The organism is Kordia algicida OT-1 (assembly GCF_000154725.1).
GTDB classification, from domain to species: domain Bacteria; phylum Bacteroidota; class Bacteroidia; order Flavobacteriales; family Flavobacteriaceae; genus Kordia; species Kordia algicida.
The window spans coordinates 374,729-432,399 of the sequence record NZ_DS544873.1 but is presented as its reverse complement, the minus strand read 5'-3'; the positions used below and the strand labels follow the sequence as shown (position 1 = coordinate 432,399).

Here is a 57,671-nt window from a genome sequence, read left to right as displayed (position 1 = left end):
GGATGCTCTTGAAATAGTTTGCTGAATACCTTTCCCTTTTATTCCGACAAAGTAGTAATAGCTATTATCTTGTTTGAAGGAATGAATATCAAGTTGACTATCTAAAATTTCATATCGTGTCTTATCTCTAAAATATGATTTTAGAATTTCTCCTGTATCTTTTTGAATTTTCTCTACTACTTTTTTCTTTTCAATTCTATTTTTAAAGCAGTTTAGTAGGCTATCCTTATTCCAATTTTCAAGTGAAATTATTTGAGTTTCGTATTCACTTGCCTTTTCTTTATCAAAGACTTGATTGACTGCATTTATAACTTGAGATTTTGTAATAGAAATTTCTCTACTTTCTTTTTCTAATATGCTACTTATTTTTTGATATTCTGGAATAGTGTAATTATTAGTTCTTGTTATTATATTAACATTCCCAATATCATCCTTAACAATGAATTCAATATTAGTATTCTCATTATAAATATCGCATAATTCATCGTATTCATTTTGATTGAATAAATCTGATTCAAATTTTTCAAACTCAATTTTACCGTTTGGTTCAATAGTCAAAAAATAGAAATCAGTTTTATCTCTAATGCCAAAAATCCAATTATTTTCAAAGTTGAAGCTTGACCAATCAATTATTGAAACTTGGTTCTTATTAATATCATTCTTAATAACTAATTCCTTTACAATAGCCTTTAAACTAGCTTTAGAATTTGTTTTGAAGTCTTCTAAAGTAATATGTTGAATATATAAAGAAGGTTTATACACGTCTTTATGTTCATATTTTAAATAGAATGATTTATTATGTATTAGCTTGATATTAAAACTATATTTATCTTCTGCTTTAGAAACCTTTATTCTTGAATTGGGAATTATTTTTTTTAATTCTGTTTTTATAGATTCTAAATATTCATTGGAATAGTCATCTTTAATACCATCAATAAGTAGTATGTCTTCATCAAAATTATTGAAATCAAATAGGTTAGAATGTCTTATGGTATGGTCTATATTAGTACCTTTGAAATCAAGTTGAAGATAATTTGATAGCTTTTGATTGATAGTATTCAAAATATCATTTAAGATTCCAATTTTACTATTTTTAAATTCTTTAAGGTTACTAAAGTCTAAGAATGGGATATTACTTTTCTCAATAGTTCCTTTCTTAATACTTTGCTTTAAAATGTATTGATTATCAATGCTGACCTTCTCCGATGGTAAAATTCTTCTAAGTGTATTTGTTGAATGAACAAAAGTATATTTAGGATAAGCACTCATTTTTTTCTTAGAAAAGTCCATTGACTTATTTAACAATAAGTTTGAAAAAGTTTTTACATTTAATTGTAAACAGCTATTAGGATCAATGTAAAACTCTAATCCAATAATTTTGAAAATTTGTTCTTTATCTTTTGATTTACTTATTCTTAAATGATTGGTATTGAATAAATATAGTTTTCCTGTTAAGTTATTATATGTAAGTCTTTCATGCTTCGGTGTAGCTATTGAGTTAACAACTAATTGAGTAATCGAATGTTGCTTGATCTTTTTGGTTTCATTTAGATCAAGAATCTTAAACGACAACTTATCTCCATCTTCAATTTTTTCAAGTTGTTTGAATAAGTCAATATTTGAAATGAAATTTTTATCAAAAAGAACATAAAATGATTTCCCTCTTTCAAAGACAATACTTTTTGCACTTAATTTTAGACCTACTTCATCAAGAATTAAAGCTCCGTATTTTATATAATTTTCAGTTGTTGAAAATTTTACTATTGAATAGTCAGTTAGTAATTGACTGTAATTAATTTGAATAACAAGTTTGTTGGTTTTACAAAGTTGCATAAGCATTAATATCTTTTAAAATTGAATGATTTAGTTCTTTTGTTTCTGTATTCCATAAAAAGGGAACTTCAATAATTTTTTCATCTATTGATTTTATGATTCGTTTCTCACTTGATGAAAGTATATTGATTATAAACACTCTTTCTCCTTTGACTTTTTCAAGTTTTTTTCGGATTTTACTTTCTTGCTCATCAAAATTGATCTCAGTACTTTCTTTCCAATGCTTAAAATCTATGTAAATATCTGTTTCTTTAATTTTGTAATCGAAATTCTCATAATAGTCAACTTCCAATTCTTCTAAGTGGATACCGAAGTGTTTTTCAAAAATAAATTTCCCTATACATTCCCCTAAAGCACCTTTGTATATATTATTAAACATCACTGGTGTAATAATATATTGATTAATTTTAAACTCAGTTGCCCATTTTTTTTCTTCAAAAAATTCTCTGACCCCATCTATTTCCAAAAGTTCATTTAACCTCGCTGATTCAGAAGAAACTTTACTTCCTTTATTAGCATTAAAATCAACAGAAATATTTTTATAATCATTAAAAAACTCGGTTTTTTTTAAGTTGAAGTGATAATTGTTTGATATGTGTGGTAGTTCAATATATAAATCTAAAATACGATTTAAGTTGTGTTTATTTATTTCATCTTCTGAAACAGTAGGAAAACGCAAACACATTTTTCTTAGATTGTCCCATTCATCTAAACGCTTTTGAGTCCATCCCCAATCTTTATTAGAAATAAATTTTTGAATTATAGAATGTACTTTTCTATTAGTTGTAGTTGCAAGATTTTTGAACTTAGCGTTTTTCTCTTTTTTATTTTGAATTAGTTGCTTACTCGATTTAACCAAAACCTTAAATTCGTTAAGAACCAAGTTGTTTTCAACATCAAAATCACAGATATATTCGTCTATTTTTTTATCTGCATAAATATAAATATTTTGAGATTTTAAATTGGTTCTACAAATTCTACCAATGGCTTGGATAATAAATTTTGCATAGTGTTGTTTTATATTTTCTCCTTTATATAAATCAACTTTGGGATTTCCTAAATTCTCTTTTGTGTTAAACGATGCTAAGAGGTTTTTAAAAGCTCTTGATACTTCAGCATTTAATTGATAAATTGAAATAACACCAATTTGTGCTAAAAATTCTAACTGAAACAGATACTTTATAAAACCTTCTTCATTTAAGTTTTTATTTATTTGTTGAAAGATGTGAGTTGGTTTATCTAAATATATGGCATTAATATCCGTTTTGTTTTCTGTATTCCAATTAGTTAATTCATCACTTCTAACATCTATCATTTTTTTTGGATTTGGAGAAATGAATTGTATGTTTTGACCAGCTCCCATAGTTTGATACATAGAAATTATAAAAATCTTTTTTCCTTGCTCAAGTTTTTCTATAAAAGCTGATTTTTTATTTTCAAAATCAGTACTATTTACTACAGTATATGAGTTCTTCACATTAAATTCTTCATTACCATAGCTTATAAAATGATCCTTTTGATTTGTTTCTAGTATTAAGTTAGAAAATATTTCTTCTAATATTTTTAAGTTCAAGGCTCTATCATTCCATTTTGGTTCTTTATTTAAAAGACATAAAAACCCTCTAATATCTTCTTTAAGTAAAAACTCCTTGAATGAATGAGAAATCTTTAAATATCTATTGAACTCGTAATCAGTAGTTTTTAAAGCACTTAGCTTTCCTAAAATATCATCAGCTAATTCTTTATTTCCAAACAATACTTCGAAGTCATTTTGTTTATCAATAAAATCTAGCCATTCTGTATGAATATTGATTTTTGAATAATACTTGTTTTGTTTTTCAAATAAATCAAAAAGCATCTTGTTTTCACTCTTTGTCAGCTCAATGAATTTAGTGCCAAGTTGTCTTTTAAAATAGTTGATGTCATAGTTACCCGTTACAGTTTTCATATATGCCGTAGCAGATATTCCAATTACTTTTGACTTTTCAGCTAGTTTTAATAAGAATTTTTCAGGTGTGTTTTGAAAACTATAAATGAAAGTTTTTGTTTTTGATTGATGAGAATCGTCATCCACAAAGTCGTAATATCTGAAACCATTTTCATAAACACTTAAATCATAGTTTAATTCTGGCTTGCCCTTTTTATTTTTTTTAGTTTTTTCTCTAGCACTTAGAATATTATTAATTATAAAATTTTTGTATTTAGAGTCTAAGGCAAATTCTTCAATAACTGTACTCAACGCTGAGTCAAATGTAAATTCTGATTTCTTTGTATTATTCTCTTTATCATCATTTTCAAGTTGTTGGTAATTTTCTGCGATACTTTTTATTCTTCCACTAAAGTAATTTATGAAACCCTTTATATCATTCAGAAGATGAACCATACTTTCCCCTTTTGGTTTGGTGTTTTCAAAAACTATTTCATTTGTTTTTGATAAGTCATTTTGATTGAGACGAATAAATTTTTTATCGTTTCTATATACAGAATGATATTGAAAATCATGAAATAATAAATTTCTTTGGTTTATATTTTCTTGTTCGGTATTTGTAGTTTTAAAACTATAATTGAGTTGATATTTTTTTACGATTTCTTCAGACTTATCTAATAATGTTTTTTGAATATCGGTAAGCGGTAAGCCATAATTATTATCTAGTAACTCTTGTCTTTTTTCAGAGTGAGTAATAAATTTTTGAGGTAATGTATTTTTGGACAATGCCCAATAAATCTCCGTAAAAAGATGAATAAAATCAATACGTTGATTTTTGCCATTATCGATGATAATTTTAAGTATATTACTTTTTGTAGCATCAAATTCATCAATAAAGATGATCGCATCTTTTGTTATATCATTTTCTAAAAAAGAATAAGAAGGTTCAATCAAAGTACTATTTTTAACATAAAATTTATTTACACTAAGAAAAAACACTTTTCTTTTAGACGTAAAAACAGCAGGATATAATTCCCCCATCCATTTAAGTTCATCCGTATTTTTAATAGCTCTAATCCGTTCTTGTTTATTTTTAAAGTTTTCTTTTAGATATTTTTCAATTATTCTTCTAAATTTCGGTTCAAAGTCAGTTCTTAATTCATCTTTGAGTTTTTTAACGTATGTCTTTAATTTTGGATTTTCTTTATGATTATTTATTTCTGTTACATTACTTTTTATTGAATAAAATACTTTGAAATTTTTGAAGTAATCATTTATAGATTCTTCTATATCCTTAAACCTATTAATTAGGTAATCTGAATTTGAATCTAAAAATGTTATGTCTTTTTCAAAATCGTATAATTTTTTTTGGGGAATAAAGAAATTATCTCTTAGTTCTTCATAAGGTAGATTTTTTTTAAGATTTGTAACGAAAAAAATCTTTCTATTTTCCTTGCAATATTTTTTATAATTTTCAAATATCCAAGTCAAAACATTATATGTTTTTCCAGAACCAGTTGGTGGATTAAATAATAAAAGTCCGTTTTCTTTATTGCAATGATTGTTTAGAATTTCTATCATATTCAGTTAGGGTAATTATTCTAATTTAAGCTCTGTAATTAATGTAGAGTATACAGAAATAAAAGTAGTAATATTCTCTTTAAATATTAAAATAAAACTTTCTAATTTGAAACATTCAAATTAGGTTTAACCATATTTATTAATTTTCCTAGTTTAGTTTTCAGCTTATCGTTAAACGATAAATTTATTTTTTTTACTAATTGCTAAGTGATAAGCTGATTTAAAAAATAAATCTTAAACTATCTACTTGAATTTAAGTGTAAAACTAACTTATCACTAAGAAGGTAGTTTGAATAATATTATTTTCCAACTTATTGCTTAATGATGAGCAAATATTTTCAGCTCACTGCTAAGCAATGAGTTGAGTATAAGAAAATATTATTCCAAACTAATCACTTAATGATTAGTTGATTTTTTCATCAGATTTTTTGCTTATTGCTAAATGATTAGTTAAATAAATACGCTATTTGCTTAGTGATGAGTTGATTTTTGAATATAAATCATTAGAATAAAAGCAAACAAAATTAAGAAGAATACTTCAGTGTATTTACATAAGGTGTTCCTCTTTCTACTACAGCAAACACTCTAGCAATCAATTTGTTTCTGATGATATTTAAAGTACTCATTTTATTTTTTCCTTGCTCAATTCTTTTCTGATAGTATTTCTTCATTTCAGGATTGAATCGTATCGCTGACATTGCACACATATTCAAGATTACTTTAACTTCCTTATTAGCTAAATTAGATACTCTAGTCTGTTTTCTTATACTGGTTCCAGATTGATGAGGAAAAGGAGCAATACCCGAGTAGGAAGCAAATTTTCTCCAAGTTTTAAACTTTTTAAATTTATTGGTGTAAACGATTATCGTGTAAGCAGCTTGTGATCCAATTCCATTAATGCTAGTTATCAAATCAAAAATAGTTTTGAGCTCCAAATCTTGCCAAACAATTTTCTTCATTTGCTGTTCAATTATCTCGATTTGTGTTGTTAAATTATCGATTAATTCCTGTTGAATATTAAACAAGTCGCAAAAGTCTTTCTGATTTAATATTGATTTTTGTTCGTTTATAGAGCTTTTAAACCCTGCTCTTTGCTTGACTAATCTTGAACGCAATGTAAGTAATGTATGTAGCTTCTTAATCTTTATACAGGTATTAGAACTAGGCTTCAATTCATCTTTTAAACGATAACCATATAGCGCAATTCTTTTTGCATCTACTTTATCACTTTTACCTCGAACTATTCCAAGTGACCTTTTAATTTCTAATCCAGGAACAATAGAAAAAGGCAGGTGTTCCTTTTCGAGAAAATCAGCTAGTCTATGTGAATAAATTCCTGTATGCTCAAAAATGAATAAGGTCTGTTTCTTAGGTAAAGTGATGTAGCTATTTATCCAAGAAAGCATTTCTTTAAATCCATTCATACTATTTTCAAAACATTCATTTAATTGATTTGAATGGATACATACATCGACTGTTAGCTTGCTAACATCAATACCTACAATTTCTTTAATTTTCATATATTTAGATTGATTAGATATGGTTACTTAAACTAAGACTTTTAAAAGGATTGTCCTAAAATTCTATATGGTTCTTGGTAACCAGTTATAAAGAACGGAGACTAATACGATAAATAGCTCATTAAACTGGCTAAGCGAAAAGTTCACTCCGTTCTTTTTTTAAATTTTCTCCACCTTCAAAATATTATTTTGAAGGTGGAGAAAATTACAATAATTGACTTTTTATTTATGGATTATTTATAGGAGCTAATCTAAAGGCTAAGTGATGAGTAATTTTTTTTAAAAAAGAATACCTGCATTTTTTTGGTAGGTGATCGGCTGATTTTTTTTATAAACTTACCATATGTAATTAGTAAGTTTTAAATGAATATTTACATTCATTAAAATCAGAATTTAACTTTTATTTCCTTAAAACATCCTTTGTTTTAATTCCTACATTCCATTCCTACAATTCGTTGTACGATACAAAACACGTACAAATGATATTTTAAAATTTAGTCAAATCTTTACACCATGAAACTTTAGAGAGTATCTTAAATATTTGAATTGTAATAGTTATCAAATCGATATGCGCCTTTTACATAAGTAAAAATCTACTGAATTTGTCCTTATTTGTTGCACTAAATAATATGATCTACTGAAAATTAGATTTTTAACATTATTTATAGGTTCAAGGACAAATATCGAACAAATGATATCTAACTACTATTTCAAAACTTTGTTTCCGTGATGCTTTAAAGAGTATCAGTAAAAGCGATTAGCATAGTAATATCATAAAACATGAGTTACTTCCTATTCCCAATCAGAATTTAATAACGCAATTAAAATTAAAAACAAAGGAGAAAACTGTATGGCAAAACGAAAGCACATGCCTAATAACAAACATAAAGGACTCTTTATTTACTGTCATGTATGTAAAAAGCATTTTTCATGGACACGAAAAACGACTTTACGAAATACCAAAAAAGTAAAAGAAGAACCCACGTGTGGAGAAACAGGCAAAAACTATTCTACCTGCAAAAACTTTGAAAAGCATCGATACAAATCACGTTTACACGTTCCTGGAAGTGATGGACGTAAAGCGAGTAAAACACACGATGCAACCAATTATGCAGATGCGGTAATTCAAGCAATTGATTTTGAAAAAGAATTCAAAGCGGAATTACAAGGCTTAGGGCAACCGATCGAAATAAGAAATCGACAATATCTATTCGATATACAACTACGATATATCGATTTTTTAGATAACATTGACGTTCCCGAACACCAAAAAAATACGTTATCCGATCAGCGAAAAAATGAAATTGTTAACTGCTTAAAAATATTTAATGAAGCACTCACAAAACATAATATCAATAAAAAGTTATTAATCATTAATCGTATTGGCGATATGCACGTTGGTTTATTCCATGATTACTTATTAATTGATAAGAATTACAAAGGAAACACCTACAATGGAAAAATGAGCGTTTTAAAAACGTTTGTGAGCTGGGCAATTGATCGATTCAATATTAATATGAAAAACCCTTTTGAAAAAGTTAGAATGATTCCTGTGATGACTAAACGTGATACGATCACAAAAGAAGAATTTAAAAACTTATTAAAAATCATAAAACCAGAAAATGGAATAGAAATTCAAGGAAAATACAAGAGAAACAGATATAAGCTCTATTTAAAAGACGCTTTGGAACTAGCTTTGCATACAGGCGGTAGACGTGAAGAAGTTGTGGGACTTAAATGGAATATGATTCGCGAAAAGAATGGCGAACCTGTTTACATAGAAGTTCCCAATCTCAAAGTAAAAAGAAAAAAAGGAGAATATTTCAATCAGAACGTTCCACCGAAGATAGTTCCAGTAACAAAAAGTTTAAAGAATATCTTATATCGCTTAAGATATGATATGAACAAAAGAAAGGATAGATACCTATTAAATCCTGACAAAAGAACGGCATCATCCACCAAATCAATGAATGATGCTTTATCATTAGGATTCTCACATTTCTACAAGCAATTAAACACAGGTAGAGAATTACAGTTTAAATGTCTTAGAAAAACGTATTTAACCTATCTATCATCCACTTTGAAAGGAGATGCAAAACGTCTATCTTCGCACGCAACAGATACAGTCTTAAAAAAGCACTATATTGACGAGCGAATCGTAGACAAAGCTATTAAAGAATTAGATATATTTGAAGATTAAAAAAATAGTAAAACGGTACTCTTTGGCGGTACTCTTATAAAAATCAAGAAAATAGCATTTTAAGAAAACAAGCGTAAGTCCCTATAAATATGGCGTTTGAAAATAAATTTATCAAAAATCAATAAACTAACTAGCAGTTAGCAACTAGCAACTAGCAAAGCTTTCATATTCCTTTCAATTTCCGTAATTTTACACCATAAATTATTCAGATTGAACACAAAAAGAGTACTTATTATTGGCGGACCAGGCACGGGAAAATCTACCTTAATTACTGCTTTGGAAGCAAAAGGTTATACTTGCTTCCACGAAATTTCAAGAGAAGTTACTGCAGCCGCACAGAAAAAAGGTATCGAACAATTATTTTTAACGCAACCATTGTTGTTTAGTGAATTGCTTTTAAAAGGAAGAATTCAACAGTTTAAAGACGCAACATCGCTTGATAAAAAGTACGCTTTTTACGATCGTGGCATTCCTGATGTCGCTGCGTATATGGATTATACAGGCGATGAATATCCAGATATGTTTCGCGATGCGTGCAAAGAATATACGTATGATATTGCGTTTATGCTCGCTCCATGGAAAGAAATTTATGCGCAAGATAATGAACGCTATGAAAGTTTTGAACAAGCAGAAATCATTCAAAAATATCTAATTGCTGCTTATGAAAATTACGGTTATAATTTGATAGATGTTCCGTTTGGAAGCGTTTCTGAACGTGTAACATTTATATTAAACACACTTAAAAACCACAAATGACCAAACCGCTTGCACTTCTAGAAAAATATTGGGGACATACTTCGTTTCGTCCTTTGCAAGAAGAAATTATAAACGCGGTCATTCAACAAAAAGACACCTTAGCTTTGTTACCAACTGGTGGAGGAAAATCAGTCTGTTTTCAGATTCCTGCGTTGGTAATGGATGGAATTTGCATCGTAATTTCGCCTTTGGTTGCTTTGATTCAAGATCAAGTCGCCAATCTAAAAGCTAACGGCATTAAAGCAATTGCCTTAACTGGCGGATTAAAAATAAATGAACTTGGCACGTTGTTAGACAATTGCGTGTATGGCGATTATAAATTTTTGTATTTGTCTCCAGAACGTTTGCAGCAAGAAATTATCCAAGAACGCATTAAGCAAATGAATGTGAATTTGATTGCTGTTGATGAAGCACATTGTATTTCGCAATGGGGAAATGATTTTCGCCCGGCATATAAAAACATCAATTCGCTTCGAGAAATTTTACCAGAAGTTCCATGCATTGCATTGACCGCAACTGCAACACCAACGGTTGTAAAAGATATTGAAAAAAGTTTGCAATTAAACGATGTAGCGATGTTTCAACAGTCGTTTACACGTGAAAATTTAGCATACACGGTTTTAGAAACTGAAAATAAGTTATTGACCATTGAAAAAACATTGCGCAAATATCCGCAGTCATGTATTGTATATACACGAAATCGAAAAAGTACAGAAAATATCCACGAAGCACTTACTCGAAAAGGATTTGATAGCGTTTTTTTTCATGGCGGACTTTCGTCAGATGAAAAACAAAATAATCTCCAAAAGTGGTTAAGTGGAAAAGTTCAAGTTATGGTTGCAACCAATGCTTTTGGAATGGGCATTGATAAACCTGATGTAAAAAACGTGATTCATGTGCAATTGCCTGACAGTTTAGAAAATTATTATCAAGAAGCAGGACGTGCTGGACGAAATGGTGAGTATGCAAATGCAATTATTCTAACAGATGCGAATGATATTGAAGTATTAAAAAAGCAATTCATTCACAATTTACCAAGTGTCGATTTTTTGAAAATCGTTTTCAGGAAACTGTGTAGTTTCTTCCAAATTGCCTACGGTGAAGGTTATGATACCAAACATGCGTTGGCTTTTTACGAATTCTGCAAAGCATATCAATTTCCCACACAAAAAACATATACGGCTTTACAATTGCTAGATAGACATAGCGTAATTCAGCTTTCGCAAAATTTTCATAGAAAAACTACACTAAAATTTTTAGTCGATCAATTTAATTTATTGAATTATTTAGACAATCATCCACATTTGAGTTTGATAACACAAGCTATTTTAAGAACCTACGGCGGTGTTTTTGAACAGAAAATAAATATCAATACCACATTTTTATCACAGAAATTAGGATTGCCAAAGGCGAAAATTTCCGAGACGATTCAACAATTGGCAAAAGATGAAATTATAGATTTAGACGAGATACAAACCGATGCCGAAGTTACTTTTTTGGTAGCGCGTGAAGATGACAAGACCATTCATCCAATTGCAAAAGAAGTCCGTCAACAAAACGAATTAAAAAAGAAACGTGTAGAAGCCGTACTTCATTATGTAAAAAATACAGAAACGTGTAAAAATATACAGCTGCTCTCCTATTTTGGTGAAACTACAAAAACTCCTTGCGGGATTTGTTCCGTATGTAAAACGAAGAAAACCGCAACACCTGATACTGAATTACAGTTATTGATTCGTGATGATATTTTAAAAGTATTACAAACAGGCGCAATGACCTCAACTGAAATTTGTACCGTTTTACCTTACCGAGAAGACTTAATATTATCAATTATTCAATTACTTTTGGAGTCAGAACAGATTAAATTAACAGAAACAAATACGTATACATATATTATATGAGAGATTTGAGAATCGTTTTTATGGGTACACCCGATTTTGCTGTAGCAACGTTAAAAGCGTTGTTGGATGCAAATTATAATGTTGTTGGTGTAATTACTGCGCCAGACAAACCTGCTGGTCGCGGACGCAAAATGCACCAATCGGCAGTAAAAAAGTTTGCTTTGGCAAATAATTTGAACGTTTTACAACCTACTAATTTGAAGCGCACTTCTTTTGTGGAAGAATTGAAAGCGTTGAACGCCAATTTACAAATTGTAGTTGCTTTTAGAATGTTGCCAAAAGTTGTGTGGCAAATGCCTGAATATGGAACGTTTAATTTACACGCTTCATTACTTCCTAATTATAGAGGTGCAGCACCAATTAACTGGGCAATTATTAATGGAGAAACAAAAACTGGAGTGACCACTTTTTTTATTGATGAAAAAATTGACACTGGAGCAATGATTTTTCAGGAAGAAATTGCAATTGAACCAACTGAAAATGCAGGTTCGTTACACGATAAGTTAATGAACATTGGAAGTGACTTAGTTGTAAAAACAGTTCAACATATAGAAAAAGATGAAGTTACGACCACAATTCAGCCAAATTCTGACGATGTAAAGACAGCTTACAAGATTCATAAAGAAACATGCAAAATTGATTGGACTGATACGATAGACAATATATATAATAAGATTCGTGGGTTGAGTCCGTATCCTGCTTCTTGGACCACCTTACATAATGGAGATGATACTTATAATATAAAGATATATGAAGTAGAAAAGGTTTTAGAAGCGCATTCGCATACAGTTGGTATTGTACTCAGTTCAAAAAAAGAGGTAAAAATTGCGGTAAAAGAAGGCTATATAATTCTCAAGATTTTGCAGTTGCCAGGAAAACGTTCAATGGAAATTGGAGCATTGTTAAACGGTTTTAATTTTGAAAAAGACGCAAAAGTCTCGTAAGCCCTATATTTACTGATACGAGAGAAAAACAACAAAAAACAGCTATGTTTATTAACAATCGTGTGAAGTTATCAACAAAAACGCGCTTTTCCCGCGCTATTACTTGCATGAGAAAGAAATCCGTATAAATTTGTACTGCTTTTAAAAAATAATGTTTAACCAAACAATTAATAATTCAACGATTATGAACAAAACAGAATTAATTGACGCAATGGCTGCAGATGCAGGAATTTCTAAAGCAGCAGCAAAGAAGTCATTAGAATCATTTTTAGGAAATGTAGAAGGAGCTTTAAAAAAAGGAGATAGAGTTTCTCTAGTAGGTTTCGGATCTTGGTCAGTTTCAGAAAGAGCTGCAAGAGAAGGAAGAAATCCACAAACTGGAAAAACAATCCAAATTGCTGCTAAGAAAGTAGTAAAATTCAAAGCTGGTTCTGATTTAGGAAAAGCAGTAAACTAATTATATTACCATATAAATTAGATAAAAGCGCTCAAATTGAGCGCTTTTTTAGTTTTTAAAAGTTCTGAAATGTTGCTGAATTTGATTATTTCATTTTTTTTTAATAGATTTAAGTAACCTAAAAAATCGTAAATGATAGCCTTAAAACCCAATAAAGGACATCTTTTGATTGCCGAACCTTCCATTATTGGAGACGTATCTTTCAATAGATCAGTTGTTTTACTTGCAGATCATACTCAAGAAGGATCGATAGGTTTTATTCTAAATAAACCATTAAATGTAAATTTATCTGACCTAATTCCGCAGTTTTCTAGCGCCAAAACCACTTTTAAAGTATATAATGGTGGACCTGTAGAGCAAGATAATTTATATTTTATACATAAAATTCCACATTTGGTACCAAATAGCATTGAAATTTCGCTGGGGATTTATTGGGGCGGCGATTTTTCATCTATTGCCAAATTGTTGGAAGAAGATAAATTACAACAAGACGATATTAAATTCTTTTTGGGATATTCTGGCTGGCATGCCAATCAATTGAGTGAAGAATTAAATTCAAATTCTTGGATTATTGTGGAGAATGAGTTTCAGAAAGAAATTATTTCAAAATCTTGCAAATCTATTTGGCGCAAAAAGATGATGGAACTTGGCGGCGAATATTTGATTTGGTCAAATGCGCCCGAAGATCCGAGTCATAATTAGGTGTTGGACGTTTGGTTTTAGGTATTTGGTCTTGGGTATTTGGTTTTACACTTTATAAATTACAACTAACTATCAAGCTACCCTAAACGAATTCGCATATTTAATTTTCCGATCAAGTCTTTTGCTACCGTATTTGTAAATTGCTTTTTCCTGTATTTTGTAATTGGTACAATTCCTTGAATTACGTTTGTAATAAAAAACTCGTCTGATTTTTGAATTTCAAAAGGTGAGATACTTTCTTCTTTTAATTCATATTCTGGCGTTTTTTCTAGAATTTCAAGCAATTGCTTTCGCAGAATTCCTTTCAGACATCCATCTGTAATTGGAGGCGTTTTAATGATGTTTCCTTTCACCAAGAAAATATTTCCATTGAGCGCTTCTACCACACTTTTGTCTTCGTTTACCAACAAACAGTTGTCTAGGTCGTTTTCCTTTGCGTAAACGCTTCCTAATACATTTATGATTTTGTTATTCGTCTTCAAAGTAGAGAGCAAACCTTTGTTAATGTAGAAATCTTTGTAAAGATCGGTTTCATAGGTAGTTTCTGAAAGCAGATAAAACGGAGAAGCGAGTTTGTTGGCAGTAATAATATATTCGACATTATTGGTTTCTGGCAAGTACAATCCGCCATTTCCTCTAAAAACTGTGCAACGTACGCGTGCATTTGTTAAATCGTTTGCTTCTAGTGTTTTGAGAATTTCTTCTTCTAGGAATTCCATCGTAAAATTCATCGGAATTTCCATTCGTAAGATGCGCATTGATTCCATGAGTCTGAAATAATGGTCTTCCCAAAAAAGAATTTTATTTGCGACAACTCTCAGTGTTTCAAAAAGTGCATCTCCGTACTTTAGTCCTCTATTTTCTACATTGAGTATTGTTGTTTCTTCGCTGAAATTTCCGTTAAAATTAACCATAAAAAAAGCCTTGATTTTCTCAAGGCAAATATAGTTTTAATAAATGATTTTTTTAGCGTGAACCTAAAACTTGTTTCAGGCTTCCAATTTGGTTTTCCCATAACATTTTTCCTTCTTCCACTTCGTCATCGTCGTCTGCATGATCAATTACAATAAGAGAAACATCTTTTGTAATTTCGTCGACAACAATTTTCATTTCAAAATAATACGAGGTGTCTTCATCATCTTCCCATTGAAAGCGGATGCGTTCATTATTTTTTTTCCCTAGCAATTTTGCGGTTTCTTCACTGCCATCCCAAATAAAGGTAAAATTTTCTCCTCTAGAATTTACGTTATCTGCGTACCATTCGGACAATCCTGAAGGTGTAGATAAATATTGGAATAAAAGCTGTGGCGAAGATTGTATAGGGAACTCTATTTCGTATTTAATTTTATCTGACATGCTTTATTTATAATTATGTTGTTGACAATATATACATTAATTGATAAGTTTAAAAGAAAAGAACAAAAAAAATAATTTTTGTGGATTATTTGCTCAAAATAAAATAGTTCATATATTTGCACCCGCAAACACGGCGAGGTAGCTCAGTTGGTTAGAGCGTCGGATTCATAACCCGGAGGTCTCGGGTTCAATTCCCGATCTCGCTACTACGGTAAATAAAGGAAAAGCTAAGATTCAAAATCTTGGCTTTTTTGCTTTCTTAAAATAAGTTTTATTTTTTATTCCTTGCTATTTATCGCACATAACTAATTTATTTTCAGTTGATAAAACCAACGATTTCACACAAAGAATTTACAAAGTATGTTGAATCCGTAGATTAAAACAATTAAAATCTATCAACAGTAAAGATAAAACCAAAAAAAAGCGAACCGAAGTTCGCCTAATCCTTTAATTATTTTTTATCGCATGGCTTACATAATTGCCCGCCCCACCATGATGAACAGACTAATTCTGTTGGCTCGAAAGTGCAAACTCCACCTGGACATGAGAAATGTGATGTTGGATCACCACCTTTCACATTAGTGTTGTCTAAAGTTGAAATGGAGTTCTTGTTTAGTTTTAACGATTTTAGATTCTTTTTCTTCATAATGATTCAAATTTATATGGTTAACTATACTAAAAATAAATAAACTACCGTGATATATACAGAAATACTACTCGTGATTTATGAATTATAAGAAGTGTAAGAAGTTATCTATAGTAAAGAAAAAAGCTAAAAAAAGCGAACCGAAGTCCGCTTTCAAATTAGTTAAGTTTGTCACATGGTTTACAAAATTGTCCGCCCCACCAAGATGAACAACTGAATTCTGTTTCCTCTGGTGGACAAACATCACACGAAGTAAACATTGTTGCAGATGGACATATTCCACCGAGCATCGTTTGACCGCCTATAATCTTTATTCTTTCTTCAAAATTAGCTACCGTTTTTTTATTGAGATCCAACGATCTAAACTTCTTTTTTTTCATAATAGTTTTGATTTAGAAATTAATTATTTAAATTTAAGGAAACAACAATTACAAATACAGAAAGACTGCTCGTGATTTATGAATTATAAATATAAAAACAAGCTGTTTTGTAAGAAATGATTTAGCGACAACACATACCTTCCAAAGCAAGTTTTTAAACTACTTCGGAAGAATTTATATCATCAATTACCTACTATTTTTATGAATGCTTGATAAGTTTTTTGGTTTCAACTCCTTCTTCGGAAAATATCTTGATGAGATATACACCATCTCTCTTATTTGAAAAATCTAAGGACATAGTTCCTGTAAATTCTTCGGTAAAGAGCAATCTACCTTGCAAATCATAAATTTTTACCGTAGCAGTATGTGTAGGATTTTTTAATGTCACAGAAAACATACCTTTTGACGGATTTGGATGCACCAAAACTACAGAGGTTTTCTCTTTAATTTCTTTATTTTCAAACACTTTAAAATGGTGACTTACTACTTCTTGTTCTTCAACATGCGGTTGATATCCCTGTAAGAGAAATAATCCTTCAAAGTCTATTTTATCGTTTGCTATGGCATTTCTTTGGTAGGTTCCGTTGGAAGCACAGGTATAAGGATCTATATAACCATAAAAAACAGCACCAGGTTTTACTTCAAAGTCAGGTTGTAAATTAATAGAATATCCTGCACGATAAGTCACTCTGGCATTTCCATCGCTAGACGGATTTGCTCCTACCGCATGAACAGTATTCGAAGCTGTAATTGTATTAAAAGTATCTATGTTAAATGGCAATGCATCTGTTCCAACTTCTTGAACTCCGTTATTAAAAGGTAAATTGGTTGTCATAACGTTATCAACTAAGTCAAAAGGTGCATTGTAATGTTGATTGTATAATGTATAATAAAGATTGTGATATAACATATAATCTAACCCAGGATATTCTGCTGGATACTTATTATTATCTACTCCAAATTCATCTTCTCCTCGTCTATCTGGATGCAAAATTCTATTATTTGTTGACCACTGATAATCTGGTGAATCAAAAGGATATTCATACATATAAGTTCCTTCACATGGCGCACTGTTTAGCAAATTTGTTATCGCTAGAATGTTTCCGCTGATTGCGCCAGTTTCTCCATATAATACTTCTCTAATCAATTGCAAATGCCACATTTCTTGAAAAGCTGCACCTGTGTAAAAATTGTCGCTTGCATACCCTGACATCGCTGTAACAAGTCCAAACATATTTGCATTATCATCTGTAGTAAAAATAGGTGCTGCAGATAGAATTAATGCCATAGTAACTGGCTCATTCAACTCTGAATATCCGTTTTGAAAATCAGAAATATCACTTCCTGGAGAAGAAACCATCATCATGTTTATGCATGCCTGCGAAACCCCATAAGACCATTGTCCCATATTTGCGCCACGTTTTACATTTCTTTCTAATACAGGATTTTTAATTCTCCATGGGAAAAAATTTCCTTTCCCAAGACTTTTCCCATTACAATGAGTTATAATTCGTCTAAGAATATTTTCAGATTCTTTTTTAATGTCGAATTCGCCATCCTGAAAAGGCAAATTGGGATCGTAAATGATTCCGTCTGGAATAAATTTCTGAACCATGGCTATTCCCATCATAATGGTATATACTTGATCCATACTCATTTCAGAGTTTGCTCCTTCATTGTCAACGATATGATCGTACGTTATTTCAGAATCGTGAATCCAATCTGAACTAATATTCGTAACAATCAAATTAGACTCAGATGGAATTTTATAGTTGTTGAAATGGTCAAAATTGTTTGTGTAAAACTCTTTATCGACATCATCTCTCACAAAAAAACCATTTAAATCTCCTGGTTGCGGATTCGGTTCTCCTGTAAAACCTTCTCTAAAAACACTTTCAGCATTCATATCAAGTCTGTTCAATGCATAAAGTGTGTAATATAATTCCTTGATCGTTTGATCTGTATTTTGATTGTTTTCGGCTAATTGTTTGTATTCCATAGCTAGAATCGCCATAAAATATCCCAAATTAAACGTTTGATCTCCAAAAACCATTTTCGTATGATTTGGGTTTCCCAAACCTCTTTCATTTGCAATCAGACTTTCTCCTTGATTTGGTCCAATTTTCATAAAATGATTCCGCAAACGCCAGCGATAATACCAATATTTTTCATGATTTTGCTGATGTGTTTGTGCTTCTAAGTCTACAGGTATCAATCCTAGTAGAACAATAATGATGAAAAGTATTCTCATAATATTATTGTTTAGAAGCATTAGATAACACCTTTGTTTTCAAGTCTTTATTTTCCTGCTCTAAGCGCGTCAATCTTTTGTCTTGCTCAATAATGTATAGCGTAAGTTCTTCTATTTTTTCTAAAAGCTTTGCGTCCATTTTTGCCACATCAATTCCAGAAGCAACAACAGCTTCTGCGCTTGGTACATTAGGCAAATGTCCATTTTCTTTGATATGTTTTTCAACTTCATTTAATGAAAGTAGGTTGTAATCTTCCTTAAAAACATAATCTGCCCAATCTTCTGACGATCGCAATGCAATTTTCACTTTTTCGGTAAGAATTCCAGTTCCAACATACAATTTGTAATCACCATTGTACGTGACATTATTAAAAGTATTCACTTCATTAGGATCTAAACCAATACTCACACGACCACTATCTGCCAAAAACATGTAGTAATTTCCAAAATTATTGCTTCCAGATGGTTTCCAAAAATTCAATCCTTTTACTGTTCCATGTTCGTTATATTCAATTCCCCATTGTCCAAAAGCTTCGTTACCTGTTCCTCCGAGCAATAAAGAAGCATTCAATCCATCTAAAAGTGTAAAGCCTCTTACATTAAGATCAACCTTATTGATATTATTATCGGCAATTACCATTTTTTTATTGTTTAAAATCGGATCGTCATAGTTGACTCCAACACCAACACTCCCATTCGTTTTTACAACAAATTGACTGAAATAACTACCTTTTTGCATGCCAGCTGTACGCAAATGAAATATGGTTCTTATAGTACTATTATATTGAAATGCAAATGGACTTGTAATGCGTAATCCTGATTGCATACTTGCGAATGAAGGAAGATAAATGTCTGTTTTGGCAGAAGGACTTCCTGAACCAATACCAACATTTCCAGAACTAGGAAATGTATTAATTTGCGCACTTATACAATTTGCCGCCAAGAAGAAGCATCCTATGAAGAATAGTTTAATTTTTGTTTTCATAATGATTGTTTTTGAATGTTATTTATGACGGCAATTAACACAGAGATCATATGAGAAAAAAAGTTTTAGTATGATACTTTATAAAATATCAGATACTAAAAAAGTGTTGAAATATCAGTGTTTTCAATGTTTTTAAACTTGAATGATTATTAAAGTTAATCCAAAATTGATTTTAGCTGTTTGAATGATCTTTTATAAAATGTCACTTTCTAGACTAAAAAATACGCATAAAAAAAGTGCCGAAATTCAGCACTTTTATTTTGATATATTATTTATACTTCACAAATATTTTATGTTGTATTTGTAGTATGAGCAAACGTAGAATATTGTTAAAATAGTCTGTTGTGCATTTAGAAAAAATTCGTCAATTCGAGTGAATTTTACGATTAAAAATGAGTAAAATTAGCATCGAGAATAGAATTTTTGATACCAAACAAGTTCTCGATAGTTCTGTTGAGCGTTATCGAAATACGATTTTTCGTCCCTCAAAATCACTCGAACGGACGCTTCATTGGATATTTGAGTTCTAAATGCACAACGAGTTAAAATAACTATTTTTAAATGTATGCATGTTTTTGTAGATGTAACATTGACACATTTATTTTTCTAAAATTACAGATTGTAATTTTTAACAGGTTGCACAAGTTGCGCCTTCAATCGGGCAAATGGTATAAATACATTGTCGCTCACATACATCCCAAGTTGATGTACAGTCGCCTCCAATAGAAGATACTGCTTCCAACGCTGAAATAGTCTTTTTGTTAAGTACTAACGAGTTTAAGGTTCTCTTTTTCATGATTTTATTTTTTTTGGTTAAACATACTTTAAAATAAAAAATCATAAGAAATCCCTGTATGGTTTTGCCGTACTTAATAATTTATTAACAGATTAAAGCTTTAATATTTGAAAGAAATTTAAGCTTTTAAGTCAATTTCCTTAATGTTCTTAATTCTATTACGCTCCAAGAACGCATCAATTGTTTCGAAGTGTTCTATGACGCGTTTTTCTTTGAATTCGAATACTTTTTGTGATAATCCTTGCAAGAAATCACGATCATGCGAAACTAAAATTAAAGTTCCGTCAAACGCTTTGAGTGCATCTTTTAAAACATCTTTTGAACGTAAGTCTAAATGATTTGTTGGTTCATCAAGAATGAGCAAGTTTACAGGTTCTAACAACAATTTTACCATTGCCAAACGCGTTTTTTCTCCACCAGATAAGACACTGACTTTTTTGTCAATATCATCACCTTTAAACATGAATTGACCTAAGATATTTTTAATTTGCGTACGGATATCACCTTTCGCAACTTCATCAACTGTTTGAAAAATTGTCAAATTCGGATCGAGTAAAGAAGCCTGATTTTGCGCAAAATATCCAACTTTTACATTATGACCAAGCGTACAACTTCCTTCATGGTCAATTTCTCCCAAAATAGATTTAATCATGGTAGATTTTCCTTCTCCATTTCGTCCCACAAACGATACTTTTTCACCACGTGCAATGGAGAAACTGGCATCTTTAAAAACAACATGATCGTCGTAACTTTTCGATAATTCCTCCACAATTACAGGATAATCTCCCGAACGTGGCGCAGGTGGAAATTTGAGCTTTAAAGCAGAGTTATCAACCTCATCAATTTCAATGATTTCTAGTTTTTCAAGCATTCTCACGCGCGAAGCCACTTGATTGGTTTTAGAAAATGTTCCTTTAAAACGCTCAATAAATGCCTGATTGTCTGCAATAAATTTTTGTTGCTCTTGATAGGCTTTTATTTGGTGTGATCTACGATCGGCACGTAATTCTAAGTAATGTGAATAGTTGGCTTTGTAATCGTAAATACGTCCCATAGTGACTTCTATTGTACGATTGGTAATGTTATCAATAAACGCTCTATCATGTGAAATTACCATAACCGCATTAGCTTTGTTGACCAAGAAATCTTCTAACCAAATAACAGATTCGATGTCAATATGGTTCGTTGGCTCATCCAACAGAATTAAATCGGGTTTTTGTAATAGAATTTTTGCCAATTCGATTCGCATACGCCATCCACCGCTAAATTCACTTGTTAACCGTTGAAAATCATCTTGTTTAAAACCAAGTCCTTTTAAGGCTTTTTCTACTTCTGCATCATAGTTTATTTCTTCTAATGCATAGTAACGTTCGCCTAATTCAGAAACTTCTTCAATGATTTTCATGTATGCTTCACTTTCATAATCGGTACGCGTTTCCAACTGTTTATTGAGTTCGTCCATACGATCGCGCATTTCAAAAATATGCGCAAATGCTTTCGAAGCTTCTTCAAATACTGTACAATGATCTTCCGTTAATAAATGCTGTGGCAAATAGGCAATTACAGTTTCTTTCGGACAACTTACTTTTCCGCGAGTTGCCTTTTGTACGCCTGCAATAATTTTCATCATGGTAGATTTTCCCGCACCATTTTTCCCCATTAAGGCAATTTTATCATTTTCATTAATGACAAAGTTTACGTCACTAAACAAAGTTGTTCCGCTAAATTCTACAGCAATATTATCAACAGTAATCATGTTTTGTATTTTAAGAGTGCGAAATTAGAAAAACTTCGCAAAAGTTTTACGGGTTTTTATGTTTTTAAAGTTTTGTCTATCATTTAGATTCTACTAATTTTACGAAATATGATTATAGACATTATCGATACTGAATATTTTAAGAACACAAAACTCAAGCAGATCTTTAGAATAATTATGCTTGTATTTTATCCTTGTCTATTATTATTTTTTATTATTGATTGGCTTGTTTTTCCCTTAGACGCATATCATAATCATAGAGATATTTTAATCGTAATATTTTCTTTAGTACTCTTTTTGGATATGCTTTTTGACACAACTCTTTTTACAAGAATTGGCGAAGTTGAAGTTCAAGATCATATACTTATTATAAAACATGATGAAATTATTGATCGTATTGATTTGACAACCATAAATCAAGTCAAACTTAAACGTGTAAATTATAAATTTTACAATCTTATTATTGCAAAACACAACATTGTGATAGAGTTGAATGAGTATACAAAAGTGAAAATTAAAAGTATTTTTAAGAATTTTGACATAAAACTTAGTTGATTTTTCATAAAAAACATACTTAAATATTAATAGAATAAGTCTTTTTTCTTACCTTTATTTTCATTTTTTCTTCTAAAAAAAAGTTATTTTTTTGAAGGTATATCTGAAAATTTAATAGATCCTAATTAATTCATATTGAAACCAAGTTCTATAATTAAATTAATGTATCATGATGGTTCAATGCACTTCACAGAAGAAGACATTGCTTTTATTGAACGTAGATATGAAAAGGTTCACTTTAAAAAAGGAGAAACTATTTTACATCTTGGCGAGAAAGTAGATCACCAGTATTTTGTATTTGATGGTTGCTTGCGAACGTATTTAACCTCAAAATCAGGAAAAGAACATACCATTCAGTTTGCAATAAAGAATTGGTGGATTAGCGATTATATTGCATATTTTTCTGAGACAGATGCCGTGTTGACCATTGAATGTATAAAAGATGCTACTTTGTATAAGATTTCAAGAGAATCATTGGAAGAAATTTTCGATAAAATCCCAAAAACTGAACGTTTTACTCGTAAAAAGATAGAACGTTCTTTTGTGAGTTTACAAAAACGAATTCTCGCCAATTTATCACAAAATGCAAAAGAACGTTATGTAAAGTTTACTCGAGATTATCCAAATATTGAACAGTTTGTAAAAAACTATCATATTGCTTCTTATTTAGGAATTACCAACGAAAGCCTGAGTCGTATTCGAAAAGAAATCAGAAATAAATAATTCTTAACATACATCATTTTTTTTCTGTGTCAAACGCTTTATTTTTGTATTTCTAAAATTCCCCTTATGAAGTATATAATGACTGTACTTGCTATAATCGTTTTAATTACGGCATGTACAATGAATACTACTAATGAAAAACAAGAACCTCAAAAATCACAAAAACGTATGAAAAAAGTACTATTTGTACTCACAAGCCATGATGAATTAGGAAATACCGGAGAAAAAACAGGCTTTTGGATTGAAGAATTTGCAGCGCCTTTTTACACTTTAAAAGATAAAGGAATTGCCATCACGCTCGCTTCACCAAAAGGCGGACAACCTCCAATTGATCCAAAAAGTGAAGGTGAAGATGCGCAAACTCCAGCTACAAAACGCTTTAATGATGATAAAGAAACACAGAAACTTTTAGCAAACACGCTAAAATTGGCAACTGTGAATGAAGCTGATTATGATGCTATTTTTTACCCTGGCGGACACGGACCTTTATGGGATTTATCAGAAGATCCAAATTCTATCAAATTAATTGAAGCCTTTTACAACAACAACAAACCTGTTGCTTCAGTTTGTCATGCGCCAGCAGTATTGAAAAACACAAAAAATTTAGATGGAACACCTTTAGTAAAAGGGAAAAATGTAACGGGTTTTTCTAATTCGGAAGAAGAAGCGGTTGGATTAACAGCTATTGTGCCGTTTTTGGTGGAAGATATGTTGAAGAAAAATCAAGGAATCTATTCTAAAGTTGACGATTGGAATTCTCATGCTGTAAAAGATGGATTGTTGATTACTGGACAAAATCCTGCTTCCTCAGAAAAAGTGGCAGAATTATTATTGGAAGAACTGCAATAAAAAATTAAAAAATATCTTGTATTAAAAAAGGGAACTTATGTAGTGTAAGTTCCCTTTTGTTTTTGTCCTTTTAGTATTTAGGAGTCTTTCTTTGATTCTCTCCATTCGTCGAAACGCTCTTTTAACGCTCCAGTAACCCAATAAGGTACTATAAACGTTAATAAGAGAATCATTAACCAAAATCCAATGGTTAAGATTGTTAGGAAAGCTAAAAAGCCTAAATATTGATCAAATTCAAACATATTTTCCGGAATTTATCGAATTCGTAGCAAAGATATTGTAATAAATTTAATATTCATATAGAAACCTTTAGAATTATTAACAATTTTATTTCTGTTTATAAACTGTCAACGCTGTATCCAAATTCATATTATTATTCACATCCTTATTACTTTTTACTCCAATAGTTTTTCCCATATTTTTTACTAGATCATCTGTTGACATATTTTCAATAACAGATCGAATCGTTTTTGTGGCATCTTTTACATTATAAGCGTCTCTAAATGTATAAGAAGCACCTTTTGCATATTGGAACTCGCCATCTTTTACAGTATTTGTTGGCGAAGCATAATAGGTTTTAAAGTCTAACAAATCGAAAGTAGCCGAATCGTACGTGAACATCTTGAATCCTGGATTGTTATTATGATTTACGGCAATGCCTGGCGTTGTAATACTATAGGTCACAAATTCTGGCTTTTGTTTTGGTGTAGAATTGTAAACTCTACGTAATCCGTCTAAATGTGTATGTCCGTTGAGCATTCCGACAATATTTGATTTATGATCTGCTAACAATTGAATGAATCCGTCTTGAAGCTCGTATGTAACCGTTTTACCTTTTGAATCTTTCGTTGCAAACGTCAAAGCATCATTCCACATTTTACTGTAATTACCACTTCCATCATCATAACCATCTATTCCTGGCGGAATATGCATCATAATCAATACACGATCGTTTGCAGCAAGTCCTTTTAACTTTCCTTCAAGCCAAGCCATTTGTGTTTGTGTCGCATTTTGCTGGGAAACTTTATCGTCGTCAACATATCGATGATATTTTCCTTTAGCACAAAAAATTACAGTATTTAGTGCAATTACTTTTAATGTATTTGCACCGTCAACTAAATCTACTGAATAATAGCCAAACGCTTTTTGTGTATCGTCTAAATTTGTTACTTTAATTGTTGAAGAACCACTATTTATAACTGGCCACGGATTCGTTTTGTCTTCATCTTTGGTAAGTACAGTTTCTTCTGCATTGTTACTAAAAGAATGGTAATCACCTTCCAAAGAATCGTTATTTCCTGGTAAATATAAAATTGGAAAATCGACTTCTAAATTTCGTAAATTTTCAAGCATCAAATGTGTATTATCTATTCTTTCAGTGTCATCATAACCAGGCAAATCTCCTAAATACACCATAAATTTTGGACTTTCTTTACAGGCTGTCAATTCAATTTTAGCTTTCGTACGCAACCAAAGTTTTTCACTCGTAACGCTTACTGTATTACTTCCAAAAGTTGTTTCTGTTAAATCTCCATCAACATGCACATCAGATAAAGCTATGAATTTATTAGTTGTGGAGTTTATTGTTGCTTCTGTATCTACTTTTGGGCATTCTGGACATTCAGGACATTTTGAAGTATCGTGCTTACACCCAAAAAACAATACTAAAATTAATACTACACATAAAAAATTAGTTTTTTCCTTCATAAGATTTTATTGATGATTAGTTGATTTTCAATATACTAAAAAGACTTTCATAAAAACTAAGGGTTTTCCCCTGATTTATATCTAAGAGATTCTATACTTAAAATCGCACTGTCACTAAGTAATTTTAATGATTGAAAATTCATTAAGAAATATCTTCTATAAAAATCTCCAATATAAACCGTGTTTTCATCTTTTTTAATTCTATTTCACACAAAAAATCGTAATTTTGCACAGCTAATAAAGGAATCCACATGGAATATAGAATAGAAAAAGATACAATGGGCGAAGTGAAAGTTCCCGCAGATAAAATTTGGGGAGCTCAAACAGAACGTTCAAGAAATAACTTTAAAATTGGTGCGCCAGCAAGTATGCCACTAGAAGTCGTATATGGTTTTGCATATTTGAAAAAAGCCGCAGCTTTTACAAACTGTGAACTTGGCGTCTTACCGATTGAAAAAAGAGACTTAATTGCAACCGTTTGTGACGAAATCTTAGAAGGAAAACATGACGATCAATTTCCACTTGTAATCTGGCAAACAGGTTCTGGAACACAATCAAACATGAATGTAAATGAAGTGATTGCTAACAGAGCACACCAATTGGCAGGAAAAAAGATTGGTGAAGGCGAAAAAACAATTCAGCCAAACGATGACGTGAACAAATCACAATCGTCAAACGATACTTTTCCAACAGGAATGCACATTGCAGCCTACAAAAAAATTGTAGAAAACACCATTCCTGGAGTTCAACAATTACGTGATACACTAAAGAAAAAATCAGAAGACTTTAAAGATGTGGTCAAAATTGGTAGAACGCACTTAATGGACGCGACACCATTAACTTTAGGACAAGAATTCTCTGGATATGTTTCTCAATTAAATCACGGACTGAAAGCCTTAGAAAATACACTTCCGCATTTAAGCGAATTGGCTTTAGGTGGAACGGCTGTTGGAACAGGATTAAACACGCCAAAAGGATACGCCAAACGTGTTTCTGAATTCATTGCACGTTTTACAGAATTACCTTTTATCACTGCTGAAAATAAATTTGAAGCATTAGCTGCACACGATGCAATGGTGGAAACGCACGGCGCTTTAAAACAATTGGCAGTTTCTATCAATAAAATAGCAAATGACATTCGATTAATGGCTTCTGGACCACGTTCAGGAATTGGAGAATTAATCATTCCCGCAAACGAGCCAGGAAGTTCTATCATGCCAGGAAAAGTAAATCCAACGCAATGTGAAGCCATTACCATGGTATGCGCACAAGTTATGGGGAATGATGTTGCTGTAACTGTTGGCGGAACGCAAGGACACTACGAACTCAATGTATTCAAACCAATGATGATTGCCAACGTATTACAATCGGCGCAATTAATTGGTGATGCCTGTGTAAGTTTTGAAGAAAATTGTGTAGCTGGTATTGAACCAAATCACGGACGAATTACCGAATTGGTAAACAACTCTTTGATGTTAGTAACTGCTTTAAACACAAAAATCGGATATTACAAAGCGGCTGAAATAGCAAATACAGCACACCAAAACGGAACAACGTTACGTGAAGAAGCCATCAACTTAGGCTACGTAACTGCCGAAGAATATGACGAATGGGTAAAACCTGAAGATATGGTAGGTTCGTTAAAATAAAACAAAATTACATACTGTTAAAAACTGTCTAAAGGCTTTTTAAGACGTCATTCTGAACTCATCTATAAATTGTAGTTTGTGATGAGAAATCGAATCATACTGAATAAGTTCAGCATAAAAATTCGGTTTGACGAAATTTAGCTTCTAGACAGTTTTTTGTTTTTATGCTAAAATATTTTATATCTTTTCCTTAATGTAAACCAAAACGACAAATCTCATGAACGATGCTTTAAAAACAATGATTGGCAATATGCCTGAAAAAACTGGAAAATCACTTGAAGAATGGCTAGTAATTCTGAAAAAAGAAACATTTGCCAAACACTCAGAAGCAGTTAATTTTCTAAAAAAAGAACATGGTGTTACGCATGGTTTTGCCAATACGATTGTGCATTTATCCAAAGAAGACAAAACTGAAACCGTAGATTTAGTCACAGCTCAATACGAAAAAAAGCAAGATTTAAAACCGATATATGAAGCACTAAAATCATACATAAAAACGCTTGGAAACGATGTCGAATTTGCACCAAAAAAAGCCTATGTAAGTGTTCGTAGAAAAAAGCAATTTGCCATCATTCAACCTTCTACAAAAACTCGTTTGGACTTAGGCTTAAACTTAAAAGGCAAAGAAGCTACCGATGTTCTAGAAAATTCAGGAAGTTTCAATGCGATGTGTTCACACAGAATCCGACTGACTTCCACAGAAGACATCTCTGAAGACATAAAAAACTGGATAAAAGAAGCCTACGAAGCAGCTGGGTGATTATAATGCAGCAATTTTTAATATATCAATGTACTAATTTAAAAAATTCAAAAACTCCCCAACTAACCGATCAAAATACCAAGAGCGTAGCAATACCAACAGGTAAAGCAGCAAATATTTACATTAAGCATAGTAAAAAATGTTCCTGTCCAATAAAACCGAAATGTTAACACTCAGCAAAACCGAAATACCAAGAGCGAAGCGATACCAATATACTAACATACTAACATACTAACATACTAACATACTAACAAGCAAAGTCAAAATGTGAATAACTCCAAAATTATCATCGAAAATAATACACTAAAATCTAAGTAAAAAAATGTAAATTTGCCTTTTTCAAAACAACAACACACAAAAACTACATAATGATTCATTTCTTTGGAAACGCACACAGCAAAGTATTTGCTGTACAAACAGCAAAAGAATTATCAACAGAAAACGTTGCAAAGCTCAACTGGCTTTTTGGCAACACATCCAAAATCGAACAAGCATCCTTAGATGCTTTTTTTGTTGGTCCTAGAGCCGCAATGATTACACCTTGGAGTACAAATGCCGTAGAAATTACCCAAAATATGGGCATAAAAGGCATTATCAGAATAGAAGAATTTAACGCTGTGGCGGAAAACTTCACAGATTTTGATCCAATGATTTCTCAGAAATTCAATGGTTTACATCAAGATACTTTTACAATTAACATTGAACCTGAAGCAATTCTAGATATTGAGGATATTGCTGCATACAACGAACAAGAAGGTTTGGCGCTCAGCGACGAAGAAATTGAATACTTAAATAAACTATCAGAAAAACTAGGCAGAAAACTCACAGATTCGGAAGTATTCGGATTCTCGCAAGTCAACTCAGAACACTGCCGACACAAAATTTTCAACGGAACATTTGTAATTGATGGCGAAGAAAAACCAACCTCACTTTTCAAACTCATCAAAGAAACTTCTAAACAAAATCCTAACGATATTGTTTCTGCTTACAAAGACAATGTTGCCTTTATAAAAGGTCCAAAAGTGGAACAATTTGCGCCAAAAACGGCTGATAAACCAGACTTTTACCAAACACAAGAATTTGAATCTGTCATATCGCTCAAGGCGGAAACACACAATTTCCCAACAACTGTTGAACCTTTTAACGGAGCTGCTACAGGTTCTGGTGGAGAAATTCGTGACAGACTTGCGGGCGGACAAGGTTCGTTGCCATTAGCAGGAACGGCAGTATACATGACATCGTATTCTCGCTTGGAAGAAGGCAGATTTTGGGAAGAAAAATTCAAAGCAAGAAATTGGCTGTATCAAACGCCAATGGACATTTTAATAAAAGCTTCAAACGGAGCTTCCGACTTTGGAAACAAATTTGGACAACCATTAATTTGTGGTTCTGTACTTACTTTTGAACACGAAGAAAATTCGGCATCAAGCGCAGCAAAAGCAAGAAGACTAGGATATGACAAAGTCATCATGCAAGCTGGTGGAATTGGGTATGGAAAAGCATCACAAGCCATAAAAGATGTACCAAAAACTGGCGATAAAGTCGTGATTCTTGGTGGAGAAAACTACCGAATCGGAATGGGTGGCGCAGCTGTTTCATCCGCAGATACAGGAGCGTTCTCTACTGGAATCGAACTCAATGCGGTACAACGTTCCAATCCTGAAATGCAAAAACGCGCGGCAAATGCTATTCGTGGTATGGTAGAAAGTGATGAAAACCACATTGTTTCCATTCACGATCATGGCGCTGGTGGACATTTAAATTGTTTATCAGAATTGGTAGAAGAAACTGGCGGAAAAATTGATTTAGATACTTTGCCTGTGGGCGATCCGACACTTTCCGCAAAAGAAATTATTGGTAATGAATCGCAAGAACGTATGGGATTGGTCATTGCCGATGAACATATTGAAACACTTCAAAAAATCGCCGAACGTGAACGCTCACCAATGTATACGGTTGGAGAAGTTACAGGAGACGATCGTTTTACATTTGAATCGGCTACGAAAGGCGACAAACCTATGGATTTAGCGCTGAGCGACATGTTTGGAAGTTCGCCAAAAACCATTATGACGGACGTAACTGTAGAACGTAATTATAAAAATTCGCGATACAAAACGAAAAACATACACATCTACCTCGATCAAGTATTACAGTTAGAAGCTGTGGCTTGTAAAGATTGGTTGACAAACAAAGTTGACCGTTGTGTTGGTGGAAAAGTTGCCAAACAACAATGTGTTGGCGCATTACAACTTCCATTGAACAACGTAGGCGTCATGGCACTCGATTACAACGGAAAAGAAGGAATTGCAACCTCAATAGGACATTCGCCAATTTCTGGATTGATAAATCCTGTAGCGGGAAGTCGCAATTCAATTACAGAAGCCTTAACAAACATCATTTGGGCACCATTAAAAGATGGTTTGCAAAGTGTTTCGTTGTCTGCAAACTGGATGTGGCCGTGTAAAAATGAAGGCGAAGATGCGCGTTTGTACGAGGCGGTTCAGGCGATTTCAGAATTTTCTATCAATTTAGGAATCAATGTTCCAACTGGAAAAGATTCCTTGTCTATGAAACAAAAATATCCTGATGGAGACGTAATTTCCCCAGGAACCGTAGTCATTTCTGCGGCAGCGAACTGCAACGAAATCAACAAAGTAGTAGAGCCAGTTTTACAGCAAAATGGCGGAAACATTTACTATATAAACATCTCGCAAGACGAATTTAAATTGGGCGGAAGTTCGTTCAATCAAACGCTAAACGCAATTGGGAATAAAGCGCCAAACGTTACAAATGCAGCATACGTAAAAACCGTTTTTAACACGATTCAAAATTTAATTAAAGACGATAAAATTGTAGCTGGGCACGATGTCGCTTCGGGCGGATTGATTACAACATTATTAGAAATGTGTTTTGCGGATGTAAACTTAGGTGCAAATCTAGATATTACAGCTTTAGGCGAAGAAGACACGATTAAAGTAGTATTTGCAGAAAATGCAGGAATTGTTTTTCAAGCGGATGCTTCTGTTGAAGAAACACTGAAAGAAAATAATATTGAGTTTTTCAACATCGGAAACGTCACTGATAAATCGGAAGTTATTATTAAAAACTACGAAGATTCGTTTACATTTGATATTGCAAAAACAAGAGATATTTGGTACAAAACCTCGTTCCTACTCGATCAAAAACAAACAGCAAACGGTTTGGCGAAAGATCGTTATGACAATTATAAAAAGCAACCATTAACCTACACATTTCCTAAACATTTTTCTGGGAAGTTAAGTGACTCCGTTCGAAGTGACAAAAATGCTGATGATGGTCGAGCGAAGTCGAGACCAAAAGCAGCCATTATTCGTGAAAAAGGTTCAAATTCTGAACGCGAAATGGCAAATGCGATGTATTTAGCTGGTTTTGATGTAAAAGATGTGCACATGACCGATTTAATTTCTGGTCGTGAAACCTTAGAAGACATTCAATTTATTGGCGCTGTCGGCGGATTTTCGAATTCAGACGTATTAGGTTCGGCAAAAGGTTGGGCTGGTGCATTTTTATACAATGAAAAAGCAAATACGGCGTTGAAAAACTTTTTTAAGCGAGAAGATACCTTATCTGTCGGAATCTGTAATGGTTGTCAATTATTTATGGAATTGGAAGTCATCAACCCAGAACATGAAGTACATGGAAAAATGACCTACAACGATTCTCAAAAACACGAAAGCGCCTTTACTTCGGTAAAAATTCAGGAGAACAATTCTGTGATGCTTTCTACCTTAGCGGGAACGACGTTAGGTGTATGGATTTCGCATGGAGAAGGAAAATTTAAGCTTCCGCAAGAAGAATCACACTATAATATTGTAGCGAAATATGGTTACGAGAGTTACCCATCAAACCCAAATGGTTCAGATTTCAATACTGCCATGATGTGTGATGCTACAGGAAGACATTTGGTAACCATGCCACATATTGAACGATCTACTTTTCAGTGGAATTGGGCAAACTATCCAGCAGGACGAAAAGATGAAGTTTCGCCTTGGTTGGAAGCGTTTGTCAATGCTCGATTGTGGATAGAAGCTAAAAATAAATAATTAATTCTCAACAAATAACATTCATAAAGGCTCACCATAAAGTGAGTCTTTTTTTATAGAATATCATAATACAAATCACAAATAATTATAAATTTCACAGAAAAACACATGCTTTTTTAACATTCCTTTTGAAAATGGTGTACAATTTTCATATTTTGCAGGTTCATAAAAAAACCAAATCAGAGAATGACTAATGTAACGCGATTATTTGATTTTCCTTACTACCAGTTAGAAAACTATCCTTTAGCGAAATCTTTAACTTCCAATAAAAATGGACAATGGATTTCCACAAGTACGCAAGAATATATAGATCAGGCAAATGCCATCAGTAGAGGTTTACTCCGTTTGGGCGTTCAACCCAATGATAAAATTGCGGTAATTTCTACGACGAATAGAACGGAATGGAATATAATGGACATCGGTATTTTACAAACAGGTGCGCAAAATGTCCCAATCTATCCTACAATTGCTAAAGAGGATTATGAATACATTCTAAATCACTCAGAATCTATTTATTGTTTTGTTTCTGACATAGAAATTATTGAAAAGCTAAATCAAATCAAAGGAAACACCAAACTAAAAGGTGTATATACTTTTGATGAAATTACAGGTGAAGCCAATTGGACAGAAGTTTTAAAACTTGGAGAAGATACGAGCAATGATGATGAATTACAAGCACGAAAAGATGCTGTAACTCCTCAAGATTTAGCAACCTTAATATATACATCTGGAACTACAGGAAAACCAAAAGGTGTCATGCTTGCACATAGCAACTTAGTTTCTAACGTATTAGACAGTCAAAAACGCGTTCCACTTCATAACGGAAAAGCAAAGGCGTTGAGTTTCTTGCCGGTTTGTCACGTATTTGAGCGTATGATTTTATATTTATATCAGTACTGTGGAATTGAAATTGTTTTTGCTGAATCGATTGAAAAAATCAGTGACAACTTAAAAGAAGTGAAACCACACGTGATGACGGCTGTTCCGCGTTTGTATGAAAAAGTATACGATAAAATTTATGCAAAAGGTGCCGATTTAACAGGAATCAAAAAGAAACTATTCTTTTGGGCAATTGAACTCGGGTTAAAATATGAACCATACGGACAAAACGGTTGGTGGTACGAATTCCAACTTAAAATTGCACGTAAACTCATCTTTAGCAAATGGCAAGAAGGTTTGGGCGGAAACTTAGAACTCATGGTTTCTGGTAGTGCGCCATTACAAGCACGTTTAACACGCGTATTTGCAGCAGCAGGAATTCCAATCATGGAAGGTTACGGTTTAACGGAAACTTCACCTGTAGTATCTGTAAACGATCAACGTGGCGGCGGATTCCGCATTGGAACTGTTGGACGCATTATTGACAATGTTGAAGTAAAAATTGCAGATGATGGCGAAATCCTTGTAAAAGGACCTAACGTAATGCAAGGATATTACAAAGATCCTGAAAAAACAGCAAGCGTGATGTCTAACGGATATTTTCACACTGGAGACATTGGTGAAGTTTGTGAAGAAGGTTTCTTAAAAATTACCGATCGTAAAAAAGACATGTTCAAAACGTCTGGTGGAAAATATGTTATTCCAGCGTTATTAGAAAATCGTTTCAAACAATCTCGTTTCATAGAACAAATTATGGTCATTGGAGAAGGTGAAAAAATGCCAGCAGCGTTAATTCAACCAAACTTCGAATTCATTAAAGACTGGATTGAAAAGAAAGGAAAAAATATAGGCACTTCTGAAAAAGAAATCTGTGCTTCCGAAGAAATCATTGCACGAATTCAAAAGGAAGTTGACGAAGCTAACAGCAACTTTGGAAAGTGGGAACAAATCAAACGCTTTGAACTCATTCCAAAAGTATGGTCAATTGATGGTGGCGAACTCACACCAACCATGAAAATGAAGCGAAAAGTTATCAAAGAAATTTACAAAGACTACTGCGATAAAATATACGATAGAGCATAAAAACTTAAAACCGTTCAAAAAATTGAACGGTTTTTTTTATCTTGTAGTAAGATAGCAAATAATATAAAATTCACGATATAATCATTATATGATGTCATTCCTCTATTCTATCTCCTAAATTTTTGACAAATTCCTAAAATTATCTTTTATTTTACTATGCATGCATAGTATTTTTTCTTATATTTGGAGTCCAAACAACTATATGAAAGAAAAAACGATAGATCATGTTATGAGAGCCACATGGCAAGCCATTTCCAAAATGTATAATGAGGAAGCAGGAAAATATGGCAGCACCATGGCAACTGGTTTTACACTACTTAGCATCGATCAAGAAGACGGCACACCTTCCACTACACTCGGTCCAAAAATGGGCATGGAAGCTACGAGTCTTTCCCGTACGTTAAAAGGTATGGAAGAAAAAGGACTCATCTACAGAAAAAAGAATCCAAAAGACGGACGCAGCGTATTAATCTGTTTAACAGAATTTGGTAGAGAAATGCGAGACGTTTCAAAAACGACCGTATTGCGCTTCAACGATGCCATTCGCGCAAACATAGACGAAGAAAAGTTGAAAAATTTCTATGAAGTCTCAGAAGTCATTCTGGAACTCATTAGCAATAAGAAAATATATAACTCCGAAATAGAAGTTAGTGCTGAAAATAAATAATAACCGAAGATCATATTAAAACCTACTTACAATCAATAAAGTAGATTTTGCTTAACAATTTAAAAATTGAAAAAAAGATGAAACGACCAATTAACAAAATAGCAGTCATCGGTTCTGGAATTATGGGTTCTGGAATTGCCTGTCATTTTGCCAATATCGGTGTGGAAGTGTTACTACTTGACATTGTACCTTTCGAACTTACCGAAAAAGAAAAAGCAAAAGGCTTAACTCTTGAAGACAAAATTGTACGTAACAGATTAGTAAATGACAATCTGAAAGCGTCTCTTAAATCAAAACCATCTCCTATCTATTCTCAAAAATTCGCAAACAGAATTTCTACAGGAAATTTATCAGATGATATCCACAAAATAAAAGATGTCGACTGGATTATTGAAGTTGTAGTAGAACGATTAGACATCAAGCAAAAAGTATTTGAACAAGTTGAAAAACACAGAAAACCAGGAACGCTCATCACGTCAAACACATCTGGGATTCCAATTCAATTTATGAACGAAGGTCGTAGCGAAGATTTTCAACAACATTTCGCAGTAACGCACTTCTTCAATCCTCCACGTTACTTACGTTTATTTGAAGTTGTTCCAGGTCCAAACTGTAAACAAGAAGTGACTGACTTCTTAATGATGTATGGAGAAAAATTCCTTGGAAAAACTTCCGTTTTAGCAAAAGATACACCGGCATTTATTGGAAACAGAATTGGAATCTTCGGAATTCAAAGTCTATTCCATCAAGTAAAAGAACTCGGACTAACTATTGAAGAAGTTGACAAACTAACAGGACCCGTAATTGGTCGTCCAAAATCAGCAACATTCCGTACGGTTGATGTTGTTGGATTAGATACCCTAGTACACGTTGCCAACGGAATCTACAAAAACTGTCCAAACGACGAAGCGCACGACTTATTCAAACTACCAGATTTCATCGAAAAAATGATGGAAAACAAATGGTTAGGTAGTAAAACAGGACAAGGTTTCTACAAGAAAACAGTAAATGCTGAAGGAAAAAAAGAAATTCTTTCATTAGACCTTGACACACTAGAATATCGTGAAAAGAAAAGAGCAAAATTTGCAACTCTTGAACTTACAAAAACAATCGACAAACCAATTGATCGTTTCAAAGTATTAGTTGGTGGAAAAGATAAAGCGGGCGAATTCTACCGTAAAAACTTTGCAGCAATGTTTGCATACGTTCAAAACAGAATTCCTGAAATCTCTGATGAACTCTACCGAATTGATGATGCCATGAAAGCAGGTTTCGGATGGGAAAATGGTCCTTTCGAAATTTGGGATGCTGTCGGTATTGAAAAAGGAGTTGAACTCATGAAAGCAGAAGGTTTAGAACCAGCTTCTTGGGTGACAGAAATGATTGCTGCTGGCGAAAAAAGTTTCTACACTGTAAAAGATGGTGCAACGTATTATTATGACATTCCAGCGAAAGCACAAACTAAAAAACCTGGTCAAGACGCATTCATTATTCTAGACAATATTCGCAAATCGAACGAGGTTTGGAAAAACAGTGAAGCTGTTATTGAAGACTTAGGCGACGGAATTATCAACTTAGAATTCCAATCGAAAATGAACACGATTGGTGGTGGCGTTTTAGCAGGAATCAACAAAGCGATTGATTTAGCTGAAAAAGACTTCCAAGGTTTAGTTATTGGAAATCAAGCCGCAAACTTCTCAGTTGGAGCCAACATCGGAATGATCTTTATGATGGCTGTTGAGCAAGAATATGATGAGCTGAACATGGCAATCAAAATGTTTCAAAACACCATGATGCGTGCGCGTTATTCCTCTATTCCAGTAATTGTTGCTCCTCATGGAATGACACTTGGTGGTGGATGCGAGCTTTCCATGCATGCTGATAAAGTAGTCGCTGCGGCGGAAACGTACATTGGTTTGGTTGAATTTGGTGTCGGAGTAATTCCTGGCGGTGGAGGTTCTAAAGAAATGGCATTACGTGCTGCTGATACCTTCCGCAAAGGAGATGTCGAATTGAACGTATTACAAGAATACTTCATGACCATCGGGATGGCAAAAGTAGCAACTTCTGCTTATGAAGCATTTGATATGGGCATTTTACAAAAAGGAAAAGACATTGTTGTAGTCAACAAAGATCGTCAAATAGCAACAGCAAAAGCACATGCAAAATTGATGGCAGAATCTGGATATACACAACCTGTTCGCAGAAAAGACGTAAAAGTTCTTGGAAAACAAGCCTTAGGAATGTTCTTAGTAGGAACAGATGCTATGGAAGCTAGTAACTACATTAGTGAACACGATCAGAAAATTGCCAACAAACTTGCCTACGTAATGGCTGGTGGAGACTTATCTGAACCTACATTAGTAAGCGAAGATTACTTACTAGACATCGAACGTGAAGCCTTCCTGAGTTTATGTACAGAACGTAAAACTTTAGAGCGTATTCAGCATATGTTGAAAACTGGGAAACCGTTAAGAAACTAAATTAGAATTGAGATGTTAGTAGTGAGAATTGAGACAAGTTCTAAGAAACTCTCAAAACTAAATACTAACATCTCAAAACTCAATACTAAATCAGATGCATAAAGTAGAAAATTTAAAAATATGGACGAAGTCAATAGCCTTGACAAAAGCCGTATATCTACTTATTGCAAGTTTACCAAAAGATGAAAAATTTGGGTTAACATCTCAAATAAAAAGAAGTGCTGTTTCAATACCTTCTAATATTGCTGAAGGAGCTGGAAGAAACTCAAACAAAGAGTTTAAGCATTTTTTAAGTATTGCAAACGGTTCTAATTATGAACTACACACGCAATTGTTATTATTAATAGAGTTAAATCTCATACACGAAGAAAAAGTACAACCAATAATTGAGCAGTGTATTGAAATACAGAAAATGAACTATGTTTTTCAGCAGAAGTTATAAATCTCAATACTAAAAACTCAATACTCAATACTATTCATTGAAAATGAAAACAGCATACATAGTAAAAGCATACAGAACAGCCGTTGGAAAAGCTCCAAAAGGTGTGTTCAGATTTAAAAGAACGGACGAATTGGCAGCCGAAACCATTCAACACATGATGAATGAATTGCCAAACTTTGACAAAAAACGTATTGACGATGTTATTGTTGGAAATGCAATGCCAGAAGGTTCGCAGGGATTAAACATGGCACGATTAATCTCTCTTATGGGATTAGATATTGTAGATGTTCCTGGAGTTACCGTAAACCGTTTCTGCTCGTCAGGATTAGAAACCATCGGAATGGCAGCTGCAAAAATTCAAGCAGGAATGGCAGATTGCATCATTGCTGGTGGTGCCGAAAGCATGAGTTCTGTTCCTATGACAGGATTCAAAACAGAATTAAACTACGACATCGTAAATGCAGGTCACGAAGATTACTATTGGGGAATGGGAAATACAGCAGAAGCTGTTGCCAACCAATTCAATGTATCTCGTGAAGATCAAGATGAATTTGCATACAATTCACACATGAAAGCGTTGTGTGCGCAGGCGGAAGATCGTTTCCAAGATCAAATTGTTCCTATCACTGTAGATCAAACCTATATTGATGAAAACGGAAAAAAAGCAACAAAAAGTTACACCGTAACTAAAGATGAAGGTCCACGTAAAGGAACCAGTATTGAAGTACTCAATAAATTGCGTGCTGTTTTCGCTCAAGGCGGAAGCGTTACTGCTGGAAACTCGTCACAAATGAGTGATGGTGCAGCATTCGTTTTAATCATGAGTGAAGAAATGGTCAAAGAATTAAACCTTGAACCAATTGCACGTTTAGTAAACTATGCGGCGGCTGGTGTAGAACCACGCATTATGGGAATTGGTCCTGTAGCGGCAATTCCAAAAGTATTAAAACAAGCAGGATTGCAACAAAATGATATTGAATTAATCGAATTAAACGAAGCCTTTGCGTCACAATCATTAGCAGTAATTCGTGAATTAGACTTAAATCAAGAAATCGTAAACGTAAATGGAGGTGCGATTGCTTTAGGACATCCATTAGGTTGTACCGGAGCAAAACTATCAGTGCAATTATTTGATGAAATGCGCAAACGTGACATGAAAGGGAAATACGGAATGGTGACCATGTGCGTAGGAACTGGACAAGGTGCGGCTGGTGTTTTTGAGTTTCTCGCGTAACGCGAAATGTTGGATGTTAAATTTTAAATGTTGAATTCGTTATGAAGAAAGATAATGTAATTGCTGATAAAAGCTTTGAATTCGCATTAAATATCATTCAATTGTATAAGAAATTACAAGCAGAAAACGAATTTGTCATTTCGAAACAAATATTAAGAAGCGGCACTAGTATTGGAGCAAATGTTCAAGAATCATCTGCTGCATTCTCAAAAAAAGATTTCGTTCATAAAATGTCAATCGCATCCAAAGAAGCAAGAGAAACCAAATATTGGTTACAATTATTACATAAATCAAATATAACAAACATAAGTGTTGACAGACAGTTGAAAGAAGTTGAACAGTTAATTAATATTCTCACGAAGATTGTTAAAACCACACAACAGAATTTAAAATAATTCAAAATTCAACATCCAACATTTAAAATATCAAACAAATGAGTACAGAAATAAAGAAAGACATCTTACGCGGCGGACAATTCCTCGTAAAAGAAACAAAATGTGAAGACGTATTTACTCCTGAAGACTTTACAGAGGAGCAAATCATGATGAAAGAATCGGTAAAAGAATTTATTGATCGTGAAGTATGGCCACACAAAGAAAGGTTTGAAAAGAAAGATTATGCATTAACGGAAGAAATCATGCGCAAAGCTGGAGAGCTTGGATTCTTAGGAATTGCAGTTCCTGAAGCGTATGATGGAATGGGAATGGGATTTGTTTCTACAATGCTTACTTGTGATTATATTTCTGGAGCTACAGGTTCAATTGCAACCGCTTTTGGAGCGCATACAGGAATTGGTACGATGCCAATCACACTATACGGAACCGAAGAACAAAAGAAAAAATATGTTCCTGCATTAGCTGCTGGAGAAAAATTTGGCGCGTATTGTTTAACGGAACCAGGCGCAGGATCAGATGCAAACTCTGGAAAAACAAAAGCAGTTTTATCTGAAGATGGAAAACACTACCTAATTTCAGGACAAAAAATGTGGATTTCTAACGCTGGTTTTGCGGAAATCTTTATCGTTTTTGCTCGTATTGAAGATGACAAAAACATTACAGGTTTTATTGTTGAATTCGACAAGGACAATCCAAACGGAATGACCTTAGGTGAAGAAGAACACAAACTCGGAATTCACTCATCTTCTACACGTCAAGTATTTTTTAACGAAACGAAAGTTCCTGTAGAAAACATGCTTTCTGAAAGAGGAAATGGTTTCAAAATTGCCATGAATGCTTTAAATGTTGGACGAATCAAGTTGGCAGCAGCGTGTTTAGATGCACAACGTCGTGTCATTACAGAAGCGACAAAATATGCAAACGAACGTATTCAATTCAAAACGCCAATTGCTAAATTTGGAGCTATCAAAGCAAAACTAGCGGAAATGGCAACTTCATGTTACGTTGGAGAATCTGCGTGTTACAGAGCGGCAAAAAATATTGAAGACCGAATTGCCATTCGCGAATCAGAAGGAAACACACACCAAGAAGCGGAATTAAAAGGTGTAGAAGAATACGCAATTGAGTGTTCTATCTTAAAAGTAAAAATATCAGAAGACATTCAGAATGTAACGGATGAAGGAATCCAGATTTTTGGAGGAATGGGATTCTCCGCAGATACGCCGATGGAATCTGCTTGGAGAGATGCACGTATTTCTCGTATCTACGAAGGAACAAACGAAATTAACAGAATGTTGGCTGTAGGAATGTTGGTCAAAAAAGCGATGAAAGGACACGTAAACCTACTAGAGCCTGCTATGAAAGTGGCAGACGAATTAATGGCTATTCCATCCTTTGACATTCCAGATTACTCTGAATTATTCGCTGAAGAAAAAGAATTATTAGGAAAACTCAAAAAAGTATTCCTAATGGTTGCTGGATCGGCAGTTCAGAAATTCGGACCAAAACTAGAAGAACACCAACAATTATTGATGGCTGCTGCAGATATCTTAATTGAAATCTACATGGTGGAATCATCAATCTTACGTACGGAAAAGAACGCAAAACGTTTTGGAGAAGAATCTCAGGAAGTTCAAATTGCGATGACAAAATTAAACCTATTCAACGCGGTAGAAAAAATTACTACCAAAGCAAAAGAAGGAATCGTTTCGTTTGCAGAAGGTGACGAGCAGCGCATGATGTTAATGGGATTAAAGCGTTTTACAAAATACGCAAACATGCCAAACGTAGTTGCTTTACGTAACAAAATTGCAGAAAAAATGACCGCAGAAAACGAATACTGTTTCTAGTATTTCTAAAAATATATAAAAGTAATTCTAAATACACTGATAGGTTTTAGAATTTAGTTGTTTGTTAAAAGCCATCTCACTCGGGATGGCTTTTTTGTATTCCTGCGAAGGCAGGAATCCTCTTATATATTATGGCATTTGACTTCTCACAATCTATACGAAACGTCATTACGAAGGAAGTATGACTGAAGTAATCTGTTTGTTGACATCAACTATTTTAGTAATGAATTACTGAATTATTTTTGATAGATTACGGAAAACCATATTGTATGTGTGTAATCTTTGTTTTACATTTATGGAAAATAGCGGAAAGTTGGTATAAAATTAATTTCTGTTATTTATTGAATTTAGTATGATAACGGGAATTCCGTATATACATACGTTAGCACCAATGTCATAATGCACTCAATAGAAAGAAAAGAAAAAAAAATTCGTGATTTAGTAAATCATCCTTGGAAACTTCAAAAGCTTCTTGAGAATAAGACTAAATGGAATCAACTCTGTGCTTCAATGGATGTTATAGGTGATACACAAATTGCAATAAACGATTTTTTCAAATTACCTGCTTTTTCATCAAATAATGGAGGGTACTTGTTTTTATATGGTTTATTACAATCTTTCTTTTTACAACAAGACGCTATTAATCATCTATCTCAAGCATTATTTAATAATCCCATAAATTGGAGAATCGATTATCCTGAATTATTTCAAATTAGAGAGTTAAGAAATGACACTATTGGACATCCAACAAAAAGGGGAAATGACGAATCTTTTCACTTCATTGCTAGATACTCTATTTCGAATGGTTATTTTAGATTAATGTCTCATTATTCGGACAAACAAAAAAATCTTTTTAGAGACATCATAATTAAAGAATTAAAAGAAAAACAAGAAAACAGTGTAATTGAAATATTAGACAATGTAATTAAGCTTATGGAAAAAGAATTCGAAGAACACAAAAATAACTTTTCAAAGGAAAAAATTAGTGAATTAGCGAATATTGGATATTCAATTAGTAAAGTTTACGAAGGAATTTATAATAATTATGAGTTAGTAGAAATGAACTTCACAATAATCAAAACTACAATTGAATCAATTAAAACTGAAATTAAAAAAAGATATGGAAAAATATCTGCACTTCAAGGAGTTCAAGATGTAATAAGAAGAATTGACTATATAATTGAAAGAGTTGAAAAATGGATTCTAGAAGATAAATTGTTTAACAATAATGATGCTGAAGTGTTTATGGACAGCTTTTCAGATAGATTTGATGAGTTAGAAGAAATGTTGAAAGAAATAGATAAAGAATTTGAATAATCACTGGTGCTAACAAAATATCAACCTTATTGCTGGCTAATTGCTCACTTACGAAAGTACCAAGCCAACGTAAATTCCAAAACTCATACCCACAAACAAACTAAGAATAGATTCCTGCCGTAGTTTATCTTTAACTTTGGTCGAAAGGCAGGAATGACAAAGAAGCAAGTTAAATACTCAATACACCCAAAAAACCGTACTTTTGCTAAAACTCACAGCAAAGCACAAAAATTGATTGAATTACCAAACATTCCAACAAACAAAATCGCGATAAAACTCAAACCATCCGCAGAAACCTTAGTTAAAAAAGGACATCCGTGGGTTTTTGAAAATAGCATTTCTAAACAAAATAAAGAAGGAAAATCGGGCGATTTAGCAATCATTTTTGACAATCGAAAGAATAAATTCCTCGCTTGCGGATTCTACGATCCAACTTCGCCAATCAGAATTAAAATTCTACAAGCAAACAAACCTGCAAATATCAATTCGGAATGGTTTAGCGACAAAGTTCGAGAAGCATACAATAAACGAATTCCGCTTTTAAAAACCGATACCAATAGTTACCGACTCATTTACGGTGAAAACGACAACTTACCTTCGCTCGTTGCTGATGTATACGACAATGTGTTAGTTGTAAAGTTATACGCTTCTTTCTGGTTTTATCATTTAAAAGATATTTTACCTGAAATCATCAACATCAGTAAAGCAGCAACGACCGTTTTACGACTCAGCAGAAATGTGCAAAAAGACACGAATGAATTTGGTTTTTATGACGGACAAATTTTAACTGGAGAGCTTCAAAGTGAAGTCATCATTTTCAAAGAACACAGCGTAAATTTTTCCGCAAACGTCATTCACGGACACAAAACAGGGTATTTCTTAGATCATCGTGAAAATCGAAGAAAAGTAGGCAAATTATCCAAAAACAAAACGGTTTTAGATGTATTCTCTTATGCTGGCGGATTTTCAGTGCATGCCCTAGTTGGTGGCGCAACAGAAGTCACAAGTTTAGACATCAGCGCGCCAGCGTTGGAAATTGCAAAAAGCAATGCAAAACTCAATGAATTTTCAGGGAAACATAATATTATTGTCGGTGATGCTTTTGAAGAATTAAACCATCTAGCGAAAGCCAAACAAAAATTTGACATCGTTGTAATTGATCCGCCATCGTTTGCAAAAAGTGCTACCGAAGTTGATCGCGCTTTGGCGAGTTATAAAAAACTGACACAACTAGGTTTGCAATTAGTGGAAAGAAAAGGAATTCTAGTGTTAGCGTCTTGTAGTTCGCGTGTAACTTCCGATGTCTTTTTTGATTTGGTCGAAGAAACACTTCATAAAAACAAGGCAAACTATACAATTCTGGAAAAAACCTTACACGATATCGATCATCCAATTGGTTTTAAAGAAGGCGCGTATTTGAAGTGTGTGTATGTTAAAATATTCTGAATTTTGTCTGTATAAATTTAATATCTTTAATACATGAAAAAATTACTTCTTACGTTACTATTTTGCTGTATCACCTTTACACTTTTTGCCCAAACTAAAATTTACAGAGGCGATTCTACCAATCTATCAGATTTACTATTTACGGTACAAGATGGAAAAGTATACAAGTCAAATATTTCTCGTTTTAGCGATCGTGTATTATTTACGATCAATGACAATACTATTATGGAAGGGAATTCTACCTCCGTTTTTGATGTAATTGCCACGGTACGAGAGGGAAAAGTATACAAAGAGCGTTCTTTCACAACATTTGATGTCATGTTCAATATCTATAAAGAAAAAATTTATGATGAAGACTCACAATTTATTTTTGATGTAAAAGCCACAATCAGAAATGGAAAAGTATACAAAGAACGTTCGATGATGCGAAGCGATATTCTATTAACGATTGAAGGCGAACTTACAGATATTGAGCTCGCAGCGGTTTGGTTAGCCTTTTAAAAATAAAATCAAACAAATGTATACGCCCAATAGATTAAAACTATTTGGAATGGCAACCGAATCAACGTAGGAAGCACAAAAACACCTTTGCGTTTTGCTTTTTGGTAATGGTAAAAATTTGCAGGAAATACAGCAATCAACAACGCTATAATTCCCATCGCAGCATACGAACGTGTCGTTTCAAACAATAACAAAACACCCAATGTAATTTCTATAATTCCCACAATAATATTAACAATTGTAGGTTTTGGAACCCATTTTGGCGTAATCTTTAAAAAGAATTTTGGCTTTACAAAATGAAAAATTCCTGCAATGATATAAATTGCCGACATGGCATATAAGGAAATAACTTGTACTATAGACATGCGTTAAAGATAATTGTTTTATTATTTCTAAAAAGACTCATTTAAAAAAGTTACGATACTTTTCTACATTTAACTTCCATTTCCCTCACGGAAACACTGTGTTCACTCAAAATAAAAAGCTAGAATTTGTTTTGTTATGTAAATGTAGTAGTTTAGAGATGATATTAACGATCTAAAACTGAATTACATGAAAAAAATTGGACTTCTATTGTTAGCTTTTACATTTATCATAGCATGCGGAACCAAAAAAGCGACTTCTTCTCAAGCGACAGCTTCTGCGAAAACATCTTCCATAAAAAAAGCTAAAAGTAAAAAGTACAAACAAAAAATGAGAAACGCTTATATGTTTGTTGTAGACGAAATTGCAACTGATGAAACGTATGGATATTCTCCTAAAAATGCCGTAGAAGTCGGTGGCGCTAGAGATGGAGAAGGTCCATCAAACGAACGCCGTTATCTCAATGCTCTTACAGGACCAAACGGAGAAGAAATCACGTATTATCGTGCAGGAAGTTGCTGTCCTGTTGAAAGTGAAAATGCAATGTTTGGCGATCACGTCGTACTCGACAATTATCGTGTTACTTGGGAAGGCTCCAAAGATACGGTTTCTATCTACATCAATATGTATGATTCTAGCAAACTCAAAGCTCCAAAAGGTTTTCAACTAAAATAAGCATACTTTACACCACACAATAACGCCAATAACTACAACATATTCAAAGCTAGTTATTGGCGTTTTTTAATTCTATACTTTATTCCTTCAAAAAAAAGTTTTCCGCATTTAACATTATAATTCCAAAACCCCTTTTTGTTAAATAATCACAGACATGCAAAGCATCTTTTCAAAATTGCGTAACTTTCAGTCAACTAATCAATCAACCACATATGAAAAGAATGCTACAATTTTTAGTAGTTATGATTCCGCTTGCCGTGTTGTCTCAAACAAACACAGAAGTATATCTTTTTGACCTTTCTGCAAAAAAACATAAAATAAAAGTCAGCAACGGAAAAAACATTTCTAACAACGAAGGTTACGACAATCAACCTTCCTTTCAATACCAAAACACTATTTTATTTGCGTCTACGCGCGATGGACAAACAGATGTAGTTTCATATACAAACGGCAGAAAAAAGTGGCTTTCAGATACAAAACAAGGAAGTGAATATTCGCCAACGCAAGTTCCAAAAAGCAAATATATTTCTGCGATTCGATTAGACACCACAGGTGCACAACATTTATATTATTACCATAAAGGGAAAAATAAATCACTACTGAAAGATTTGAAAATCGGCTATCATGTTTGGCACTCTAGAAACATATTAGTCTCTTTTGTCTTAGGCGAACCGCATAAACTTGTCGTTTCAAACCTTAAAAAAAACACCCACAAAACGGTTGATACAAACATTGGACGCTCGCTACACAAAATTCCAAATTCAGATTTAATCAGTTATATCAAAAAGAAAAAAGACGCATGGGAAATTCGTTCCCTAAACGTAAAAACAGGTGAAACGAAAAGAATTGCAACCACAATTCCGAATGTAGAAGACATGTGTTGGTTGGCAGATGGGACTATTTTAATGGGAAAAGGAAAAGCACTCTATCACTTAAATCCTACGTTAAATTCTGGTTGGAAAGCAATGGAATTAGAAAACAAAGGAAAAGGCGATTGGAGAATTGTAAAACTATTCGATGAAGAACAATTTGACAATATTACACGTATTGCGGTAAATAAATCAAATACCAAAATTGCGATTGTAGCCGAACCAGAAATATCACTTGAACCCAAATTGGAAAACATTCGTTGGATTGCGGGCAATTGGAAAGGTAAAGCTTTTGGTGGAATTACCGAAGAAAACTGGAGCGAACCTTCTGGCGATTCTATGATGGCAACCTTCAAGCTAATTGTAGATGGAAAAGTGATTTTTTATGAAATAGAAACGATTTCGGAAGTAAATAACAGTCTCCTTTTACGTCTAAAACACTTTAACAACGAATTGAAAGGTTGGGAAACGAAAGATGAAACGGTCGATTTCCCACTGATTAGAGTCACCAAAAACAAAGCAATTTTTGAAGGAATGACGTTTGAATCAATCGATAAAAATAACATGGTCGTTTTTGTCACGATGAAACAAAAAAATGGCGACACATCAATTGTTCCATTTCATTATACCAAAGAATAAACCAATGATAAAACATTCTAAAAACCGACTCGAATCGTTAAGCGACGCCGTTTTCGCATTTGCTGCTACGCTCATGGTTGTCAATCTTGGTGCTAACGCAGACTTTTCATCTCTTAAAGAAGAATTGCCGATGTTTATTAGCTTTGGAATCAGTTTTTTTGTGATGATTGCTCTTTGGAAATTGCATTACAACTTTTTCCGACGCACCAAATATGTTGACAATTGGATCATTGCCTACAATACTTTTTTTCTATTTATGATTCTGTTTTACGTGTTTCCGTTAAAATCGCTAGCAACGGCTGTAATTCTAAAAACACGCATGTCAATCACGGAACTTTCAGAATTATTTCAACTATACAGCGTAGGATTCTCACTCATATTTCTATGTTTGGTTTTAATGTACAAACGCGCATACAAAAAAGACACTAAAAACGAAAATCCATTGATCTTACAATTTTACAAAAGACACTTTTTCATCTTTGTTTTAGTAGGATTGATATCTTCTGTACTCGCATATTTTCAATTAGGAATCAAATTCGGGTTACCTGGAATTATTTATAGTATTCTTGGACTACTCTGTTATATTCACAGCAAAACATTTCACAAAAAATATCCACAAAACAATTTATTTTCATGAAAAAAATCCTCACTTCCATCCTACTCTTTTCAATAACATTTTCAATGGCACAAACCGATCAACGTTTGTACGATATCATCGATGCCGTTTCTGCTGATCGTATAGAAAATGACATCAGAACGCTAGCAAACTTCGGAACGCGTAACACCTTTAGTGACACCATTTCGGAAACACGCGGAATTGGTGCTGCAAGACGTTGGATAAAAAACGAATTTGATAAAATTTCAAGCTCTTGTGATAATTGTCTAAATGTATTTTATCAAAAAGATTTTGTGACGAAAAAAGGAAATGATCGTGTTCCTAAAGACGCTTGGGTTGTCAATGTTGTTGCGGTTCAGAAAGGCACAAAATATCCAAATCGCTATATTATTATGAGTGGCGATATTGATTCCCGCGCAAGTGATACTATGGATTTTACCACCGACGCGCCAGGTGCAAATGACAATGCTTCTGGAATGGCTGGAACGATTGAAGCTGCGCGTGTATTATCAAATTATGAATTTGAAAACAGCATCATTTACGTAGGACTTTCAGGTGAAGAACAAGGATTGTTCGGCGGACGTGGCTTGGCACAATATGCAAAAGAACAAGGTTGGGATATTATTGGTGTATTAAATAATGATATGATTGGAAATATTGAAGGTGTCGATGGCGTGATTGACAATCGTTCGTTCCGAATTTTCTCCGAACCAGTTCCTGCCAACGAAACCGAACGCCAACGCAGAAGACGTCGCTTTTATGGTGGTGAAGTAGATGGAATTTCAAGACAACTCGCAAGATACGTTCATAAAAACGTAAAAACGTATATGCCTGAAATGAATCCGGTGCTAATTTATCGCTTGGACAGATTTGGTCGTGGCGGACATCATAGACCTTTTAATGACTTAGGTTTTGCGGGAATCCGAATTATGGAAGCGCATGAAAATTACAATCGTCAGCATCAAGATATTCGTGAAGAAAATGGTATAAAATATGGCGATGTGATTGAAGGCGTCAACTTTCCGTATGCTAAAAAATTAACGGCTGTAAACGCGATCAACTTGGCAAGTTTAGCTTGGTCGCCACTTCCTCCAAAAAGTGTTGAAATTGGTGGAATTGTAGAACCGAGCGTGAAATTTCGTTGGAAAAAATCGGAAGATGACAATATTATTGGTTATAAAATTTATTGGAGAGATACGACTGCGCCACAATGGCAACATTCACGTTTTGTTGGCGATGTAACAGAATTTACTTTAAAAGGAATTGTGATTGATAATTATTATTTCGGAATTGCTTCTGTTGGGAAAAACGGACATGAAAGTTTGATTGTATTTCCTGCGAAAACGTTTAGATAAAAAGGTATGAAAGATCGCGAAGAACTATACTTTAAAAATGATGTCGAATGGCGTGCGTGGTTGGAGAAAAACTATGACACGTCTTCTGGCGTATACCTCATCTTTTATAAAGTAAGTTCTGCAACAGAAAGCATGCGCTGGGAAGAAGCCGTAAAAGTTGCCTTGTGTTTTGGCTGGATTGATAGTACCGTAAAAAAACTAGATGACGAACGCAGGCGACAATATTTTTGTCCGCGAAAGCCTAAAAGTGTTTGGAGTAAACTCAATAAAACGTATATCGTTGAATTGACTGCGGAAGGAAAAATGCACGAAAGTGGTACGCAAAAAATGATTGCTGCGATTAAAGATGGTTCATGGACAGCACTTGATGATGTAGAAAATTTGGTAATTCCGAAAGATTTACAAATAGCATTTGACAAACATCCAAAAGCGTTTGAAAACTATCAAAATTTCAGTCCATCGTACCGAAAAAGTTATTTGTATTGGCTGCATCAGGCAAAACGTGAAACCACTCGCGAAAAGCGCATTGCAGAAATTATTCGATTGTGTACAAAAAATATCAAAAGTAGAGATACGCGGTAATTCGTAGGAACTTATACCATTTACACTTTAAAATAGTTTACTCCGTATAATGAATAATAAACGTATTTTTCTTTTCTGCTGCCTTAATTCCGTAACCGTTTCCTAATTTTACATTAAATGTAACTCCACTCACTTGATCTGATAATGTTGAGGCTAATTTTTCAGCAATGTCTTTGATATTTTTATCATAATAAAAAACGGTTGGTTCATTCGAAAAAAAAGCATATTTCTCCTTCCAATCTGGATATACTGTGATCGAATAATTTTCTTTCTTAATGAGCGTTGTAAGTTGATTTTTTATTCGTTCATTTGGCTTGTATGAATAAAATCGAACATTGTATTTGATATTATTATTACTTACACGGAGAATTTCTTGTTCGCTTTTAGTAAGTTGTGTTTTATTTGGTCTTACTGCTTCGTAACCAATTTCAATGGCTTTACTTTTCCAACCGCTTGTCCGTGGATTATCAAATTCTTTGATATTTTTAATAGCTACACCACTATTTTTCAAACTATTGACCAATACAGAAAGTTCTGATTTGTTTACGTCACTTCCATACCAAACGGTGTTTACAGCGTAACGTCCGTTGTCATTTGGAACATCTTTAATATTCAATCGAAAACTCGGGTTTTTCATCGTTTGTATTAAGTTTTCTATACGATTGCCATCACGTCTACGTTTGTAATAACGCACTATGGTATTGTCGCTAATATTATTGGTAATTCGGTTAATTTTATCCTGAGCCAAGTTAATATTCGTCAATACTGCTTTTTTATCACTACTCGATCCGCTACTTCTTGCCAATTGTTTTTTGATGGTAGCCAATTCTTTATTTAAGGTAGAAACCAAACGCGTGATCGAATCTGTACGAATAGAATCTTGCCTGCGCAAACGTTCATTTTCTATTTGTTGCGTTTTATATCTTGCCAATTCTATTTCATTCATTTTAATCACAGTAGCATTATCTTCAATGATAACTTCTTGCTTTTTTAGATTTTGATCGTACACAATGACCGTAATAATAAAAGCAATCATCACTAAAGTAAAAATCAATACAATGTAATTATAGCGCCTGTCTTTTTTGCGAACTTCAGCAATCGTTTCTTCTATCGATTTATATGTTTTCATAAATAGTTGTTCTTTTAAACGATTATCAATCGCATGAATTCATCATTTAATTCTTTGCGCTCACTATCTGTAAGTTGCGACAAGGCATTGAGCAAACGCTTTCGCTTGAGTTCGAATACTTTGATGAGTGTAATTCTGTTTTTTTTCTTCTGAATTTCTAAAAAAGGATAACTGCTAAAAGCACCTGGAATCAATCCTAGCAAGGAAGATGCGATATCTTGTCCGTTAGTCATAAATAGAAAAACTGCCAAACCTATACTCAGCGCAATCGCAACATAAATTAATCGGTAATGAAAATTGACACTTTTTGTATAGCCGTTTTTGGCAACTTCAATTTCTTCTTCAGAAACAATCGTACTTACCAATTCGTTTTCGTTTTCTTTGATATCTTTGGCTTCATCAGCTTTGACAGCTTCTTTGTTTACGATTAATTTCGGAATGTGCTCGTCTCCCTGATCGGTTAATGCAATGGTTGCTAAAGCGATTTTAAACGCATCTTTAATCGTTCTTCCGTTAAATAAAACGTTGTAGAATGTTTTTGAAAAATTGATGGCGACATCATCTGGAATTTCATTATTCATCCCGATGATATAAGGAATGTCTTTATTAAAATTGTCAATTCCTGCCAAACTGTGACAGGTGTTTAGAAATACACAATCGATATGTGATAGAAACCCTGATAAAACTGCCGATAGTTTTTCAATAGAAACTTCTTCTTTGTAACCTTCTACATCTTCCAAAAGCAACTGTTCATCAGTGTTTCCGTGTCCCGAAATATGTAGAATATTGGGTTCAATCTTTAATAAATGATCGATCAATAAATCTTTCGTTACTGCGCCACGCGATTCAAATAAAAACAATTCTTTCTTTTCGCTTCCGCCCAAAACTTCGCGTATCGCATTTTCTTCCACATCCAAGCGCAATGCATCGCTATCAATAGGATTTGCCTTTATGAATAATATTTTCACTGTAGTTGAAATGACGTTATAATTTTAAATTTATACTATTGGCAATTGCTTCTAATTTTACACTTTCGTGAGCATCGCTCCGTACATTGACACGTGAAAGTATGATTTGTTCAGGATCGTTGCTTTGAAACATTTCTGCGGCAGCTTGAAACGACAACCGACTGAGTTGCTCAATAAACGAAACATTCACCTGATAGGTCTCTGCATCTTTAAACGCGTTAAAATGTGTGCTTCGTACACCTTCTTCCGAACGACTCACAGGTTTTACAATTCGCTTTTTCTGCATTTGCCGTTGCTGACTCGTTAAAAAACCTGCTCTGTATAATTCATTATCTTTTACATAATACACCACTTTCCAGAATAAGTAGGGCAATTGTACCTTTTCATCATTTACTTTTTTCAAAAACTCTGGATCGTTTTCTCTAAAAACGGGACCACTAAACAAACAGATTTTCATACTGTTTTTAATAGTTTCATGGTGTAAAATATAGTTTTCGATGCTTTTCCAAACACCTCTATTTAGCTTACTTACTTGCGGAATTGCATTGGTGTAGTAAAATGTTGATCGCGCTGCCAAACGTGCAGCTTCAGCGTTATTTCCCCATTGTACATCTTCTCTTTTTGCCATATGACCTTTGTCAAAATCATACTTTTCGGCATCATACAATGCTTTTCCCCATTGTGTTTCTAATGGAATTCGCGCGTCTTTTTCCCAGCGTTCACTTCCTTCAAAAATTGTATCTCTTTTTAGTTTATGGAATTGTTTTCCATCTACATTAACGGCTGAATAGTAGGGGAATTTTCGAAACGGATTTTGCAAAACGCTGTAGTTTTGATATTGCAAATAAAAATCGTCTACATGCCAATTGTTGGCATGAAACTTTGCGATTTCTTCTGCGGGAATCGTTGGCGTTTTTACCAAATGTGTTTCAAAAAAATTAGTTAGATAACTCAACTCAGTTTGTGTTAACGTTCCTAAAAATATTAAATTCCATAAGTTTATACAACTCTATTACTAAAGATTTTACTTTATAATGAAACAATTAAATCTTCCTCATTTGTTTCATTGGGCATGTGTAATTTCAAATCTTGCAAAAATTTATTAGAAAATACACGCTGCATTTCTGTAGATAACACTCGGTTGCGATAGCTTTTCCATTCTTTCACTTTGTCACCAAACATATGTGTTGCCAAATCTGAAAATTCCCAATTGGAGTTTTTCTTCAATATATGGTAACTGGAATTTGGAACTATCGGTATCATCTTTGCTACAAGAGATTTATTAATTTACAAAAACCCAAAAAAACTTCGTAAAAATTGGTTAAAGCTTCACATAGGAAAAATGTTGGGCGGTTATATTTCGGCAGTAATCACTTTTGTCGTAGTAAATCAATTTACTGGTTTTGGAAACTGAAGAAAACAGCTAACATAACAACAGTAACAATCGAATTATTTATGAAGTGAATTTGGCATTTAACTCGTTAACAATATGTTCTATTTTTTTGTTTTTTGCTTCCTTTTCTAAAACTATTGCTGGAGCGTGTCTCAGTTCGCAATCTTTAATAGCACAACGTTCGCATGTTACTCCAACAGATTGTTGCTTGATCGTTGGATCTTCTAAAAATTTTAATTTTCGTTCCAACTGCTTATTGATGAGCAAACCAACACTGATGCTTCTGTAAGTATCTTCTTTAAAAGGATCGTTTGTGGCAGATGAAAACAACAAATATTTTGCACCATCGTCCTCATAATTAGAAATTTGAATGTTGAACTCATGACTATTTTTATTTTCACTGATATCTTTTAAAACTTGTAATGATATCCAGCGTCGGCAATAATGTTCATTGGTTTCATTAGCTCGTGGCGAATGCTGATGTGATAAATGAAGTTCTTTTTTTAAGTGAAATTTCTCGCTTCCAGCTTTATGTGTAAATCTTAGAAAGAATAAATTCTGAATATTAAATGCCTTGGGTAAAATATTTGTCAATCGTTGATAAAATGATTCTGGGGAAGCGTTAAAGGTTTGTAATATTTGTAAAAATGATTTTTTGTCAAAAGTTTCTTTAGCAAATAGCGTTTCTAGTTGCAAAGTCAAAGTATCTTTAGGAATTATCAATGCTCCCGCAAAATATGAAGCATAAAAATTATGAAGTACTTCATCAAAACTTTCAAATTTTATCCATGGAAATGTATATAATCTATCTGTGATTTTTAAAAAATTATAGGCGATTTCCTTCGCGTAGACAAATGTACGTTGTGCTTCGTCTATTCCGTCGGCTAACAATAAAGTTTTGGTTTTCGGCACAAAAACTGAACGCAAATTTTCTAAAGCTTCATATGAACTCAGTTCATTTTTATGAATTGTATATCCGTATTCTTCTATTAAAATTTCCTCCAAATAATTTGAAGAAATTGGTCGTGTCAAATCTACTTGATAAGCTTTTGAAAACGATAAAACCTGCGTTTCTAAATCATTAAAATAATTATTATTGGCTTCTTGAAATGAACGAACTGAAGCTAAAAAAAAGCTTTCTCGGCTAAAATTATAATGCTGCGCTATTTCAATAATTGTACTTATAAAAGCATTGACTTTTGCTGGTGCGTTGGCTACAATATCAATTAGATTGCTTTCTTTAATTCCAAAAAGTTCTAATGGAATTTCTTTTAAAATTTTTGATTGCAACAATTCTCCAATTGGAGCCAAGTTTTTGTCTAATTTTAACGAAACCATCTGATCGTAAGGCACATCCAATTTTTCAGACAGAATAACAATTTTATCTGGTTTTGGATATTTCTTTCCTTTTTCTATCTCGTTTAAATACGATTTTGACAACCCCGTAATTTTAGACAAGCCAAATAATGACAAATTCTTATCGGTACGTATTTGCTTCAGCTTTAAGCCAAATATGAGTTTTATATATTCTTGTTCCATAGTGAAAAGCAAATATAATCATTTTTGCGAATCGCATAAAAATTGCGAACAAGATTAATTTAGCGAACGTTCGCTTGTTTTTTTTAAAATCTTTATTTTAATATTGTCGTGTAAAACAATAAGATCATGGAAAACACACTTTTAAATCAGTCAAGAATTCAATTCACTAATGAAGTAAGAAATTATTATCCTGAAATTTTAACAGATGCTGCTTTGGAATTTATCACGGCACTTCATGAAAATTTTAATGACAAACGACTTCAGCTACTTCAAAATCGTGAAATGCAACAAAAGATTTTTGATACTGGAAAATTTCCAGAATTTCCAAAAGAGACAAAAAACATTAGAGAAAGTGACTGGACTGCTGGAGAAATTCCAAACGATCTTCAAGACAGACGTGTTGAAATTACGGGACCTGTAGATCGAAAAATGATTATCAATGCGCTCAACTCTGGAGCAAAAACCTTTATGGCCGATTTAGAAGACAGCAATGCGCCAACATGGAAAAACAACATAGAAGGACAAAAAAATTTAATAGATGCCAACAATAAAAGCATTTCTTTAATCGATACGAAACGTGGTAAATCTTACAAACTAAATAATGAAACCGCTGTGCTTTTAGTAAGACCAAGAGGTTTACATTTAAACGAAAGACATCTTGTTATTAACAACGAAGAAGTCTCTGGAAGCTTGGTTGATTTTGGATTGTACGTTTTCCATAACACCGAAACCTTACTAAAAAATGAAACAGCTCCTTATTTTTATTTACCAAAACTAGAGCACTATACTGAAGCACGTTGGTGGAATACTGTTTTTGAATTTGCTCAAAATTATTTAAATGTTCCAATCGGAACATTCAAAGCTACTGTTTTGGTTGAAACGATAACCGCTAGTTTTCAGCTAGACGAAATTATTTATGAATTAAAAGAACATATTGTCGGTTTAAATTGTGGGCGTTGGGATTATATTTTTTCGTACATCAAAAAATTCAGAAATCATCCAAATTTCATAATTCCAAATCGCGATCAAGTGACCATGACTACACCATTTATGGATGCTTATTCAAAATTGGTAATTCAACGATGTCATAAACGCGGAATTCTAGCTATTGGCGGAATGGCTGCTCAAATTCCTATCAAAAATAACGAAAAAGCAAATGCTGCTGCACTAGAAAAAGTACGAAAAGACAAAGAACGTGAAGTCAAAAATGGACATGATGGCACCTGGGTTGCGCATCCTGCATTGGTTTCTGTAGCCATGAATGAATTTGATAAGCATATGAAAACTCCAAATCAATTACAGGTAACCCGCGACGATGTCAAAATTACACAACAAGACTTAGTTGAACTACCAAAAGGTACAATTACAGAAGCAGGAATCAGGAAAAACATCAACGTTGCAATTTTATATACAGAAGCTTGGTTGCGTGGTTATGGTGCTGTTGCCCTATACAACTTAATGGAAGATGCAGCAACTGCTGAAATTTCAAGAACTCAGGTTTGGCAATGGCTCAAAAATGAGGCAACTCTCGAAGATGGAAGGAAATTTACAATTGAATTATATATAGATTTATTAGATGATGAAGTTGAAAAAATAATCACTGAAATTGGTAACGAAAACATAAAAAACAGCAAATTCAAATTAGCAATAGAGCTTTTTGACAAGCTAGTTTTGTCTGAAGAATTTGTAGAATTTCTAACACTTCCAGCATACAAACACATTTAAAAAAAACAATCCTGCGATTGCGGCAACAATCAACAGGATCTCATTATTAATATAAATAACGTATCACAAAATTATGAAAAATTTATCAAAAACCAGCTATAGTTCGGCACTAGACACGGTAAGAAACCTGAAAAAGAAATATGGCGAAACTTGGAATGAAATACATGCTGAAAGTGCGGCAAGAATGATGCTTCAAAACCGTTTTAAAACTGGTTTAGACATTGCTTCTTATACAGCAAACATCATGCGAAAAGATATGGCAGCTTACGATGCCGATGCTTCACAATACACACAATCACTCGGCTGCTGGCACGGTTTTGTAGCACAACAAAAAATGATTGCCGTTAAAAAACATCACAAAACAACGTCAAAAAAATATTTATATCTTTCTGGATGGATGGTTGCTGCCTTACGCTCAGAATTTGGTCCATTACCAGATCAATCTATGCATGAAAAAACGGCAGTTTCATCACTCATCAAAGAAATTTATGACTTCTTGCGCCAAGCAGATGCAATTGAATTAAATGACTTATTTAGAAGGCTTGAAAATGGAGAAGATGTGCAAAGCAAAATCGATAATTTTGAAACACATATTGTACCAATAATAGCTGACATTGATGCAGGTTTTGGTAATGAAGAAGCAACATATTTGCTCGCCAAACAAATGATTCAAGCTGGTGCCTGTGCCATTCAAATTGAAAATCAAGTATCAGATGCAAAACAATGCGGACACCAAGATGGTAAAGTAACTGTACCGCATGAAGATTTCATAGCAAAACTAAATGCAATACGATATGCGTTTATAGAATTGGGCGTTGAAAACGGAATCATCGTAGCTAGAACAGACTCTGAAGGTGCTGGATTGACTCAAAAATTACCTGTAAGTGAAAAACCTGGAGATTTGGCTTCGCAATATTTAGCCTTTGTTGAAGCAGAAGAAATTGCAATTACTGAAGCCAAAGAAGACGAAGTACTGCTAAAAAGAAATGGAAAATTAGTGCGTCCTATCCGATTACCAAATGGTTTATATAAATTCAAAAAAGGTTCAAACATCGACAGAGTGGTGTTGGATTGCATTACAAGTCTTCAAAATGGTGCCGATCTTCTATGGATTGAAACACCAACGCCAGACATAAAGCAAATTGCACATATGGTCAATCGTGTAAAAAAAGTAATTCCAAACGCAAAATTAGTATACAACAACT

At 33.3% G+C, this 57,671-nt stretch carries 47 protein-coding genes and 1 tRNA gene (2 of these 48 running past the window's edge); 30 read left to right on the top strand and 18 right to left on the bottom strand.

What is annotated here, in order from left to right:
• The 3 genes from KAOT1_RS01905 to KAOT1_RS01895 form a co-directional block, all read right to left on the bottom strand.
• Positions 1-1,833 carry the 5' portion of a hypothetical protein gene (locus KAOT1_RS01905; protein ID WP_157559982.1) on the bottom strand. The gene continues 147 nt to the left of window position 1, outside the view, so 1,833 of the gene's 1,980 nt are visible here — the first part of the coding sequence; the start codon lies at positions 1,831-1,833; its stop codon lies beyond the left edge, outside the window.
• The gene (locus KAOT1_RS01900) at positions 1,820-5,341 is read right to left on the bottom strand and encodes a P-loop NTPase family protein (RefSeq protein WP_007092982.1); all 3,522 of its coding nucleotides are present in this window, start codon (positions 5,339-5,341) and stop codon (positions 1,820-1,822) included. The genes KAOT1_RS01905 and KAOT1_RS01900 overlap by 14 nt, the downstream gene beginning before the upstream one ends.
• A 524-nt stretch (positions 5,342-5,865) precedes the next feature.
• Positions 5,866-6,861 carry an IS110 family RNA-guided transposase gene (locus KAOT1_RS01895; protein ID WP_007092981.1) on the bottom strand — a complete coding sequence of 332 codons (996 nt, stop codon included), beginning with the start codon at positions 6,859-6,861 and terminating at the stop codon, positions 5,866-5,868.
• Between the two features lie 850 nt (positions 6,862-7,711).
• Between KAOT1_RS01895 and KAOT1_RS01890 the strand changes: the two genes are divergently transcribed.
• From KAOT1_RS01890 to KAOT1_RS01865, 6 genes are all read left to right on the top strand, one after another.
• A complete protein-coding gene (locus KAOT1_RS01890; RefSeq protein WP_007092980.1) occupies positions 7,712-9,061 on the top strand; it encodes a tyrosine-type recombinase/integrase in 1,350 nt (449 codons plus the stop codon).
• Positions 9,062-9,271: 210 nt separating this feature from the next.
• Positions 9,272-9,817 carry an AAA family ATPase gene (locus KAOT1_RS01885; RefSeq protein WP_007092979.1) on the top strand — a complete coding sequence of 182 codons (546 nt, stop codon included), beginning with the start codon at positions 9,272-9,274 and terminating at the stop codon, positions 9,815-9,817.
• A complete protein-coding gene (locus KAOT1_RS01880) occupies positions 9,814-11,718 on the top strand; it encodes a RecQ family ATP-dependent DNA helicase (protein WP_007092978.1) in 1,905 nt (634 codons plus the stop codon). Before KAOT1_RS01885 ends, KAOT1_RS01880 begins: the two co-directional genes overlap by 4 nt.
• On the top strand, positions 11,715-12,662 hold the full coding sequence (gene fmt, locus KAOT1_RS01875) for a methionyl-tRNA formyltransferase (protein ID WP_007092977.1): 948 nt from the start codon (positions 11,715-11,717) through the stop codon (positions 12,660-12,662). Before KAOT1_RS01880 ends, fmt begins: the two co-directional genes overlap by 4 nt.
• Before the next feature lie 151 nt (positions 12,663-12,813).
• On the top strand, positions 12,814-13,119 hold the full coding sequence (locus KAOT1_RS01870) for an HU family DNA-binding protein (protein WP_007092976.1): 306 nt from the start codon (positions 12,814-12,816) through the stop codon (positions 13,117-13,119).
• Between the two features lie 132 nt (positions 13,120-13,251).
• Positions 13,252-13,821, top strand: coding sequence for a YqgE/AlgH family protein (locus KAOT1_RS01865; protein ID WP_007092974.1), 570 nt, complete (start codon positions 13,252-13,254; stop codon positions 13,819-13,821).
• A 77-nt stretch (positions 13,822-13,898) separates the two neighbouring features.
• Here KAOT1_RS01865 and KAOT1_RS01860 read toward each other — a convergent pair whose 3' ends face one another.
• Positions 13,899-14,735 (bottom strand): aminotransferase class IV, encoded by an 837-nt coding sequence (locus KAOT1_RS01860; protein ID WP_007092973.1) that lies wholly within the window; start codon positions 14,733-14,735, stop codon positions 13,899-13,901.
• A gap of 52 nt (positions 14,736-14,787) precedes the next feature.
• Entirely contained in the window at positions 14,788-15,177 is a 390-nt protein-coding gene (locus KAOT1_RS01855) for an START-like domain-containing protein (RefSeq protein ID WP_007092972.1), read from the bottom strand.
• 132 nt (positions 15,178-15,309) lie between these two features.
• Here KAOT1_RS01855 and KAOT1_RS01850 point away from each other — a divergent pair.
• A tRNA-Met gene (locus KAOT1_RS01850) sits at positions 15,310-15,383 on the top strand.
• 245 nt (positions 15,384-15,628) lie between these two features.
• On the opposite strand, the gene KAOT1_RS22635 is transcribed toward KAOT1_RS01850, so the two are convergent.
• From KAOT1_RS22635 to KAOT1_RS01830, 6 genes are all read right to left on the bottom strand, one after another.
• Positions 15,629-15,823 carry a hypothetical protein gene (locus KAOT1_RS22635; protein ID WP_157559980.1) on the bottom strand — a complete coding sequence of 65 codons (195 nt, stop codon included), beginning with the start codon at positions 15,821-15,823 and terminating at the stop codon, positions 15,629-15,631.
• Positions 15,824-15,981: 158 nt separating this feature from the next.
• On the bottom strand, positions 15,982-16,203 hold the full coding sequence (locus KAOT1_RS23160; RefSeq protein ID WP_007092971.1) for a hypothetical protein: 222 nt from the start codon (positions 16,201-16,203) through the stop codon (positions 15,982-15,984).
• 199 nt (positions 16,204-16,402) lie between these two features.
• A complete protein-coding gene (locus tag KAOT1_RS01840; protein ID WP_162014327.1) occupies positions 16,403-18,454 on the bottom strand; it encodes a T9SS type A sorting domain-containing protein in 2,052 nt (683 codons plus the stop codon).
• A 4-nt stretch (positions 18,455-18,458) separates the two neighbouring features.
• Entirely contained in the window at positions 18,459-19,439 is a 981-nt protein-coding gene (locus KAOT1_RS21765) for a hypothetical protein (protein WP_007092969.1), read from the bottom strand.
• A gap of 628 nt (positions 19,440-20,067) precedes the next feature.
• On the bottom strand, positions 20,068-20,235 hold the full coding sequence (locus tag KAOT1_RS22630) for a hypothetical protein (RefSeq protein ID WP_157559978.1): 168 nt from the start codon (positions 20,233-20,235) through the stop codon (positions 20,068-20,070).
• A 118-nt stretch (positions 20,236-20,353) separates the two neighbouring features.
• Entirely contained in the window at positions 20,354-21,991 is a 1,638-nt protein-coding gene (locus KAOT1_RS01830; protein WP_007092967.1) for an ABC-F family ATP-binding cassette domain-containing protein, read from the bottom strand.
• A gap of 108 nt (positions 21,992-22,099) precedes the next feature.
• Between KAOT1_RS01830 and KAOT1_RS01825 the strand changes: the two genes are divergently transcribed.
• The 3 genes from KAOT1_RS01825 to KAOT1_RS01815 all read left to right on the top strand — a co-directional run bounded on the left by KAOT1_RS01825 (position 22,100) and on the right by KAOT1_RS01815 (position 24,118).
• On the top strand, positions 22,100-22,546 hold the full coding sequence (locus KAOT1_RS01825) for a hypothetical protein (protein WP_007092966.1): 447 nt from the start codon (positions 22,100-22,102) through the stop codon (positions 22,544-22,546).
• Between the two features lie 180 nt (positions 22,547-22,726).
• Entirely contained in the window at positions 22,727-23,269 is a 543-nt protein-coding gene (locus KAOT1_RS01820) for a Crp/Fnr family transcriptional regulator (RefSeq protein ID WP_157559977.1), read from the top strand.
• Between the two features lie 66 nt (positions 23,270-23,335).
• Positions 23,336-24,118 (top strand): type 1 glutamine amidotransferase domain-containing protein, encoded by a 783-nt coding sequence (locus tag KAOT1_RS01815; protein WP_157559975.1) that lies wholly within the window; start codon positions 23,336-23,338, stop codon positions 24,116-24,118.
• A gap of 327 nt (positions 24,119-24,445) precedes the next feature.
• Here KAOT1_RS01815 and KAOT1_RS01805 read toward each other — a convergent pair whose 3' ends face one another.
• Positions 24,446-25,825: a metallophosphoesterase gene (locus KAOT1_RS01805; RefSeq protein ID WP_007092962.1), complete on the bottom strand. Its 1,380-nt coding sequence runs from the start codon at positions 25,823-25,825 to the stop codon at positions 24,446-24,448.
• A gap of 251 nt (positions 25,826-26,076) precedes the next feature.
• Here KAOT1_RS01805 and fumC point away from each other — a divergent pair, with 251 nt between their 5' ends.
• The 13 genes from fumC (at position 26,077) to KAOT1_RS01740 (ending at position 44,613) form a co-directional block, all read left to right on the top strand.
• The gene (gene fumC / locus KAOT1_RS01800) at positions 26,077-27,474 is read left to right on the top strand and encodes a class II fumarate hydratase (RefSeq protein ID WP_007092961.1); all 1,398 of its coding nucleotides are present in this window, start codon (positions 26,077-26,079) and stop codon (positions 27,472-27,474) included.
• 217 nt (positions 27,475-27,691) lie between these two features.
• Complete coding sequence (locus KAOT1_RS01795; protein WP_007092960.1) at positions 27,692-28,234, top strand: DUF4287 domain-containing protein; 543 nt, start codon at positions 27,692-27,694, stop codon at positions 28,232-28,234.
• Positions 28,235-28,602: 368 nt separating this feature from the next.
• Positions 28,603-32,316: a phosphoribosylformylglycinamidine synthase gene (gene purL / locus KAOT1_RS01790; protein ID WP_007092959.1), complete on the top strand. Its 3,714-nt coding sequence runs from the start codon at positions 28,603-28,605 to the stop codon at positions 32,314-32,316.
• A gap of 186 nt (positions 32,317-32,502) precedes the next feature.
• Positions 32,503-34,278, top strand: coding sequence for an AMP-dependent synthetase/ligase (locus KAOT1_RS01785; RefSeq protein WP_007092958.1), 1,776 nt, complete (start codon positions 32,503-32,505; stop codon positions 34,276-34,278).
• Between the two features lie 202 nt (positions 34,279-34,480).
• A complete protein-coding gene (locus KAOT1_RS01780) occupies positions 34,481-34,945 on the top strand; it encodes a MarR family winged helix-turn-helix transcriptional regulator (RefSeq protein ID WP_040559819.1) in 465 nt (154 codons plus the stop codon).
• Between the two features lie 77 nt (positions 34,946-35,022).
• Positions 35,023-37,428 carry a 3-hydroxyacyl-CoA dehydrogenase/enoyl-CoA hydratase family protein gene (locus KAOT1_RS01775; RefSeq protein WP_007092956.1) on the top strand — a complete coding sequence of 802 codons (2,406 nt, stop codon included), beginning with the start codon at positions 35,023-35,025 and terminating at the stop codon, positions 37,426-37,428.
• Positions 37,429-37,522: 94 nt separating this feature from the next.
• Positions 37,523-37,870, top strand: coding sequence for a four helix bundle protein (locus KAOT1_RS01770; RefSeq protein WP_007092955.1), 348 nt, complete (start codon positions 37,523-37,525; stop codon positions 37,868-37,870).
• Positions 37,871-37,913: 43 nt separating this feature from the next.
• Positions 37,914-39,104: an acetyl-CoA C-acyltransferase gene (locus KAOT1_RS01765; RefSeq protein WP_040559261.1), complete on the top strand. Its 1,191-nt coding sequence runs from the start codon at positions 37,914-37,916 to the stop codon at positions 39,102-39,104.
• A gap of 41 nt (positions 39,105-39,145) precedes the next feature.
• Positions 39,146-39,499 carry a four helix bundle protein gene (locus KAOT1_RS01760; RefSeq protein ID WP_007092953.1) on the top strand — a complete coding sequence of 118 codons (354 nt, stop codon included), beginning with the start codon at positions 39,146-39,148 and terminating at the stop codon, positions 39,497-39,499.
• A gap of 38 nt (positions 39,500-39,537) precedes the next feature.
• Complete coding sequence (locus tag KAOT1_RS01755) at positions 39,538-41,349, top strand: acyl-CoA dehydrogenase family protein (RefSeq protein ID WP_007092952.1); 1,812 nt, start codon at positions 39,538-39,540, stop codon at positions 41,347-41,349.
• Positions 41,350-41,748: 399 nt separating this feature from the next.
• Positions 41,749-42,666 carry a hypothetical protein gene (locus KAOT1_RS01750; RefSeq protein ID WP_007092951.1) on the top strand — a complete coding sequence of 306 codons (918 nt, stop codon included), beginning with the start codon at positions 41,749-41,751 and terminating at the stop codon, positions 42,664-42,666.
• 231 nt (positions 42,667-42,897) lie between these two features.
• Entirely contained in the window at positions 42,898-44,112 is a 1,215-nt protein-coding gene (locus KAOT1_RS01745) for a class I SAM-dependent rRNA methyltransferase (protein WP_040559818.1), read from the top strand.
• A gap of 33 nt (positions 44,113-44,145) precedes the next feature.
• Positions 44,146-44,613 carry a hypothetical protein gene (locus KAOT1_RS01740; protein WP_007092949.1) on the top strand — a complete coding sequence of 156 codons (468 nt, stop codon included), beginning with the start codon at positions 44,146-44,148 and terminating at the stop codon, positions 44,611-44,613.
• An 8-nt stretch (positions 44,614-44,621) separates the two neighbouring features.
• Here KAOT1_RS01740 and KAOT1_RS01735 read toward each other — a convergent pair whose 3' ends face one another.
• On the bottom strand, positions 44,622-44,978 hold the full coding sequence (locus KAOT1_RS01735; RefSeq protein ID WP_007092948.1) for a DoxX family protein: 357 nt from the start codon (positions 44,976-44,978) through the stop codon (positions 44,622-44,624).
• Between the two features lie 187 nt (positions 44,979-45,165).
• Between KAOT1_RS01735 and KAOT1_RS01730 the strand changes: the two genes are divergently transcribed.
• From KAOT1_RS01730 to KAOT1_RS01705, 5 genes are all read left to right on the top strand, one after another.
• Positions 45,166-45,651 (top strand): hypothetical protein, encoded by a 486-nt coding sequence (locus KAOT1_RS01730; RefSeq protein WP_007092947.1) that lies wholly within the window; start codon positions 45,166-45,168, stop codon positions 45,649-45,651.
• A gap of 212 nt (positions 45,652-45,863) precedes the next feature.
• A complete protein-coding gene (locus KAOT1_RS01725) occupies positions 45,864-47,159 on the top strand; it encodes a DUF6265 family protein (RefSeq protein WP_007092946.1) in 1,296 nt (431 codons plus the stop codon).
• Positions 47,160-47,163: 4 nt separating this feature from the next.
• Entirely contained in the window at positions 47,164-47,796 is a 633-nt protein-coding gene (locus tag KAOT1_RS01715; RefSeq protein WP_007092945.1) for a TMEM175 family protein, read from the top strand.
• The gene (locus KAOT1_RS01710) at positions 47,793-49,130 is read left to right on the top strand and encodes a M28 family metallopeptidase (RefSeq protein ID WP_007092944.1); all 1,338 of its coding nucleotides are present in this window, start codon (positions 47,793-47,795) and stop codon (positions 49,128-49,130) included. Before KAOT1_RS01715 ends, KAOT1_RS01710 begins: the two co-directional genes overlap by 4 nt.
• Before the next feature lie 6 nt (positions 49,131-49,136).
• The gene (locus tag KAOT1_RS01705) at positions 49,137-49,712 is read left to right on the top strand and encodes a YdeI/OmpD-associated family protein (protein ID WP_007092943.1); all 576 of its coding nucleotides are present in this window, start codon (positions 49,137-49,139) and stop codon (positions 49,710-49,712) included.
• A gap of 37 nt (positions 49,713-49,749) precedes the next feature.
• Here the strand turns inward: KAOT1_RS01705 and KAOT1_RS01700 are convergent, their stop codons facing one another.
• The 5 genes from KAOT1_RS01700 to KAOT1_RS01680 form a co-directional block, all read right to left on the bottom strand.
• Entirely contained in the window at positions 49,750-50,841 is a 1,092-nt protein-coding gene (locus KAOT1_RS01700) for a hypothetical protein (protein WP_007092942.1), read from the bottom strand.
• Positions 50,842-50,855: 14 nt separating this feature from the next.
• Complete coding sequence (locus KAOT1_RS21760) at positions 50,856-51,809, bottom strand: CHAT domain-containing protein (protein WP_007092941.1); 954 nt, start codon at positions 51,807-51,809, stop codon at positions 50,856-50,858.
• A gap of 16 nt (positions 51,810-51,825) precedes the next feature.
• Entirely contained in the window at positions 51,826-52,764 is a 939-nt protein-coding gene (locus tag KAOT1_RS01690) for a DNA/RNA non-specific endonuclease (RefSeq protein ID WP_040559258.1), read from the bottom strand.
• A 74-nt stretch (positions 52,765-52,838) separates the two neighbouring features.
• Positions 52,839-53,072, bottom strand: a complete 234-nt coding sequence (locus KAOT1_RS01685; protein WP_007092939.1) for a hypothetical protein — start codon at positions 53,070-53,072, stop codon at positions 52,839-52,841.
• A 190-nt stretch (positions 53,073-53,262) separates the two neighbouring features.
• Complete coding sequence (locus KAOT1_RS01680; protein ID WP_007092938.1) at positions 53,263-54,741, bottom strand: helix-turn-helix domain-containing protein; 1,479 nt, start codon at positions 54,739-54,741, stop codon at positions 53,263-53,265.
• Positions 54,742-54,867: 126 nt separating this feature from the next.
• On the opposite strand from KAOT1_RS01680, the gene aceB reads away from it, so the two are divergent.
• On the top strand, positions 54,868-56,466 hold the full coding sequence (gene aceB, locus KAOT1_RS01675; RefSeq protein ID WP_007092937.1) for a malate synthase A: 1,599 nt from the start codon (positions 54,868-54,870) through the stop codon (positions 56,464-56,466).
• A gap of 73 nt (positions 56,467-56,539) precedes the next feature.
• Positions 56,540-57,671, top strand: the 5' portion of a protein-coding gene (locus KAOT1_RS01670) for an isocitrate lyase (RefSeq protein ID WP_007092936.1). It continues 500 nt past the right edge of the window; the window shows 1,132 of its 1,632 coding nt (coding positions 1-1,132); the start codon lies at positions 56,540-56,542; its stop codon lies off the right edge, out of view.

What these genes read in the sequence shown, in the direction of transcription:
- KAOT1_RS01840 (WP_162014327.1), bottom strand. Translation starts at nt 18,454, where the DNA reads ATGAGAATACTTTTCATCATTATTGTTCTACTAGGATTGATACCTGTA.
- KAOT1_RS01830 (WP_007092967.1), bottom strand. Translation starts at nt 21,991, where the DNA reads ATGATTACTGTTGATAATATTGCTGTAGAATTTAGCGGAACAACTTTG.
- KAOT1_RS01860 (WP_007092973.1), bottom strand. Translation starts at nt 14,735, where the DNA reads ATGGTTAATTTTAACGGAAATTTCAGCGAAGAAACAACAATACTCAAT.
- aceB (WP_007092937.1), top strand. Translation starts at nt 54,868, where the DNA reads ATGGAAAACACACTTTTAAATCAGTCAAGAATTCAATTCACTAATGAA.
- KAOT1_RS01715 (WP_007092945.1), top strand. Translation starts at nt 47,164, where the DNA reads ATGATAAAACATTCTAAAAACCGACTCGAATCGTTAAGCGACGCCGTT.
- KAOT1_RS01765 (WP_040559261.1), top strand. Translation starts at nt 37,914, where the DNA reads ATGAAAACAGCATACATAGTAAAAGCATACAGAACAGCCGTTGGAAAA.
- KAOT1_RS01870 (WP_007092976.1), top strand. Translation starts at nt 12,814, where the DNA reads ATGTTTAACCAAACAATTAATAATTCAACGATTATGAACAAAACAGAA.
- KAOT1_RS01750 (WP_007092951.1), top strand. Translation starts at nt 41,749, where the DNA reads ATGCACTCAATAGAAAGAAAAGAAAAAAAAATTCGTGATTTAGTAAAT.
- KAOT1_RS22635 (WP_157559980.1), bottom strand. Translation starts at nt 15,823, where the DNA reads ATGAAGAAAAAGAATCTAAAATCGTTAAAACTAAACAAGAACTCCATT.
- KAOT1_RS01700 (WP_007092942.1), bottom strand. Translation starts at nt 50,841, where the DNA reads ATGAAAACATATAAATCGATAGAAGAAACGATTGCTGAAGTTCGCAAA.
- KAOT1_RS01770 (WP_007092955.1), top strand. Translation starts at nt 37,523, where the DNA reads ATGCATAAAGTAGAAAATTTAAAAATATGGACGAAGTCAATAGCCTTG.
- KAOT1_RS01730 (WP_007092947.1), top strand. Translation starts at nt 45,166, where the DNA reads ATGAAAAAAATTGGACTTCTATTGTTAGCTTTTACATTTATCATAGCA.
- KAOT1_RS23160 (WP_007092971.1), bottom strand. Translation starts at nt 16,203, where the DNA reads ATGAAAAAAAAGAAGTTTAGATCGTTGGATCTCAATAAAAAAACGGTA.
- fmt (WP_007092977.1), top strand. Translation starts at nt 11,715, where the DNA reads ATGAGAGATTTGAGAATCGTTTTTATGGGTACACCCGATTTTGCTGTA.
- KAOT1_RS01805 (WP_007092962.1), bottom strand. Translation starts at nt 25,825, where the DNA reads ATGAAGGAAAAAACTAATTTTTTATGTGTAGTATTAATTTTAGTATTG.
- KAOT1_RS01865 (WP_007092974.1), top strand. Translation starts at nt 13,252, where the DNA reads ATGATAGCCTTAAAACCCAATAAAGGACATCTTTTGATTGCCGAACCT.
- KAOT1_RS01740 (WP_007092949.1), top strand. Translation starts at nt 44,146, where the DNA reads ATGAAAAAATTACTTCTTACGTTACTATTTTGCTGTATCACCTTTACA.
- KAOT1_RS01825 (WP_007092966.1), top strand. Translation starts at nt 22,100, where the DNA reads ATGATTATAGACATTATCGATACTGAATATTTTAAGAACACAAAACTC.
- fumC (WP_007092961.1), top strand. Translation starts at nt 26,077, where the DNA reads ATGGAATATAGAATAGAAAAAGATACAATGGGCGAAGTGAAAGTTCCC.
- KAOT1_RS01735 (WP_007092948.1), bottom strand. Translation starts at nt 44,978, where the DNA reads ATGTCTATAGTACAAGTTATTTCCTTATATGCCATGTCGGCAATTTAT.
- KAOT1_RS01760 (WP_007092953.1), top strand. Translation starts at nt 39,146, where the DNA reads ATGAAGAAAGATAATGTAATTGCTGATAAAAGCTTTGAATTCGCATTA.
- KAOT1_RS01755 (WP_007092952.1), top strand. Translation starts at nt 39,538, where the DNA reads ATGAGTACAGAAATAAAGAAAGACATCTTACGCGGCGGACAATTCCTC.
- KAOT1_RS01685 (WP_007092939.1), bottom strand. Translation starts at nt 53,072, where the DNA reads ATGATACCGATAGTTCCAAATTCCAGTTACCATATATTGAAGAAAAAC.
- KAOT1_RS01780 (WP_040559819.1), top strand. Translation starts at nt 34,481, where the DNA reads ATGAAAGAAAAAACGATAGATCATGTTATGAGAGCCACATGGCAAGCC.
- KAOT1_RS01710 (WP_007092944.1), top strand. Translation starts at nt 47,793, where the DNA reads ATGAAAAAAATCCTCACTTCCATCCTACTCTTTTCAATAACATTTTCA.
- KAOT1_RS22630 (WP_157559978.1), bottom strand. Translation starts at nt 20,235, where the DNA reads ATGAAAAAGAGAACCTTAAACTCGTTAGTACTTAACAAAAAGACTATT.
- KAOT1_RS01895 (WP_007092981.1), bottom strand. Translation starts at nt 6,861, where the DNA reads ATGAAAATTAAAGAAATTGTAGGTATTGATGTTAGCAAGCTAACAGTC.
- KAOT1_RS21765 (WP_007092969.1), bottom strand. Translation starts at nt 19,439, where the DNA reads ATGAAAACAAAAATTAAACTATTCTTCATAGGATGCTTCTTCTTGGCG.
- KAOT1_RS01880 (WP_007092978.1), top strand. Translation starts at nt 9,814, where the DNA reads ATGACCAAACCGCTTGCACTTCTAGAAAAATATTGGGGACATACTTCG.
- KAOT1_RS01855 (WP_007092972.1), bottom strand. Translation starts at nt 15,177, where the DNA reads ATGTCAGATAAAATTAAATACGAAATAGAGTTCCCTATACAATCTTCG.
- KAOT1_RS01900 (WP_007092982.1), bottom strand. Translation starts at nt 5,341, where the DNA reads ATGATAGAAATTCTAAACAATCATTGCAATAAAGAAAACGGACTTTTA.
- purL (WP_007092959.1), top strand. Translation starts at nt 28,603, where the DNA reads ATGATTCATTTCTTTGGAAACGCACACAGCAAAGTATTTGCTGTACAA.
- KAOT1_RS01795 (WP_007092960.1), top strand. Translation starts at nt 27,692, where the DNA reads ATGAACGATGCTTTAAAAACAATGATTGGCAATATGCCTGAAAAAACT.
- KAOT1_RS01725 (WP_007092946.1), top strand. Translation starts at nt 45,864, where the DNA reads ATGAAAAGAATGCTACAATTTTTAGTAGTTATGATTCCGCTTGCCGTG.
- KAOT1_RS01785 (WP_007092958.1), top strand. Translation starts at nt 32,503, where the DNA reads ATGACTAATGTAACGCGATTATTTGATTTTCCTTACTACCAGTTAGAA.
- KAOT1_RS01815 (WP_157559975.1), top strand. Translation starts at nt 23,336, where the DNA reads ATGAAGTATATAATGACTGTACTTGCTATAATCGTTTTAATTACGGCA.
- KAOT1_RS01775 (WP_007092956.1), top strand. Translation starts at nt 35,023, where the DNA reads ATGAAACGACCAATTAACAAAATAGCAGTCATCGGTTCTGGAATTATG.
- KAOT1_RS01680 (WP_007092938.1), bottom strand. Translation starts at nt 54,741, where the DNA reads ATGGAACAAGAATATATAAAACTCATATTTGGCTTAAAGCTGAAGCAA.
- KAOT1_RS01820 (WP_157559977.1), top strand. Translation starts at nt 22,727, where the DNA reads ATGCACTTCACAGAAGAAGACATTGCTTTTATTGAACGTAGATATGAA.
- KAOT1_RS01890 (WP_007092980.1), top strand. Translation starts at nt 7,712, where the DNA reads ATGGCAAAACGAAAGCACATGCCTAATAACAAACATAAAGGACTCTTT.
- KAOT1_RS01705 (WP_007092943.1), top strand. Translation starts at nt 49,137, where the DNA reads ATGAAAGATCGCGAAGAACTATACTTTAAAAATGATGTCGAATGGCGT.